Below are 57,671 nucleotides of genomic sequence, written 5' to 3' on the forward strand. Positions count from 1 at the left end.
AACGCCCGGTTACATTCCGAACCCGGAAGCTAAGCCTCATAGCGCCGATGGTACTGCAGGGGGGACCCTGTGGGAGAGTAGGACGCCGCCGAACTTATTTTGGAGAAAACCCCTGTACCGGGAAACGGTACGGGGGTTTTCTGCGTTTAAGGGGGTCTTTCTTGAAACTGGAGAGCCCCCCTTTTCTCTTTTGTGGTCGCTTACAGTCGGCCGGCTGCTTTCAGTGCCAGGTATGCGTCCGCCAGAGCCGGTGCCAGGTTCTCCGGGGTGGCGTCGACGACGATGACTCCGTGGCGTTGGAGCTTTTCGGCCGTGCGATGACGCTCTGTCTGGGCCTGTGCCGCCGCTGCCGCCTCGTACACGGCCTCAGTGGTGCCTCGGGCCGCTGCCATGCGGGCGATGTGGGGATCCGCCACCGCGGCCACGAGGACCGTGTGGCGTTGGGTGAGACCGGAGAGTACGGGAAGCAGGCCTTCTTCGATGGGGGCCGCGTCCAGGCTGGTCAGCAGCACGATCAGCGAGCGGCGTGGGGCCGTACGGAGTGCTGTGGCGGTGAGGCCGCGGGCGTCCAGCTCGACGAGCTCCGGTTCCAGGAGTGCCATCGCGTTGACCAAGGACGGGAGGAGTTCGCCTGCTGCCCGGCCCTGGACCAGGGCACGTACCCGGCGGTCGTACGCGAGGAGGTCGACGCGGTCGCCGGCCCGGGAGGCCAGGGCGGCGAGGAGCAGGGCCGCGTCCATGGAGGCGTCGAGGCGCGGGGCGTCGTCGACGCGGCCCGCCGAGGTACGGCCCGTGTCCAGGACGAGAAGGATGTGGCGGTCGCGTTCGGGGCGCCAGGTGCGTACGGCGACCGTGGTCTGTCGGGCTGTGGCGCGCCAGTCGATGGAACGGGTGTCGTCACCGGGGACGTACTCGCGGAGGCTGTCGAACTCCGTGCCCTCGCCGCGGGTCAGCACGCTGGTGCGGCCGTCGAGTTCGCGGAGCCGGGCCAGCCTGGAGGGGAGGTGCTTGCGGCTGGTGAAGGGCGGCAGGACTCGTACGGCCCAGGGGACTTCGTGGTTGCCTTGGCGGGCGAAGAGGCCGAGGGGGCCGTACGAGCGGATGGTCACACGGTCGGACCTGCGGTCGCCTCGGCGGGTGGGGCGTAGGCGGGTGGTCACGCGTCGGCGTTCGCCCGGCGGGACCGTCAAGCGGTGGCGGGAGGCGGCTACTTCGGTGCCGGGTTCCCAGCTGCTCGGGGGCCAGGCGTCGCGGAGCCGGGCGCGGAGGGGGCGGCCGGACGGGTTGGTGACGGTGAGGGTCACGTCCGCGGGTTCGCCGAGGCGTACCGAGGTGTCGCCCGAGCGGGTCAGGCCGAGGCGGCGTACGGGCGCGGCGAGGGCCGCGTCGCAGGCACAGGCCAGGGCCAGCGGGACGTTGACGGCGAGGATGCCCGTCCAGCTCGGTTCCCAGATGCCGACGGGGAGTGAGCCGAGGGCCGCCACGAGGGCGGCGCGTCCGGTGAGTGCCATCAGCGGGGGACGGGGACGTGGGCGAGGATCGCGTTGATGACGGAGTCGGCGGTCACGCCCTCCATCTCGGCCTCGGGGCGGAGTTGGATCCGGTGGCGGAGGGTGGGGAGGGCGAGGGCCTTCACGTCGTCGGGGATGACGTAGTCGCGGCCCGTCAGCCAGGCCCAGGCGCGGGCGGTGGCGAGGAGGGCCGTCGCGCCGCGCGGTGAGACGCCGAGGCTGAGGGACGGGGAGTCGCGGGTGGCGCGGCAGATGTCCACCACGTAGCCGGTGATTTCGGGGGAGACGGATGTCTTGGCGACCGCGGCGCGGGCGGCTTCCAGGTCCGCGGGGCCCGCGACGGGGCGTACGCCGGCGGCGCGCAGGTCGCGCGGGTTGAAGCCCTCGGCGTGCCGGGTGAGGACGCTGATCTCGTCCTGGCGCGACGGGAGAGGGATCGTCAGCTTGAGGAGGAAACGGTCCAGTTGGGCTTCGGGGAGGGGGTAGGTGCCCTCGTACTCGACCGGGTTCTGGGTCGCGGCGACCAGGAACGGCTCGGGGAGCGGGCGCGGGGTGCCGTCGACCGTCACCTGGCGCTCCTCCATGGCCTCCAGCAGGGAGGACTGGGTCTTGGGAGGGGTGCGGTTGATCTCGTCGGCGAGAAGCAGGTTCGTGAAGACCGGGCCCGGCTGGAAGGAGAACTCCGCGGTGCGGGCGTCGTAGACGAGGGAGCCGGTGATGTCGCTCGGCATCAGGTCGGGGGTGAACTGGACGCGTTTGGTGTCGAGTTCCAGTGCGGACGCCAGGGCCCGGACGAGCAGTGTTTTCGCGACGCCGGGGACACCTTCGAGGAGGACGTGTCCGCGGCACAGGAGGGCGACGACGAGGCCGGTCACTGCGGGGTCCTGGCCGACCACGGCTTTGGCGATCTCGGCGCGCAGGGCCTCCAGGGATGCGCGGGCGCTGCCCTGGTCCCCGGTGTTCCCGGCGTTGTCAGTGGTCGGGTCCATCATGAATGGCGTACCTCTCTTGCGAGGGCGTCGAGTTGGTCGGCGAGGGCGATGAGGGCTGCGTCGTCGCGGGGCGGCGGCCCGAAGAGGAGGGAGTGCAGGGCCTGTCCGTCGCGTCGGCCGTGGAGCTGGGCGGACAGGGCGGGAAGCAGGGACTCGGGCGTGTGCGCCTGGGTGACGGGGACGCCGACGAGGGGGGCGAGGCGAGTGCGGGTGGTGGAGCGCAGGGCGTCGGCCGCGCGGTCGCGGGCGTTGGCCTTGCGGTAGAGGCGGGCGCGGCCTTCGACGGTTTCGGAGGCGCGGATCGCGACGGGGAGGCGTTCGGGCACGAGGGGGCCCAGTCGGCGTGCCCTCCAGAGGGCGGCCAGGCCTGCCGCGAAGAAGAGCTGGAGGGTGCCCCAGAGCCAGCCCGAGGGGAGCAGGTCGAAGAAACTGCGGTCGCCCGCGTCGGTGGCCGAGGTATCGGCGAGCGAGGGGAGGTACCAGACCACATGGGGACGGGAACCGAGCAGTTGAAGGGCGAGCGAGGCGTTGCCGTGCTCGTCGAGGCGGGAGTTGTAGAGGATGTCGGGCGCGCCGAGTACGACGGTGTCGCCGTCCCCCTCGGAGGCGGGGATGCGCAGCAGGGTGGGCAGGCCGTCGCCGGGGTAGCATGCGTCGACGGCGGGGTCGGCGGTGCTGTAGCGGATGCCGCCCGTGTCGGCGTTCCCCGCGCGCCGGGCGGCGGGCAGGTCGCAGTCCGGGGAGAGCTTCGAGTCGAAGCTGGTCACCGGGTCGGCTGTGAGCTCCGGGGCGAGGGTGCCAAGGGAGGGGGAGGTCGGGGAGATCAGGATCGTCCGGCCGCCGGAGTTCTCGGTACTCGCGCGCAGGGCGGTCTGCTGTCGGCCGGTCAGCAGGTCCGGGGCGGCCACCAGGAGGGTCGTGTCGGGGCCGGCCGCGGCGCGGGCCTCGGCCAGGGTGCTGACCAGCCGGGTGGACACGCCCTGGTCGGCGAGGAGTTCGGCCACGGCCCGGCTGCCGGACGGGTCGGCGGAGCGGGGGTCGAGGCGGCCGTGCTCGGCGTTGGACCGGACGGCGGCGATCGCGACGGCTGCCGCCAGGAGGAGCACGAGCGCGAGGACGACGCCGCGGCCGCGCCTCCACAGTTGGCGGGCGGTCGGGGATGCCGAGGTGTGGGCCGAGGTCGGCCGGAGGGTGGCCTCGGTCATCGGGCGGCCCCCTGGCCGGTGTTGTGGGGTGTGCTTCGGGTGCTGTCGGAGAGCATGGGTTTCGCGCGTGTCAGGTCGCGGTCGAGCTCGGTGAGGCGGTCGTACGTGCGTCGGTGCGCGGCCCGGCCTCCGTACGTGACATCGTCGAAGTCCCGTGCCGCGGCGCGCAGTCGGTCTCCGTGGGAGGGCAGGGTGCGGGCGGCCTCGGCGGCTGCCTCGTCCGCGGTGCGGCCGGGGCGCGGATCGAGGAGGGCGCGCTCCTCCAGGGACCGGACGATGGCGCGCATGCGTTCCTGGACGGCCTGGTTCCAGTGGCCCTGGGCGGCATGTGCCTCGGCCGCCGCGCGGTGTTCGGCGGCACTGCGGGGGCGGTCGTCGAAGAGCGCGGGGGCCGTGGTGGGGGCGCGGTGCGGAGTGCCCAGGCGCCACCACAGCGCGCCGAGGACCGCCAGTACGGCCAGCACGATGACGACAAGTCCGAGCGCTCCGCCGGGAGTCGCGCCCGAGGCGGCGTTGAACAGCTTGTCCACCCAGTCCCAGAAGGCGTCGAGGGCGCGCTGGGCCAGGCTGGGATCGTTCTCGTGGTACATCGGCTTGGACAGCTCGCGTTCGGCCGCCTCCCGCGCGGGGTCGCGCGGGATCGTCACCGGCGGTTCGTCGCCGGTGGGACGCGCGGCCAGGACGGCTGTGAAGCCACCGCGCGGCAGTGCCGGTACCGCTGTGAGAACTCCCCCCGCCAGGCCCACCCCGTCAGCTCCCCGGGGTGGTGCCGGCGGCGCCGGTTCCGTAGTCCTGGACGCCGGCGGCGCGGGCCAGGTCGAGGTCGAGGGCCTCACGCCGGATGCGCTGGTCGATGTACAGGAGCACGGTGACGCCTGCCGTGATCGGGAAGGTGAGCATCGATCCGATCACCGAGCCGATCCCGCTGACGATGAGGAACGTCCAGCCCAGGGAGCCGCCGTCGCTGTCGAGGAAGCCGGTGACGCCGTCGCCGCTCACGGCGCCGGCGAGGAAGGCGAACGGGATGACGATGATCGACGCCATGATGTTGGCGATGATCGTGGCGAGCAGCTGGATGCCGAACACACGCCACCAGGAACCGCGTACGAGCTTCGCGGAGCGGCTCATCGACTTGAAGACGCTCTGTTTCTCCAGCATCAGGGCGGGAGAGGCGAGCGAGAAGCGGGTCATCAGCCAGATGGCGACGACGCCCGCGCCCAGTCCGCCGATGACGGCGAGCGCGATGCCCGCGTCGCCCGAGGCGGCCAGTCCGACGACGACTCCCGGCACGGTGCCGAGGGCGACGATCACGACGGCGATGAGCGGCAGCAGGACGGTCAGGCCGATCAGTTTCAGCAGTTGGGGGCGCGCGTCCCGCCAGGCTTCGGCGGTCGTCACCGGCTTGCCGAGCACCGCGCGGCTGGTGACGGTCGTGAGCAGGGCCGTCGCGACGATGGTGCCGAGCAGCGTGATGAACAGGACGGCGCCCGAGCTCAGCAGGGTGGTCCCCAGGGCGCTGCCGACCTCACTGGCGGTGGCGGTGGAGTCGTTGAGGGTGTCCGCGGTGGAGCTGTCGTCCAGGACGAAGCCCTGGAACAGGATGATCGCGATCTCCGTGACGACCGCGACGGTCAGCGAGATGCCCAGGACGGTGCGCCAGTAGGTGCGCATCGTGGAGACGGCGCCGTCGAGGATCTCGCCGATGCCGAGCGGCCGGAGCGGGATCACGCCGGGCTTCGCCGCGGGCGGCGGGCCGCCCCAGTTGCCGCCCCATCCGCTGGGGCCACCGGGGCCGCCGCCCCAGCCGGGGTATCCGCCGCCTTGACCGCCGTAGCCCCCGGGGCCGCCGTAGCCGCCCGGGCCGCCGGGCTGCTGACCGCCCCAGCCCGGGCCGGGCGGAGGTGGCGGCGCCTGTCCGGGCGCCGCGTCCTGCGGGCCGGGAGCGGACCACTGGCCGGGCGGGAGCTGCTCCTTGGACCACTTCGAAGGGGTACCGGGCTGCTCCGTGCCGCCCTGGTCCGACGGCTGCGCGGCACCGGAGGTGTCCGGCCCCTGCCCGTCGGAGGGGGCAGATCCGGGCGAGGCCCAGCCCGGAGTGTCGTTCATCGTCGCTCCTTCACGGTGCCCGTCCGCGGGCGCGGCGGCAGGTTGGCAGCCATCGTGCCACGGTGTCCGCGGCTGGGGACCAGCGGTCGTAGGACTGGGGACCGGCGGTCGTATGAGCTGTACACCTTCAATTGTCTGCCGGGTACGGGGCAGACTGGGCGGATGGCTGATCAGTACGCGCAAACCCGCGAGGACAGCGGGCCGACGGACATACCCGTGATCCGCTGGGAGGAGCCCCCCGAAGGTCCCGTCCTGGTGCTTCTCGACCAGACGAGACTGCCGGCCGAGGAAGTCGAGCTGGTGTGCACGGACGCGCCCGCGCTGGTGGAGGCGATCCACACGCTCGCCGTGCGCGGAGCGCCGCTGCTCGGTATCGCGGGGGCGTACGGCGTCGCGCTCGCGGCCGTACGCGGCTTCGACGTGGACGATGCCGCCCGGTCCCTGGCAGGGGCCCGGCCCACCGCGGTGAACCTCGCGGTCGGGGTGCGCAGGGCGCTGTCCGCGTACACCGCGGCGCTCTCGGGCGGTGGTGACCAGGAGCTGGCCGCCGGGGCCGCGCTAGCCGCGGCGCGGGCGCTGCACCGGGAAGACGCCGAGGCCAGCGCGCGGATGGCCAGGCACGGACTGGCCCTGCTCGACGAGCTGCTGCCCGGCGGAGGGCACCGGATTCTGACGCACTGCAACACCGGGGCGCTGGTCTCCGGAGGGGAGGGCACGGCGTTCGCGGTGGCCCTTGAGGCACACCGGGTGGGGCAGCTGCGCAGGCTGTGGGTGGACGAAACGCGGCCGTTGCTGCAGGGTGCTCGCCTGACGGCGTACGAGGCGGCGCGCAACGGAATGGCGTACACCTTGCTCACGGACAACGCGGCCGGCTCGCTGTTCTCGGCGGGAGAGGTGGACGCGGTACTGATCGGCGCCGACCGGATCGCGGCCGACGGTTCGGTGGCGAACAAGGTGGGGAGCTATCCGCTCGCGGTGCTGGCCAGGTACCACCACGTGCCGTTCATCGTGGTGGCGCCGGTGACGACGGTGGATCTGGACACCCCGGACGGGGCATCCATCGAGGTCGAGCAGCGCCCCAGTCATGAAGTGACGGAGATCACAGCACCGCAGGTGCCGGTGGCGGGTGTGGAAGCGGGAGGCGGGATAGCGGTGGCACCCCTGGGGACCCAGGCGTACAACCCCGCGTTCGATGTGACGCCGCCCGAGTTGGTGACGGCGATCGTGACCGAAGAGGGCGTTGTTTCGCCCGTGACAGCCGAGGCGCTAGCCGAGCTGTGTGACAGGTCACGCCAGGTAACGATTTAGTTAATGGGATGATGTCGTTTATGAAGGGACGAGTCCTTGTCGTCGATGACGACACCGCACTGGCCGAGATGCTCGGCATTGTGTTGCGTGGTGAAGGTTTTGAGCCGTCTTTCGTAGCCGACGGCGACAAGGCGCTGGCCGCTTTCCGTGAGAGCAAGCCCGATCTGGTGCTCCTGGACCTGATGCTTCCCGGCCGGGACGGTATCGAGGTGTGCCGCCTGATCAGGGCGGAGTCCGGGGTGCCGATCGTGATGCTCACGGCGAAGAGCGACACCGTCGATGTCGTGGTGGGCCTCGAGTCCGGGGCGGACGACTACATCGTGAAGCCGTTCAAGCCGAAGGAGCTGGTGGCGCGGATCAGGGCGCGGCTGCGTCGGTCCGAGGAGCCGGCGCCGGAGCAGCTGGCCATAGGTGATCTTGTGATCGACGTGGCCGGTCACTCTGTGAAGCGGGACGGGCTGTCCATCGCGCTGACGCCGCTGGAGTTCGATCTGCTGGTGGCGCTGGCCCGCAAGCCGTGGCAGGTGTTCACGCGTGAGGTGCTCCTGGAGCAGGTCTGGGGCTACCGGCACGCGGCGGACACCCGGCTGGTCAACGTCCATGTCCAGCGGCTGCGCTCCAAGGTCGAGAAGGACCCCGAGCGGCCGGAGATCGTGGTGACCGTCCGAGGTGTCGGTTACAAGGCCGGACCGAGCTGACGTGTCCCGGGACAGTGCCGCTTCGGCGCCCGGCGAGCCGGGGGTCCGCTCGGGGCGGCCTGTCGGCCAGAAGGTGACGGGCTCCCGCTGGATGCGGTTCGTCGAGGGCGGGCTGCTCCAGGGCGGGGTCCAGGGCAGCCCGGTCCTTCGGCTGTTCATGCGCTGGGTGCGCCGTCCGCTGCTGCCGGTGATGCGGCTGTGGCGGCGCAACATCCAGCTCAAGATCGTCGTCACCACGCTGCTGATGTCGCTCGGTGTGGTGCTGCTGCTCGGCTTCGTCGTCATCGGGCAGGTGCGCAACGGCCTGCTGGACGCCAAGGTGAAAGCCTCGCAGAGCCAGGCCACCGGCGGATTCTCGGTGGCCAAGCAGAACGCAGACTCGGCGGCGACGGCGAACGGGGCCGACACCTCGGGTCCGGACGGCCGGCCCTCCAAGAACGTCAGCCAGTGGATGAGCGACCTCGTGGTGTCCCTCTCCAGCGGCGGCCAGGGTGCCTTCGACGTCGTGACGCTCAGCTCCTCGGCGGCCGGTGACGGCGGCGCCGGACTCGGCCCGCGCTCGTCCGGCAACGTCGACCCGACGCTGAGCGTCCCGGAGGAGCTCCGCAACCGGGTCGACGGCAGCATGGTCGCGGCCCAGAGCTACACGAGGGTCGTCTACAAGGACTCCAAGGACCCCCAGCCCGCGCTCGTCATCGGCAAGCAGGTCAACGACCCCAACAACGACACGTACCAGCTCTACTACCTCTTCCCGCTGACGCAGGAGGAGAAGTCGCTGAGCCTGGTCAAGGGCACGCTCGCGACGGCGGGGCTGTTCGTCGTGGTGCTGCTGGGGGCCATCGCCTGGCTCGTGGTGCGTCAGGTCGTCACGCCCGTACGGATGGCCGCGGGCATCGCCGAGCGGCTGTCCGCCGGGCGCCTCCAGGAACGTATGAAGGTCACCGGCGAGGACGACATCGCGCGGCTCGGCGAGGCCTTCAACAAGATGGCGCAGAACCTCCAGCTGAAGATCCAGCAGCTGGAGGAGCTGTCGCGGATGCAGCGGCGGTTCGTCTCCGACGTCTCGCACGAGCTGCGTACGCCGCTGACGACCGTACGGATGGCGGCCGACGTCATCCACGACGCGCGCGTGGACTTCGATCCGATGACCGCCAGGTCCGCCGAACTGCTCGCCGACCAGCTCGACCGGTTCGAGGGGCTGCTCGCGGACCTGCTGGAGATCAGCCGCTTCGACGCGGGCGCGGCGGCGCTGGAGGCCGAGCCGATAGACCTGCGCGTGGTCGTACGACGGGTGGTCAGCGGCGCCGAGCCGCTCGCCGAGCGCAAGGGCACGCACATACGCGTCCTCGGCGACCAGCAGCCGGTGATCGCCGAGGCGGACGCCCGGCGCGTGGAGCGGGTGCTGCGCAACCTCGTCGTCAACGCCGTGGAGCACGGCGACGGCAAGGACGTACTGGTCAAACTCGCCGTGGCGGGCGGGGCCGTCGCCGTCGCGGTGCGCGACTACGGGGTCGGCCTCAAGCCCGGTGAGGCGACCCGGGTCTTCAGCCGCTTCTGGCGGGCGGACCCGGCACGCGCTCGTACGACCGGCGGAACGGGGCTCGGGCTGTCCATCGCCCTGGAGGACGCCCGGTTGCACGGCGGCTGGCTGCAGGCGTGGGGCGAGCCGGGAGGCGGCTCGCAGTTCCGGCTCACGCTGCCGCGGACCGCGGACGAACCGCTGCGCGGCTCGCCGATACCGCTGGAGCCCAAGGACTCGCGGCGCAACCGTGGACTCAACGAGGCCGGTCTGCCGCTCGACGGCAGCGGCAAGCTCGCGACGGTGCCGGTACAGCAGCCTTCGGGCGGGAGTACGCCGCCGCGGCCGGCCATGGGTCCGCGGCTGGGCGGGACCTCGCCCACGGCCGACCCGACGGCGCTGCCGGGCAACGGCGCGCGCGTGGTGCCGCGGCCCACCGGGGGCGCGCGACGACCCGACGACACACCTGCCCCGAAGGGGGAGCGGGCCGCGCGGGAGCGCGACCCGGCCGGTGAAAAGTCGGAGGAGCTGGAACAAGGGGAGGCATTCCGTGGGCGCTGACCGCGAGGCGAGAGGCGGTCGACGGCGTCCGGTGCGGCTGGCCGCGTACGTCGGCTGCGGCGCACTGGTACTGGCCGGGTGCGCCTCGATGCCCGACAGCGGTGACCTGCGTGACGTGGAGTCCACGCCGCGCGCGGACTCGCAGGTGCGGGTCTTCGCGATGCCGCCCCGGGAGGACGCCCAGCCGGCGGAGATCGTACGGGGCTTCCTGGAGGCGCTGACCAGCGACGACCCGCAGTACGCGACGGCGCGCCTGTACCTGGCGGCGGGCACCCGCAAGACGTGGGACCCCTACCGGTCCACGAAGGTCCTCGCGGACGGCCCGAACACCGAACTGGTGCACTCGGGCAGCAGGGAAGGCGCCGCCGACGACTTCCTCTACCAGCTGAGCGGCAGCAAGGTCGCCACGGTGGACGCGCAGCACGCGTACGCGCCCGAAGCCGGCGCCTACACCGAGGCCGTGCACCTCACGCGGCAGAAGGACAGGCAGTGGCGCATCGACGGGCTGCCCCAGGGTGTGGTGATGGGGAAGTCCGACTTCGAGCGCAACTACGACTCCGTCAACAAGTACTACTTCGCTTCGAACGGGTCCTCCGGGTCGGGCGGGCAGCGTGTGACGGTCGCCGATCCGGTCTATGTGCGCGGGGAGGTGGATCCGATGACGGAGATGGTCCGCACGCTCCTGAAGGGGCCCACGAGCTGGCTGGACCCGGTGGTGACGTCGAGTTTCCCGTCCGGCACGGCGTTGAGGAAGGGCGTCAAGTCCCTGTCGCCCGACGACCACAACAGGGTCACGGTTCCGCTGAACAGCAGGGCCGACCGGGTCGGACAGGCCCAGTGCACCCGGATGGCGGCCCAACTCCTCTTCACGCTGGAGGATCTGACGCCCACGGGTGTGGACGAGGTGGAGCTCCAGAAGTCGGACGGTTCGCAGCTGTGCGCGCTGACCGAGGGCCGGGCCGAGACCGTCGCCTCGCACGGCACCGGACAACTCCCCGACTACCAGTACTTCATCGACGGCAAGCAGCGCCTGGTCCGGATGCCCAGTGGCAACGGTGACAAGCAGCCCGAGGCGGTACCCGGCGCACTGGGCCAGGGCGACACGAAGCTGCGGTCGGCCGCCGTGTCCCGGAAAGAGGATGTCGCGGCGGGGGTCTCCACCGACGGGGGTTCGCTGTTCGTCGGGTCGCTGGTGTCGGGCAGCTCCCTCGGGGAGGCGGTGCTGCGCAGCGAGGGCAAGACCGCCCAGGACCGGCTGACGACGCCCAGTTGGGACGGCCGGGGCGACCTGTGGGTGGCCGACCGTGATCCGAAGAAGCCCCGGCTGCTCCTTCTGGAGAAGGGTGCGGGCGAACCGCTGGTGGTCTCGGCGCCGGGTCTCGACGGGCGTATCGAGGCGGTGCGGGTGGCCGCCGACGGGGTGCGGATCGCGCTGATCATCGAGAAGGACGGCAAGAGCTCGTTGCAGATCGGCCGGATCGAGCGCGACATCAAGGCCGGCGAGCGGCCCGTGGTCTCCATCCTCGAACTGCGCGCCGCGGCACCGCAGCTGGAGGAGGTCACCGCCATGTCGTGGGCCGGGGACAGCCGGCTGGTGGTCGTCGGGCGCGAGGAGGGCGGCGTCCAGCAGATGGCGTACGTCCAGGTCGACGGCTCCACTCCGGTGGGCACGGCGCCGTCGGCACTGACCGGCGTGAAGGAGATCGCCGCGTCCGAGGACGAGCGGCTGCCGCTGGTGGCGCACTCGGAGGAGGACGGGATCGTGCGGCTGTCGTCCGGGGAACAGTGGCAGACGGTCGTCAAGGACGGGACGGCGCCGGTCTATCCCGGCTAACGCCGCCCTCTGCGGGCGGGTGTTGTACGAGGTCGGAGGAGCGGCGGGGTCGGTGGACCTGGTCGCTCCTCCGTCGCGTCGGCCGACGGCTGCGCGGGGTGCCCACAGCCGCCGGGCCCACGGGGCCGCGGGTTGTCGACAGCCGTCGGTCCACGGGGCGGCGGGTTGCTGACAGCCGCCGGTCGACGGCGCCGCAGGTTCTCCACAGCCGTCGGCCGACCGTGCCGCGAGTTGTCCACAGGGAGTTATCCACAGGCCTGGCAGGGTTGCCCGTGCCTTGGCACAGTGGTGGGCATGCGGGGGTGGTGGCAGGACCTCACCGATCTGGTGCTGCCGGCCGAGTGCGGAGGCTGCGGGAGGCCTCGCACGGTGCTCTGTTCCGAGTGCCGTGCCGCCCTGACAGGGGCCGCACCGAGCCGGGTGCGACCGGTGCCGGAGCCGGCCGGGCTGCCTGTGGTGCACGCGGCGGTTCCGTACGGGGACGAGGTGCGGGCGGTTCTCCTGGCCCACAAGGAGCGGGGTGTGCTGCCGCTCGCGGGGCCCCTCGGCGGGGCTCTGGCCGGGGCTGTGCGGGCGGGACTGGGGTGCGCGCGCCTCCCGGTGCCGGACGGGCCGCTCATGGGCGTGGAGGGGCGGCTGAGTGCCGGGAACGGGCAGGTGCGGGCCGAGGGACGGTTGGGAGAGGGCGGGGGGTCGTCGGGGATGGCCGACGGTCGGTGGAGGTCGAGCGGATCGAGAGGGGAGTACGGGGGTTGGTCAGGGGTTCCTGGCAGCGGGCCGGGGGCCGGTGGCGATCGGCATTCGCCGGGGAGGGCGGGTCCGGGTGGTCCCGGGATTGCCGGGGCCGGGGCCGGGGCCGTGCTGCTGGTTCCGGTGCCGTCCTCGCGGCGGGCGGTGCGGGCGCGAGGGCATGATCCGGCGCGGCGGATCGCGCTGGCGGCGGCGGGTGAGCTACGGCGTACGGGGACGCCGGCCCGGGTGCTCGCCGTGCTGCGGCAGCGGCGGGCGGTGGCCGATCAGTCGGGGCTCAACTCCCGGCAGCGGCTGGCCAACCTCGCGGGCGCCCTTGAGGTGGCACCCGGGGGAGAGCGGCTGTTGGCGGGCGGCGGGCGGATCGTGCTGGTCGACGACCTGATGACGACGGGTGCCTCCCTCACGGAGGCGGCGCGCGCCGTTCGGGCGGAAGTGCCGTACACCGGGAGCGCCGACGACGCTTACCGCGCGGCGGCATGGGCAGCAGCAGGGGAACGAAGGCCGGACGCGACGACAGCGAGGGCAGTGGGCGAGCCGCACACGGCCCGGACGGCCCGGCAGATGCCGGGCGGGCGGCGGGCCCGGAACGACACGAGGACGGACGGAGCGGGAGACGTGACGGGTGTCGGTGAAGCGGGAGTCATGATCTGCGCGGCTGTGGTCGCGGCGCCTTCGGACTCGTTCGAAATAAACCGGAACTGACTGAGAACTTTCATCGTTGCAGGTAATGAGCCGGTCAATTCACCTGAACGGAGGTACGCGGCAGTAGAGGGTGACGTCATCCGTCCGGGCGAGATATGTTCGGTTGTGAGGCAAAGGCGCAGGCCGAACCTCGCATATCCGAATGCCGTGCCGCGGGTTTTCTGCAATCACCCGCACCGGCCGGGGTGTAGATCTTGCCCATGGGGGAGGAGGAGGTGAAAGTCACCGAGTCCGAGGTTCCGGAGTTCACCGGAGCCTGGTGCAAAAGGGAGATGCTCCGCCGCTGGAGCGGGGCTATCCGGGAACGGAGTTCTGCGTGGACATCGTCGTCAAGGGCCGCAAGACCGAGGTGCCCGAGAGGTTCCGGAAGCACGTGGCCGAGAAGCTGAAGCTGGAGAAGATCCAGAAGCTCGATGGCAAGGTGATCAGCCTCGACGTCGAGGTGTCCAAGGAGCCCAACCCTCGGCAGGCGGACCGTTGTGACCGGGTGGAGATCACACTCCGCTCCCGCGGCCCGGTGATCCGGGCGGAGGCGTCGGCGAACGACCCGTACGCGGCACTCGACCTGGCGGCGGACAAGCTCGAGGCCCGGCTGCGCAAGCAGCACGACAAGCGCTACACCCGCCGTGGGACCGGCAGGATCTCCGCCGCGGAGGTCGCCGACCGCGTGCCGGACGCCGCGACGCTGAACGGCAACGGCAGTGTCGTCCACGACGACGAACCCGAAAGCGTGCCGACCAAGAAGGTCGGTCCTCTCGAGGTCATGGGTGAAGGCCCCCTCGTCGTCCGCGAGAAGTCCCATGTGGCCGCCCCGATGACGCTCGACCAGGCGCTCTACGAGATGGAGCTGGTCGGGCACGACTTCTATCTGTTCGTCGACTCCGAGACCAAGGAACCGAGTGTCGTCTACCGGCGGCACGCGTACGACTACGGCGTCATCCACCTCAACACCGACCCGATGGTCGCCCAGGCCGGGTCGACCGCGCCGGGCGGTGCGCTCGGCGGCTGACCCACCCAGGTGACGGTTGAGCCGGTGCCCCTGGAGCGCTCGTGCGCCCCCAGGGGCACCGGTGTGCGGGCTCTCGCGCCCCGTTCTGTCACCGCGCTGTCGCCCGGGCATGGAATCATGGCCGCACCGGCCCAACCCGTGGGCCGCTGCCTTGGGTTGGCGATGGCACAGAACCACAGGCCACGGCCTTCAGGGGGAGGAACGATGGCGGACAGCTTCGGACCGATGCGTGACGGGGATGCCGATGACGGCGTCGCCGGCATGGGGCCGGACGCGGGGTCTCCGCGCAAGGAGCCCATCCGGGTCCTGGTCGTGGACGACCACGCCCTCTTCCGCCGCGGCCTGGAGATCGTGCTCGCCGCCGAGGAGGACATCCAGGTCGTCGGTGAGGCGGGTGACGGGGCCGAGGCGGTCGACAAAGCGGCCGATCTGCTGCCCGACATCGTGCTGATGGACGTACGGATGCCCAAGCGGGGCGGTATCGAGGCGTGCACCTCCATCAAGGAGGTGGCTCCCAGCGCGAAGATCATCATGTTGACGATCAGCGACGAGGAAGCGGATCTCTACGACGCGATCAAGGCGGGCGCGACCGGTTATCTCCTCAAGGAGATTTCCACGGACGAGGTGGCCACGGCCATTCGCGCGGTGGCCGACGGTCAGTCGCAGATCAGCCCTTCCATGGCGTCGAAACTGCTCACCGAGTTCAAGTCGATGATCCAGCGCACCGACGAGCGACGACTGGTGCCCGCGCCGCGGCTGACCGAACGCGAGCTGGAGGTTCTCAAGCTCGTGGCCACCGGGATGAACAACCGCGATATCGCCAAGGAGTTGTTCATCTCCGAGAACACCGTGAAGAACCACGTGCGCAACATCCTGGAGAAGCTGCAACTGCACTCCAGGATGGAGGCCGTGGTGTACGCGATGCGGGAGAAGATCCTCGAGATTCGCTAGGCGGTCGGGTTCACCGGGTTCACCGGGTTCACCGGGTTCTTTCGGTGAGTTGGGCGTGCGGGGCGGTCACGCGAGGGCGAGGGCCAGCTCTCTCGCGAGGGGGGCGCGCAGCTCCGGGGCGGCCACCCGCTCCACCCGTACGTCCGTGCAGTCCACCCAACTCGCGGCCTCCACCAGGGCCTGGGCCACCGCGGGGACCGCCTTGGGGCCGTCCAGGGTGACCTGTTTGGCGACCAGGGTGCGGCCCTCGCGGGCCGGGTCCACACGGCCGACGAGCCGGCCGCCGGCCAGGACCGGCATCGCGAAGTAGCCGTACACCCGCTTCGGTTTGGGGGTGTACGCCTCCAGGCGGTGGGTGAAGCCGAAGATCCGCTCGGTGCGCGCCCGCTCCCAGACGAGGGAGTCGAACGGCGACAGCAGCGTCGTACGGTGGCGCCCGCGCGGGACGGTCTCCAGAGCCGTCGGGTCCGCCCAGGCCGGCTTGCCCCAGCCCTCCACCGCCACCGGGACCAGGCCCGAGTCCGTGATCACCGCGTCGACCTGGTCTCCCCTGAGCCGGTGGTAGTCGGCGATGTCCGCGCGGGTGCCGACGCCCAGGGACTGGCCCGCCAGGCGCACCAGGCGGCGCACGCACTCCGCGTCGTCCAGCTCGTCGTGGAGCAGCGCATCGGGGATGGCGCGCTCGGCGAGGTCGTACACCCGCTTCCAGCCGCGGCGTTCGGTGCACACCACCTCGCCGTACATCAGCGCGCGCTCCACGGCGACCTTGGTGCCCGACCAGTCCCACCACTCGCTGGTCTTCTTCGCACCGCCCAGATCCGTGGCCGTGAGGGGGCCTTCGGTGCGGAGCTGCTTGATGACCTGGTCGTAGGTGCCGTCGGGGAGGTCGTGGTTCCAGTGCGGGCGGGCGCGGTAGGCGCGGCGGCGGAAGGCGAAGTGGGGCCACTCCTCGACGGGGAGGATGCAGGCCGCGTGGGACCAGTACTCGAAGGCGTGGGGTGCGCCGTCCGGGCCCGGTGTCCAGTACGCCTGGTCGACCGCCGTGCGGCCCACCGCGCCCAGGCGGGCGTACGGGACGAGTTCGTGGGAGCGGGCGAGGACGGAGATCGTGTCGAGCTGGACCGCGCCCAGGTGGCGGAGGACTCCGCGCACTCCGCCTCTGCGGTTCGGGGCGCCGAGGAAGCCCTGGGCGCGCAGGGCGATGCGGCGGGCCTCGTCGGCGGAGAGTGTGGTGGTGGGACGCGGGTGGCTCGTCATGTGCTCACGGTAGGCGGTGCCACTGACAACGGGGTCGCCGGTGCGCGCGCCCGTTCCCGGGCCGCCCGGCGAGCGGGCCGGGCTCGGGGTGCGGGCCGGCCTCGGGGTGGGTGTGCTTGCCGCGCTCGCGGGGTGCGGGGTGCGGGGTGCGGGGTGCCGGGTGCCGGGTGCCGCTGTGCCCACCCGTGCCGCCCCTTGCGGCACGCATGCCCACAGCTACGCCCGTTGTGAGGGCGCCGGCAAGTACGGGGCCGTTGACGGTAGGCCCAGGTCGGAGGGGAGGAGGGAGGCGACCCAACAGTCCCGGCGTACGCCCTTGTTGTTGATGGCGGAGCGGAGGGTGCCTTCGAGGGTGAAGCCGGTGCGTTCGGCGACGGCGAGGGAGGCCGCGTTGCCGACCTCGGCACGCCATTCCACCCGGTCGAGGGAGATGTCGGTGAAGGCCCAGCGGGAGGCGGCGAGCGCGGCCTCGGTGACATAGCCGTGGCCGCGGTGTTCCTTCCTCGCCCAGAAGCCGATCTCGCCGGTGCCCAGGGAACGCATCGTGATGGCGAGCATGCCGACGAGTTCTCCGGCGGGGAGGAAGATCCCGAAGGTGAACATGGAGCCGTCGGTCCAGCCGTCCGGCACGATCTGGTCGGTGAACCCCGCCGCGTGCTCGGGCAGATAGGGCGACGGGATCGTGGTCCAGCGCTGGATGTCGGGGTCCTGGACGGCGTCGTACACGGCGTCGGTGTCGTGCGGTCCGACGGTGCGCAGCAGGAGGCGGTCCGTGGCCAGGGTGACGGGGTCCATCGGCCGATTCTGCTCGGGAGGGCGGAAGGACGCCATTACTTTGCCGAGAGTGTTTGCCCGATTACTTTTCGCGTCGGGAACGCGGCACCTTCCGCAACCCCTGCCCGTTGTCCTGGTGGCTGTCACGTGCAGACCTCCCGGCGCGGTGGGGTCCTCGCTTACGATGGCCGTTGCTCAAGCTGCTAATTATCTGTCATTGAAACCGACCGTCCCAGGCCCGACCGGCAAGGAGACAAACCCCCGTGTCCGTCCTCTCGAAGATCATGCGTGCAGGCGAAGGCAAGATCCTGCGCAAGCTGCACCGCATCGCGGACCAGGTCACCTCCATCGAAGAGGACTTCGTCGACCTCTCCGACGCCGAGCTGAGGGCCCTCACCGATGAGTACAAGCAGCGGTACGCCGACGGCGAAAGCCTCGACGACCTGCTGCCCGAGGCCTTCGCGACCGTCCGCGAGGCTGCCAAGCGCGTCCTTGGCCAGCGTCACTACGACGTGCAGATGATGGGTGGCGCGGCCCTCCACCTGGGCTACGTCGCCGAGATGAAGACCGGTGAGGGCAAGACCCTGGTCGGCACGCTGCCCGCGTATCTGAACGCCCTCACCGGAGACGGCGTTCACTTCATCACGGTCAACGACTATCTGGCCGAGCGCGACTCCGAAATGATGGGCCGCGTCCACAAGTTCCTGGGTCTGAGCGTCGGCTGCATCCTCGCCAACATGACGCCGGCCCAGCGTCGCGAGCAGTACGCGTGCGACATCACGTACGGCACGAACAACGAGTTCGGCTTCGACTACCTGCGCGACAACATGGCGTGGTCGCAGGACGAACTGGTGCAGCGGGGCCACAACTTCGCGATCGTCGACGAGGTCGACTCCATCCTCGTCGACGAAGCCCGTACGCCGTTGATCATCTCCGGTCCTGCCGACCAGGCCACCAAGTGGTACGGCGACTTCGCCAAGCTGGTCACGCGGCTGAAGAGGGGCGAGGCGGGCAACACCCTCAAGGGCATCGAGGAGACCGGGGACTACGAGGTCGACGAGAAGAAGCGCACCGTCGCCATCCACGAGTCCGGCGTCGCCAAGGTCGAGGACTGGCTGGGCATCGACAACCTCTACGAGTCGGTGAACACCCCGCTGGTGGGTTACCTGAACAACGCCATCAAGGCCAAGGAACTCTTCAAGAAGGACAAGGACTACGTCGTCATCGACGGCGAAGTCATGATCGTCGACGAGCACACCGGCCGTATCCTCGCCGGCCGCCGCTACAACGAGGGCATGCACCAGGCGATCGAGGCGAAGGAAGGTGTGGACATCAAGGACGAGAACCAGACGCTCGCCACGATCACCCTCCAGAACTTCTTCCGCCTCTACGACAAGCTCTCCGGCATGACCGGTACGGCGATGACCGAGGCCGCCGAGTTCCACCAGATCTACAAGCTCGGCGTCGTCCCGATCCCGACCAACAGGCCCATGGTCCGCAAGGACCAGTCGGACCTGATCTACCGCACCGAGGTCGCCAAGTTCGACGCGGTGGTCGATGACATCGCCGAGAAGCACGAGAAGGGCCAGCCGATCCTCGTCGGTACGACGTCGGTCGAGAAGTCCGAGTACCTCTCGCAGCAGCTCTCCAAGCGCGGCATCCAGCACGAGGTGCTCAACGCCAAGCAGCACGACCGTGAGGCGCCGATCATCGCCCAGGCCGGCCGCAAGGGCGCCGTGACCGTGGCCACGAACATGGCCGGCCGTGGTACGGACATCAAGCTCGGCGGCAACCCCGACGACCTCGCCGAGGCGGAGCTGCGCCAGCGCGGCCTCGACCCCGAGGAGCACCTTGAGGAGTGGGCCGCGGCACTGCCCGCCGCCCTGGAGAGGGCCGCGAAGGCGGTGGAGACCGAGTTCGAGGAGGTCAAGGACCTCGGCGGGCTCTACGTCCTGGGCACCGAGCGGCACGAGTCCCGGCGTATCGACAACCAGCTGCGCGGTCGTAGCGGCCGTCAGGGCGACCCGGGCGAGTCCCGCTTCTACCTGTCGCTGGGTGACGACCTGATGCGCCTCTTCAAGGCCCAGATGGTCGAGCGGGTCATGTCGATGGCCAACGTCCCCGACGACGTACCGATCGAGAACAAGATGGTCACGCGCGCGATCGCGTCCGCCCAGTCGCAGGTCGAGCAGCAGAACTTCGAGACCCGCAAGAACGTCCTGAAGTACGACGAGGTCCTCAACCGACAGCGCGAGGTCATCTACGGCGAGCGCCGCCGTGTCCTGGAGGGCGAGGACCTCCAGGAGCAGATCCAGCACTTCACGGACGACACGATCGACGCGTACATCGAGGCCGAGACCGCCGAGGGCTTCGCCGAGGAATGGGACGTGGACCGGCTGTGGGGCGCCTTCAAGCAGCTCTACCCGGTGAAGGTCACCGTCGAGGAGCTTGAGGAGGCCGCCGGTGACCGTGCCGGTCTGACCGCCGACTTCATCTCCGAGTCCATCAAGGACGACGTCCACGAGCAGTACGCGGCCCGTGAGGAGCAGCTCGGCTCCGAGATCATGCGTGAGCTGGAGCGCCGGGTCGTGCTGTCGGTCCTGGACCGCAAGTGGCGCGAGCACCTCTACGAGATGGACTACCTCCAGGAGGGCATCGGTCTGCGCGCCATGGCGCAGAAGGACCCCCTGGTCGAGTACCAGCGCGAGGGCTTCGACATGTTCACCGCCATGATGGACGGCATCAAGGAGGAGTCCGTCGGCTACCTGTTCAACCTGGAGGTCCAGGTCGAGCAGCAGGTCGAGGAGGTCCCGGTCGAGGACAGCGCGCCTTCCCTGGACAAGAAGACGGACGCCGTCCCGGTGGCCGCGCGTCCCGAGATCCGCGCCAAGGGGCTCGACGCCCCGCAGCGCCCGGACCGGCTGCACTTCTCCGCGCCCACCGTGGACGGCGAAGGCGGCGTGGTCGAGGGCGACTTCGCCAACGACGACGAGCCGGTGCGCTCGGAGTCGGACGGCCTCACGCGCGCGGAGCGCCGCAAGCAGCAGAAGGGCACGCGACGCCGCAAGAAGTGACCGGGCGGTGAGTCGGCCGGTGGGTCGGTGACGTCGACCCGCCGGCGAGCCGGTGGTCCAGCGTTCGGCTGAGGGCCGGGCACCTTCGGGTGCCCGGCCCTTTCCCTGTGCGGAGGTCGACACCGTTGCTGTTGCCGACGCCGGTTCGGTGGTCTCAGTCGTCGTCGGTGTGGGGCATGCGCGGGCCGCCCAGTTCGACCGCCGTGCAGCGCCAGCGGAGGTCGGCCGCCTGCTCCAGCCGGAAGGCCATGGCGCGGAGCTGGTCGCCCGCGCCGATGCGGGCGAAGGCCTCGATCGCGCCGGTGCGCGGCACGTAGTAGCCGATGTCGCGGACGACCGGCCGGGTGCCGCGGGTGCGCAGGGGGCCGCGTTCGGCCAGCCAGGCGAGTTCGTCGTAGGCGCGGCCCGCGGTGTGGCGCAGCATGCAGTGGACGGGGCGCTGGCCGCTCAGGACGGCGAGGAGGAGGTCGGCGAAGAGATCGGTGGGGCGGGGCTGGGGAGCGGGCCTGTGGGGCGCGGGGGCGGGCGGCTGGAGGGCTTGACCCGGGGTCGCTCGACCGGGGGTCCGGCCGCCGCGCGGGGCCTCGGCGGGAGCGGTATCGGTAGCGGTAGAGGGCAGGGCTCCGGACGGTGTCGTACGGGGGCGGGTACGGGACGGTGCCGCCGGGGGCCGAGTCGTGGGGGGCGTGACCGGCGTGACGGTCCCGGGTGTCGTGACCGGTGTGGTGGACCCCGGGATCGTGACCGGTGTGGTGGACTCCGCCACCGCGAGCGGTGTGGTGGGGGAGGTGTTTCCGGTGGGGGACTTGGGGGACGGGCTGCCTTCCGGGGGTGTGCGAGGTGTGCCTCCGCCCGGTGCGCGAGGTGTGGTGCTGCCGGGGCGGCGGGGGTCCTGGCGGCCCGGCGGGCGGGTGCCCGGGCGGCGTGTCGTCCTGGTCATCACCTTGTTCATCCGTGGTCCCCGCTCGATGGGCCCGGTTTGATACCGGGCAGTAACTTTTGCGTTGGGGATCTTGTACGAGGCGGGGGCGGGCCTCCGCAAGGACGTGGGGCGCGCGTCGGGGCGGCCGGAATGTTCACCTATCAGGGTGGCCGGGAGGGACGGGAGCCTTGGCGGCGCCGGGGTGCACCGGGTGAATCGCGGGCCGGGGGTGGACGCTCCCGAGGACATGGCCGGGGACTCGAAAGGGGACGCCCGCACGTATCCTGAAGACCCTCCCGGGAGGCGCGGGACCACCCTTCCCGGACCTCTCCGACTACGAAAGCGGCCAGCCATGCGCGTCTACGTCCCCCTGACCCTCTCCGGTCTCGCCGAGGCGTACAAGGCGGGGGAGCTGGGGGCGGGACCGTTCGTCGCGTACGCCGTCACCCCCGCGTTGCGGGAGTGGTACCTCTCCGACGACATCGAGGAGCTCGAGTACGCGGCGCTGAACCGTGCCGCGCTCGCCTCGCTGCGGCTGCTCGCGGTCGATCCCGGAGCCGTCCGGCGCCGCGTGGTCCTCGCGGTGGACGTGGCCGACCGTGACGCGGTCGCCGATCCCGACCGGGGCCTTGAGCCCGGAGCGCTCGGCGAGGTACGGGTGTCCGCGGCCGTACCGATGGCCAAGGCCGCCGCCGTGCATGTCGACCTGACGGACGCTGAGACGGACATCTCCGCCGCGGTGGACGCGCTGGGGGCGGCCGATCACGGGGACGACGACGCCCAGTTCGTCGTGGACGGGGCCGAGGACCACGAGTTGCTGTGGTTCGCCACGCAGGAGATTCCCCAGCTGGTGGGCCTGGGGGACTGACCCGGCAGGACTGGGGGACCGGGACCTCCCCGTTCGTCGCGGAGTCGCCCGGGACGGTGGCCGCGGAGGAATTTTGTGGAGCGTTGTCAGTGGCGGCGGGTACTTTTTCTGTCATGGGGAAGCGCGAAGCAGCACATATCGTGTGGGACTGGAACGGGACGCTGTTCCACGACAACGCAGCCATCATCGGGGCGACGAACGCGGCGTTCGCCGAGCTGGGCCTCGAACCGATCACGCTGGAGCGGTACCGAGCGTTGTACTGCGTCCCGGTGCCGAAGTTCTACGAGCGGCTGATGGGCCGGCTGCCGACCGATGCCGAGTGGCAGGTCATGGACGAGACCTTCCATCGTTACTACGCGGCTCAGCGGGCGGCGTGCGAGCTCACCGTGGGTGTGCCGGGCCTGCTCGCCGAGTGGGGGTCGGCGGGGCACAGCCAGTCGATCCTCAGCATGTACGTGCACGACGAACTGGTCCCGTTGGTGCGGGGGTTCGGGATCGAGCCGCACTTCGTACGGGTGGACGGGCGGACCGGGCCCTCCGGCGGCAGCAAGGCCGAGCACATGGTGCGGCACCTGAGCGCGCTCACCGCTGTGGACCCGGCCCGGGTGGTGGTGATCGGCGACGCCTCCGACGACGCGATAGCCGCGCGGCACGTGGGCGCGCAGGCGGTCCTCTACACCGGCGGTTCGCACGGCCGTGCCAGCCTGGAGAAGGTCGGCGTGCCCGTGGTGGACAGCCTGGAGGAAGCGGTCGTAGAGGCCCAGCGGTTGGCGGCCTGACCGAGGCGGGGTCCGGCCTGACCGAGGCGGGGTCCGGGGCGACCGCGGCCCGTCGGTGTCGCAGGGGCCGCCGAGGCCGGTGAGTCCCCAACGGGCCTGATTCGCGGGGGAGCCGACCACCCTGCACGTCGGCGTCCCTTTCGTCCCTGTGCAGAGTGTCAAAGTTCCACCCCTGCTTTTGTACACATACGGCTCATGACGGCCCCGGGGTGGGGAGCGATAGCCTGGTGGCGTGATCAGCGCGATATCTCGCGGGGGCATCGACGCCCCTGCCCCGCGCCCGGAGCGCACGGACGACATCCGTGACCGGGCGGCGGTCGTTGATCTTCGCGGGCGGGTCGGGGAGTCGAGGGCGGCACGGACCCCCGGAGCGACATCCGGGGTGCCGAAAGCACCTGGCACAGGGCCTGGAGCATCCGGGGCGCCGACGCTGCCGAGAGCAGTGTCACAGTCGCCGCGGGTGCCAAGAATGGCCGATAACCCCCCGCTCATCTCTCCATGCGGCATAGCGTCGGACCAGACCGGACACCCCGCGTCACGGCGTTGCGTCGGAGAAGAGACCGTACTTCCTTCTACGTCACGCAATGGCGCGCGACAGGAGCCAGAGGACAATGCAGACCAAGCTGGACGAAGCCAAGGCCGAGCTGCTCGAACGGGCCGCCCGGGTAGCTGAGAACAGCCCGGTCGGGGGGCACCTACCGACTGGGACGACGGGCGAGGACACTCCTGACCGGGACACCGTGTTCGCGTTCCTCCAGCGCTACTACCTGCACACCGCAGCGGAGGACCTGACCGACCGTGATCCGGTCGACGTCTTCGGAGCCGCCTTCTCGCACTACCGACTGGCCGAGAACCGTCCCCAGGGCACGGCCAACGTGCGGGTCCACACACCGACCGTCGAGGAGAACGGCTGGACCTGCAGCCACTCCGTCGTCGAGGTCGTGACCGACGACATGCCCTTCCTCGTCGACTCGGTCACCAACGAGCTGTCCCGCCAGGCGCGCGGCATCCACCTCGTCATCCACCCCCAGGTCGTCGTACGGCGCGACGTCACCGGCAAGCTCGTCGAGGTCCTGCCGACCCGGCCCACCGGCGATCTCCCGCACGACGCGGCCGTCGAGTCCTGGATCCATGTCGAGGTCGACCGCGAGACCGACCGCGCGGATCTCAAGCAGATCACCGCCGACCTGCTGCGCGTGCTCTCCGACGTCCGCGAGACCGTCGAGGACTGGGAGAAGATGCGCGACGCCGCGCTGCGCATCGCGGAGGAGCTGCCCAAGGAGCCGACCGCCGACGACCTGCGCGACCAGGAGGTCGAGGAGGCCCGGGAGCTGCTGCGCTGGCTCGCCGAGGACCACTTCACCTTCCTGGGATACCGGGAGTACGAACTGCGGGACGACGACGCCCTCGCCGCCGTGGCCGGCACCGGCCTCGGCATCCTGCGCTCCGACCCGCGGCACGTCGGCGAGGACAGCCACCCGGTCAGCCCGTCCTTCGAGCGGCTCCCCGCGGACGCCCGCGCCAAGGCCCGCGAGCACAGGATGCTGGTGCTGACCAAGGCCAACAGCCGATCCACCGTGCACCGTCCGTCGTACCTCGACTACGTCGGTGTGAAGAAGTTCGACGCCGACGGCAACGTGATCGGCGAGCGGCGCTTCCTCGGGCTCTTCTCCTCCGCCGCGTACACCGAGTCGGTGCGGCGGGTTCCCGTGGTGCGCCGCAAGGTCGAGGAGGTCCTGCGCGGTGCCGGGTTCTCGCCCAACAGCCACGACGGGCGCGACCTGCTCCAGATCCTGGAGACCTACCCCCGCGACGAGCTGTTCCAGACCCCGGCGGACGAACTGCGGTCCATCGTCACCTCCGTCCTCTACCTCCAGGAGCGGCGCCGGCTGCGGCTGTACCTGCGCCAGGACGAGTACGGGCGTTACTACTCCGCGCTCGTCTACCTCCCGCGCGACCGCTACACCACCGGCGTGCGCCTGCGGATCATCGACATCCTCAAGGAAGAACTGAACGGCACCAGCGTCGACTTCACGGCCTGGAACACCGAGTCGATCCTGTCCCGGCTGCACTTCGTGGTCCGGGTCGAGCAGGGCACCGAACTGCCGCAGCTCTCCGACACCGACAAGGAGCGCATCGAGGCGCGGCTCGTCGAGGCCGCCCGCTCGTGGGCCGACGGTTTCGGGGAGGCGTTGACCGCCGAGCTGGGCGAGGAGCGCGCGGCCGAACTGGTGCGCAGGTACGGGGGCGCGTTCCCCGAGGGATACAAGGCCGACCACAACCCGCGCGCGGCCGTCGCCGACCTGGTCCACCTGGATGAGCTGGCCAAGGACGACACCAAGGACTTCGCCCTCAGCCTGTACGAGCCGGTCGGCGCGGGCCCCGGCGAGCGCCGCTTCAAGATCTACCGCACGGGTGAGCAGGTCTCACTCTCCGCGGTGCTCCCCGCGATCAACCGCATGGGTGTCGAGGTCATCGACGAGCGCCCGTACGAGCTGCGCTGCTCGGACCGTACGACCGCCTGGATCTACGACTTCGGCCTGCGCCTGCCCAAGTCGCTCAACGGCAACGGGGACACGCTCGGCGACGACGGCCGCGAGCGGTTCCAGCAGGCCTTCGCCGCCACCTGGACCGGCGCCGCCGAGAACGACGGCTTCAACGCGCTGGTGCTGAGCGCCGGGCTCAGCTGGCGGCAGGCGATGGTGCTGCGCGCGTACGCCAAGTACCTGCGCCAGGCGGGCTCGACCTTCAGCCAGGACTACATGGAGGACACCCTCCGCAACAACGTCCACACCACCCGGCTGCTCGTCTCCCTCTTCGAGGCGCGGATGTCGCCGGACCGCCAGCGCGCCGGTGTCGAGCTGACCGACGCGCTGATGGAGGAGCTGGAGGCCGCGCTCGACCAGGTGGCCAGCCTGGACGAGGACCGGATCCTGCGGTCCTTCCTCACCGTCATCAAGGCGACCCTGCGGACCAACTTCTTCCAGGAGGCGCTGGGCGCGAAGCCCCATGAGTACGTCTCCATGAAGTTCGACCCGCAGGCCATCCCGGACCTGCCGGCGCCGCGTCCGGCGTACGAGATCTGGGTGTACTCACCGCGCGTCGAGGGTGTTCACCTGCGGTTCGGCAAGGTGGCACGTGGTGGTCTGCGCTGGTCCGACCGGAAGGAAGACTTCCGGACAGAGATCCTCGGGCTGGTCAAGGCGCAGATGGTGAAGAACACCGTCATCGTGCCCGTCGGCGCCAAGGGCGGATTCGTCGCCAAGCAGCTGCCCGACCCGTCCGTGGACCGCGACGCGTGGCTCGCCGAGGGCATCAGGAGCTACAAGACCTTCATCTCCGCACTGCTCGACATCACCGACAACATGGTGGCCGGTGAGGTCGTCCCGCCCGTGGACGTCGTACGGCACGACGAGGACGACACCTATCTCGTCGTCGCCGCCGACAAGGGCACCGCGACCTTCTCGGACATCGCCAACGGGGTCGCCGAGAGCTACAACTTCTGGCTCGGCGACGCCTTCGCCTCCGGCGGTTCCGCCGGGTACGACCACAAGAAGATGGGCATCACCGCGCGCGGTGCCTGGGAGTCCGTCAAGCGGCACTTCCGTGAGCTGGGCGTGAACACCCAGACGCAGGACTTCACGGTGGTCGGCGTCGGTGACATGTCCGGTGACGTGTTCGGCAACGGCATGCTGCTCAGCGAGCACATCCGGCTGGTCGCGGCCTTCGACCACCGGCACATCTTCATCGACCCGAAGCCGGACTCCGCGACGTCGTACGCCGAGCGGCGCCGTCTCTTCGAGCTGCCGCGCTCCTCGTGGGCCGACTACGACAGCGGGCTGATCTCCGCCGGCGGCGGCGTCTTCCCGCGGACCGCCAAGGCCATCCCGATCAACGCGCACATCCGCGAGGCCCTCGGCATCGAGGCAGGCGTCGCCAAGATGACCCCGGCCGACCTGATGAAGGCGATCCTGAAGGCGCCGGTCGACCTGCTGTGGAACGGCGGCATCGGTACGTACGTGAAGGCGTCCGTCGAGACGCACGCGGACGTCGGCGACAAGGCCAACGACGCCATCCGCGTCGACGGCGCCGACCTGCGGGTCAAGGTCGTGGGCGAGGGCGGCAACCTGGGGCTCACCCAGCTCGGCCGCATCGAGTTCGCGCAGCACGGCGGCAGGATCAACACCGACGCGATCGACAACAGCGCGGGCGTGGACACCTCCGACCACGAGGTGAACATCAAGATCCTGCTCAACGCGGTGGTGACCAACGGCGACCAGACCGTCAAGCAGCGCAACAAGCTGCTCGCCGAGATGACCGACGAGGTCGGAGCCCTGGTCCTGCGCAACAACTACGCGCAGAACGTGGCGATCTCCAACGCGCTCGCCCAGTCGCCCGACATGCTCCACGCCCAGCAGCGCTTCATGCGCCACCTGGTCAGGGAGGGGCACCTCGACCGCGCCCTGGAGTTCCTGCCCACCGACCGGCAGATCCGCGAGCGGCTCAACTCCGGGCAGGGGCTGACCGGTCCGGAGACGGCCGTCCTCCTCGCGTACACGAAGATCACGGTCTCCGACGCGCTGCTCGCCACCTCACTGCCCGACGACCCTTACCTCCAGCGGCTGTTGCACGCGTACTTCCCGACCGCGTTGCGCGAGAAGTACCGCGAGCAGATCGACGCGCACGCGCTGCGCCGCGAGATCGTGACGACCGTGCTGGTCAACGACACGGTCAACACCGGTGGTACGAGCTTCCTGCACCGTCTGCGTGAGGAGACCGGCGCCTCGCTGGAGGAGATCGTCCGGGCGCAGACCGCCGCCCGTGCGATCTTCGAGTCGAGCCAGGTGTGGGACGCGGTGGAGGCGCTCGACAATGTCGTCGCCGCCGACGTCCAGACCCGGATCCGGCTGCACTCCCGCCGGCTCGTCGAGCGCGGCACGCGCTGGCTGCTGAACAACCGGCCGCAGCCACTCCAACTCGCCGAGACCATCGACTTCTTCAGCGACGGGGTCGAGCAAGTGTGGTCGCAGCTGCCCAAGTTGCTGCGCGGCGCGGACCTGGAGTGGTACCAGCAGATCTTCGACGAGCTGTCGGGCGCGGGCGTCCCGGACGAACTCGCCACGCGGGTCGCCGGGTTCTCCTCGGCCTTCCCGACCCTGGACATCGTCGCGGTGGCCGACCGCACCGGGAAGGACCCGATGGCGGTGGCCGAGGTCTACTACGACCTCGCCGACCGCCTCGGCATCACCCAGTTGATGGACCGCATCATCGAGCTTCCGCGCGCCGACCGCTGGCAGTCGATGGCCCGCGCCTCCATCCGCGAGGACCTGTACGCGGCCCACGCGGCCCTCACCGCCGACGTGTTGACGGTGGGCAACGGCACCTCCACTCCCGAGCAGCGCTTCAAGGCCTGGGAGGAGAAGAACGCGGCGATCCTCGGCCGGGCCCGCGCGACCCTGGAGGAGATCCGCGGCTCGGACTCGTTCGACCTGGCGAATCTGTCGGTGGCCATGCGGACCATGCGGACGCTGCTGCGGACGCATTCATAGCCGTACGGGGTCAGGATTTCCTGCGGTACGCCGAAGGGGGCGCCCCCAGCTGTCACAGCTGGGGGCGCCCCCTTTTCCGTCGGTGCGGGTCTACTTGCCCGTGAACTTCTCGTACTCCTTGAGGACTTCCCCGGTCGGGCCGTCCAGCCGCAGCTCGCCGCGCTCCAGCCAGAGCACCCGGTCGCAGGTGTCGCGGATCGACTTGTTGTTGTGGCTCACCAGGAAGACGGTGCCCGCGGTCTTGCGCAGCTCCCGGATGCGGGCCTCGGAGCGCTTCTGGAAGGAGCGGTCACCCGTCGCGAGGGCCTCGTCGATCAGCAGGACGTCGTGGTCCTTGGCGGCGGCGATGGAGAACCGGAGACGGGCCGACATGCCGGAGGAGTACGTCCGCATCGGCAGCGTGATGAAGTCGCCCTTCTCGTTGATGCCGGAGAAGTCGACGATCTCCTGGTAGCGCTCGCGCACCTGTTCCTTGGACATGCCCATCGCGAGGCCGCCGAGGTAGACGTTGCGCTCGCCGGTGAGGTCGCCCATCAGGGCCGCGTTGACGCCGAGCAGGGAGGGCTGGCCGTCGGTGTAGATCTTGCCGTTCTCCACCGGGAGGAGGCCCGCGCACGCCTTGAGCAGCGTGGACTTGCCCGAGCCGTTGGTGCCGATCAGGCCGATGGCCTCGCCGCGGTACGCCGTGAAGGAGACGTTCTTGACGGCGTGCACCTTGCGCACGCCGGAGGCCTTCTCGGTCTTGCCGCGGCGCAGCATGCGGTTGAGCGCGGCGGTGGCGGAACCGCGGCCGCCGCCGGTGCCGTTGACGCGGTAGATGATGTCGACGCCGTCGACGATGACGGTGGGGATGGGCTCGCCGGAGGAGTCCGTGTTGGCGACGGTCTCGGCGGTGCCCAGCGGCGTCTCGACGCCGGCCCCGCTCCTGGCGGTGCTCTTCGTGATGATGTCAGCCACGGCCGTACGTCTCCTCAGCCTTCCAGAAGTACAGGAACCCGCCGACGCCGGCGAGCAGCGCCCAGCCCGTCGCGACCGCCCACACGTGCGGCGGCAGCTGACCGGCGTGGAAGCTGTCGATCAGCGCGAACCGCATCAGGTCGATGTAGACGGCGGCGGGGTTGGACTGGAGCGCGACCAGGACCCAGTGGGGCAGGTCCTGGTGCTTGAGGACCTTCTCGATGCTCCACATGACGCCCGAGATGTACATCCAGGTCCGCAGCAGGAACGGCATGAGCTGCGAGATGTCGGGGAACTTCGCGCCCATCCGCGCCATGATCATCGCGACGCCCGCGTTGAAGACGAACTGGAGCGTGAGGGCGGGGACGATCAGCAGCCAGGACGCGCTGACCGGCACTCCGAAGGCGAGCAGGATCACGACCAGCGCGCACATGGAGAACAGCAGCTGCTGGAGCTGCTGGAGGCAGTACGACACCGGAAGCGCGGCCCGCGGGAAGTGCAGGGCCCGGACGAGCCCGATGGAGCCGGAGATGGCCTTGGTGCCCGACATGATCGAGCTCTGCGTGAAGGTCCACACGAAGACGCCGGTGACCAGGAACGGGATGTAGTCGGGGATGCCCCTGCTGGTGCCCATCAGGACGCCGAAGATGAAGTAGTAGACCGCCGCGTTGAGCAGCGGGGTCGCCACCTGCCAGACCTGGCCGAGCTTCGCCTGGCTGTACTGGGCGGTGAGCCGGGCGGTGGCGAAGGCGGTGATGAAGTGGCGCCGCGCCCACAGCTGGCGGATGTAGTCGGGCAGGGAGGGGCGGGCACCGCTGACGCTGAGCCCGTACCGGGCGGCGAGCGCCTCGGAGGTCTCGGCGGCGGGGTGGCCGGCTGTCTTGTCGGCAGGGGAGGCCGACACCGGGGGCGGTGTGTCGAGGACCTGGCTCACATCCGCTGCTTTCGCTCGGGGGGTGGGTTGCGAGGCGGTCCGGTCCGTCGTCCTTGACCTGCTTCTTACGTCGTCTTTGCCGTCTTCTTACGTCGGGACGGGACCGTATCGTCGCAACGTGAGAGTAGGCCTTTTCCACGTCGGAACGCAACCGTTTCGTCGTCACGCCCTATGCTGGAAAGCATGACGACGAACGCCGATGCCACCGCGACCGCGACCGGCACCGTGACCCGGGGCAAGGCCGGGACCGGGGCGGGAACCGGTGCAGGCTCGGGGAAGCCCGCGCGACGCCGGGCGCCCGCGGGCGCGGCCGTCCTGCGGGAGGATGTGACCGAGGCCATCCGCGTCGCCGTCTTCGAGGAGCTCGCGGCCGTCGGTTATGCCCGGATGTCCATCGAGGGCATCGCCCGCCGCGCGGGCGTGGGCAAGACGGCGGTGTACCGGCGGTGGCGCTCCAAGCTCCACCTCGTCCTCGACCTGGTCTCGGCGGTGGCGGTCCAGGGGCTGCCCGCGCCGGACACCGGCTCCCTGGAGGGCGACCTGCGGCTGCTGTACGAGGTCACCTCACGCGCCTTGCGGCACCCCGTGGCCGGCCAGATCATCCCCGACCTCCAGGCCGAGGCGGCCCGCAACCCCGAGATCGCCGACGCCATGCAGAAGGCGCTGCGCGAGGGTCAGCAGGGCGTCGCGAACGGGATCGTCGCGGCGGCGGCGGCCCGGGGCGAGGTCCGCGAGGGGATCAGCCTCGACCTCGCGCTCGACCTGATGTCCGGGCCGCTGTACTGGCGGGCGGTCGTGGTGCGCGGCCCCAAGCTGCCCAAGGGCTATCTGGCCGGTCTCGCCCGCGCCACGGCGGCGGCGCTCAGGGCGTTGTGAGGACGGGGGCGGCGTCCTGCCCCGTCCCGCCCGCCCCTTTTGGCGCCGCCGGTTTCACGGCGAGGAATCCGAACAGGTCCGGGATGCCGCCGGGGCCTGCCTCGACGGTGCGTACGATCCGCAGGCCCGCGTCCGAGGTGGCGTTGAGGAGGTCCGCGAGCGGGAGGTGCCAGGCGCCGACGCGGGCGCGGACTCCCTGGGGGTTCCACGCGTCGAAGGTGCGGGAGCGCTCGGCGTACCGCTCGTCGACGACGACCCTCGGCCCGTCGCTCCAGTCCGCGAACGCCCCGATGTAGCAGGGGTGTACGCCCAGGTGCGTGAAACGGCCGCCGGGGCGCAGCACGCGGGAGATCTCGCGGAGCACCGCCGGGTAGTCGGGCAGGTCCGTGTGCGCCAGCACGCAGACGGCGGCGGGCAGCGAGGCGTCCGTGAACGGCAGCGCGGTGGCGTCCGCCCGCGCGACGGGCAACCGCCCCACCGCGTGCCGCAGTTGACCGCCCGACAGATCCACCCCCACCGGCGCCCACCCCAGCCCGGCCGGCACGGACGCGTGCGCCCCCGTCCCGCAACAGACGTCCAGACACACCCCGTCCCCGGCCTCCATCAGCCCTCCGAGCGCCCCGTGCACCCGCCGCACATACCCCCCGGGCCCGGCATCCGACATGAACTCCTCGTACCAGTCGGCATGTTGGTCATAGACCGCCGCTGCCGATGCCGTCCCGTCGGCTGGACCTGTCGTCTTGGCTGTCATGGGGGTGATGCTAGGGGTGGGTGGCGGTCACAGGGAGGGCGTGCGGGAGTCCCCGTCCCGCTCCGGGGCGTCCGGGGCGCAGCCTCTGAGGGTGAAGGCGATGATGTTTTCCAGGTCTTCGTCGGGGGTCTGGGAGGGGTGGGTGCCGCTGACGGCGATGCTGGCGAAGCCGTGGAGGGTGGTGAAGAGGGGGACGGCGATGCTCTCGACGGGGCCGGGGCGGACCTCGCCGCGGCGCTGGCCCTCGGTGATCAGGCGCGTGGCGAGGGTGGACATGTCCTGGGCGGCGCGGACCAGGGCCTCGGAGGCCTCGGGGTCGTGCTTGATCGAGAACATCAGGTCCAGCAGTTCCGCGTTGCCACCGGCGAAGCCGACGTAGGCGCGGGCCAGGGCGCCCAGGCGGTCGGCGAAGGACTCGCCCGCCGACACCTGCGACGCCGTCAGCGTCTCGCCGAGGCGGGCGAAACCGACCTGGCCCAGCGCGTCGAGCAGCGACTGCTTGTCCTTGAAGTGCCGGCTCGGCGCGGCGTGGCTGACGCCCAGGTCACGGGCCAGTTCGCGCAGGGACAGGGCGGCCGGGCCCTTCTCCCTGAGCGTCTCCTCGGCGCGGGTCAGCAGCGCGGCGCGCAGGTCTCCGTGGTGGTAACGACGTGTCTGGCGAGTCTGCATGCCTGTCAGTGTAGTAGCCATGTGTCCGCTGGCTACATTGTTGACGCCGTCACCTTTGTTGTCGCTGTCACCTTTGTTGGCAGCGGCATCATTGTTGACAACGACAGCATTGTTGGCGTTGACAGCATTGTTGTCGACGCCTACATTCAGGTCATGGCTACCAAGCAGAAGTGGAACGCAAGCGACCTCGTCGACCAGAGCGGCCGCACGGCTGTGGTGACCGGCGCCAACAGCGGGCTCGGTATCGCCACCGTCGACGCCCTGGCCCACGCGGGCGCGCACGTCGTGCTCGCCGTGCGGGACCCGCAGCGCGGCGAGGCGGCAGCCCGTACCGTCCGGGGCGCCAGAGGCAGTGTCGAGGTGCGCCGCCTGGACCTCGCGGACCTCGCCTCCGTGCGCGAGTTCGCCGATTCCTGGCAGGGCCCCCTTGACCTGCTGATCAACAACGCGGGCGTCATGAACATCCCCGAGGCCAGCACCAAGGACGGCTTCGAGATGCAGTTCGGGACCAATCACCTGGGGCACTTCGCCCTGACGAACCTGCTGCTGCCGTACGTCACCGACCGCGTGGTCACCGTGTCGTCGGGCGCCCACCGGATCCCCGGCAGCACACACATCCGCTTCCACAACCTGAACCTGACCGGTGAGTACTCACCCACCGCCGCCTACAGCCAGTCCAAGCTCGCCAACCTGCTCTTCACCCTGGAGCTCCAGAGCAGGCTGGCCGCCGAGGGATCGTCGGTGCGGGCCCTCGCCGCGCACCCCGGCTGGGCCGCCACCAACCTCCAGGGCCACGACGCCAGCCTCGCGCGGCGGGCCCTCATGGCGGTGGGTAACCGCCTCATCGCCCAGGACAACAGGGCCGGCGCCCTGCCCACGCTGTACGCCGCCACCGAGGACCTGCCCGGCGCCAGTTACGTCGGACCGGACGGATTCGGCGAGATGCGCGGCGGCCCGGCGCTCGTCGGCCGGTCGGCCGCGGCCAGCGACGCGGAGTCCGCGGTCCGGCTGTGGGCGGCGTCCGAGCGGCTGACCGGCGTCACCTTCCCCCAGCTCTTCAGCCGGGTGGTGGGTGTCTAGCCAGGCCGCCTTGAGCCCGGTGGTGGGTGTCTGGCCAAGCCGTCTTGAGTCCGGTGGTGGGTGTCTAGTCCCGCGCCGCCTCCGGACGCAGCCGTACCCAACCCGCCCACGCCGAGCTGATCATGTCCTGGACGTCGTACTTCGCCTTCCAGCCCAGTTCCACGGAGGCGCGGTCGGCCGAGGCCACCACGCGGGCCGGGTCGCCGGGGCGGCGGGGGACGGTCACCGCGGGGCGGTCGTAGCCGGTGGCCGCGTTGATGAGGTCGATCATCTCGCGGACCGAAACGCCTTCCCCGCGGCCGATGTTGAGGGTCAGGTCCCGGCCCGGGGACGCCTGGAGGGCGCGGGCCGCGGCCACATGGGCCTCCGCCAGGTCCACGACGTGGATGTAGTCACGTACGCAAGTCCCGTCGGGAGTCGGGTAGTCGTCGCCGAAGATGCGCGGCGACGCGTTCTCGGTGAGCTTCTCGAAGACCATGGGGACCAGGTTGAAGACGCCGGTGTCGGCGAGTTCGGGCGTCGCCGCCCCCGCCACGTTGAAGTAGCGCAGGGAGGCGGTCGACAGGCCCGTGGCGCGGCCCGTCGCGCGGACCAGCCACTCGCCCGCCAGCTTCGTCTCGCCGTACGGGCTCATCGGCAGGCACGGCGTCTCCTCCGTCACCAGCTCCACATCGGGCATCCCGTACACCGCCGCCGAGGACGAGAAGACGAAGGACCGGACGGACGCCGCGGTCGCCGCCTCCAGCAGCACCCGCAGGCCCTCGACGTTCTCCCGGTAGTAGAGCAGCGGGAGGTCCACCGACTCGCCGACCTGCTTCTTCGCCGCCAGGTGTACGACGCCGGTGACGGAGTGCTCCTCAATCGTGCGGGCCAGGGTCCCGGCGTCCAGGGTCGAGCCGACCACCAGCGGAACGCCGGAGGGCACCCGCTCGGCGATTCCCGTGGACAGGTCGTCGTAGACCACGGTCTGTTCGCCCGCGTCGAGCATCGAGCGCACGACATGCGCCCCGATGTAGCCGGCGCCGCCGGTGATCAGCCAGGTCATGTGCGGCCGTCCCCTCGTGAGTGGGCCCGGTGGCCCCGGGGGTCCGTGAACCCGTGGCCCGGCCCGTGTCCGTCCTTCGGTCGCGTAACAGTGAATCAGGCGCCCGACGGGCCGTCGACGGCGGTCGGCGCCGGTCGCGGCCTCAGGGCCGACTTGCCCGGGACGCGGCGTGGACGAGGATCGGGTCCCGGGCCGCCGCACCCGAGGTCACCCAGCCCGTCACGACCGGGCCCGACCGCCACAGCCGGGTGAAGGACAGCGCCGCGGCGGCCGCCAGCAGACCGTTCCGTACGAGCATCAGCAGACAGCCCGTCCACGTGCTGTGGATGACCTCTCCGTACATCACCGGATACACGACCGTGCTGACCGCCGTCGCCGCCACGATCAGCGCCGCCACCGGGCGTTGCGTGGTGTGCCGGGAGGTCAGGCACACGGCGGCCAGACCGAGCAGCCACACCATGTACTGGGGGCTGATCACCCGGCTCGTCACGGTGAAGAGCAGTACGGCGGCGAGGGCGGCGTCGTACGGAGTCGCCGGCGTCCAGTGCCGCGCGCGTACCCGCCACAGCAGCAGGAGCCCGAAGGCGGCGACGGTGAGGGCGAGCGAGAGGGCCGCGACGGCGGAGACGTAGGGGCCGACGAACTCCATGGCGCCGTACTGGTAGCGCGCGGTTCCCGGCCACCCGGCGTGCCGCGCGAGCCCCAGGACGGTGCCGCCGAGCGACTCGATCTGGACGCCCCGGCCGCCCTGCTGGCGCAGGAAGCCGAAGGGATCGCCGAACGCGGCGACCAGCAGCATGAGCATGGCGACCGCAGTGACCACCGCCGACGTCCAGGTCTGCCGGGTCGTACGGCCCTTCGGGGTGCCGATGAGCGCGAGCGCGGGCCAGACCTTCACCAGCGTCCCCAGCGCCGCGATCGCGCCGCACGCGCGCGTGGAGCGCGACAACGTCAACAGGGAGATGACGGCGAAGGCGGTGACCTGCACGTCGTAGCGCACGAGCGGCAGGTGCAGCAGGAGTGGCAGCGCCGCCGTCCACAGGGCAGCGCCGAGCAGCGCCCGGCCAGGACGGGTGCCCGCGCGCGCGAGGGCGATCGTGATCACGGCGTCCGTGGCGAGGGTGAGCGCCACGAAGGCCGTGAAGTAGGTCAGGGCCGGCAGCAGCGCCGGCGCGAGCAGTACGGGTCCCGCGCCCGGCGGGTACTGCCACAGCCGGTCGCCCACCGGGAAGGTGCCGTGCGACAGCACGCCGTACCAGCGGAAGTACAGGTTGCTGACCTCGCGCGATACCCCACCCCCGCCGAGCGGACGCAGATGGTCGTGGGCGAGCAGCCACAGCATCAGGGCACGGCTCGCGAGCCACGCGAGGGCGAGGAGGGACAGACGGCGGTGTTTCGGCGAGGTGCTCATCAAGGCTGGATCGTAAGCCGCACGGATGGGACAAAAGGGTTGATACGCCGTCAATGCCCGGCAAAGGTTGTTTAATCGCACAAGATCTTGCTCATGGTGAGCTCATGGGCGAGGCGGTCGGGTATCGGACGGACCGAGGCCGTGGCCGTGTCGGTGCCCGTGGCGGTCATGTTCGCGATCGGACTCTGGGGCCTCGACCGCGGCGGCATGTGGCGTGACGAGGCCGTCACCTTCCAGGTCGCGCGGCGCTCGGTCCCGCAGATCTGGCAGCTGCTGCACAGCGTGGACGCGGTGCACGGCCTGTACTACCTCCTCATGCACGTCGTCCTCGCCGCGCACCCCGGCGAGGTCGCCCTGCGGCTCCCCTCGGTCTGCGGGGCCGCCGCGACCGCGGGCCTGGTCGCCGCCCTGGGCGTCCGCCTGTGCGGTCCGCGGGCCGGTCTGTGGGCCGGCCTGCTGTACGCGGTCACGCCGATGGCCGGGCACTTCGCGCAGGAGGGACGGTCGTACGCGCTGGTCGCGGCCGGTGTCGCCGGGGCCACGCTGCTGCTGGTGCGGGCCGTGCGGACGGGAAGCTGGTGGGCGTACGGCGGGACGGTCGCCCTCTCCTGTCTGCTGCACGAGTTCGCGGTGCTGGTGCTGCTCGCCCACGCGACGACCCTGGCGCTCAGCCGCGTGCCCAGGCGGGTGTGGCGGGGGTGGGGCCTGGCGGCCGGCGCCGTGGTGCTGGTCCTGCTGCCGCTCGCCCTCGTCTCCAAGGAGCAGTCCGCGCAGGTCGCGTGGCTGTCGGCGCCCGGCCTCGACAGCGTGGACCGGCTGCTGCGGGCCTTCGCGGGACCGGCGCGGCTGGTTCTCCTGCCGTATCTGCTCCTCGTCGCGCTGGCCCTGTGCCCCCCGCTCGGCCGACGCGGCGAACTGACGCCGGCGGCGGTCGCCCTGCCCCTGCTGGTCATCCCGCCCGCGGTGCTGATGGGCGTGTCCCGCTTCTGGCCGCTCTACGACGAGCGCTATGTGCTGTACGCCCTCGCCGGGGCGCCGCTGCTGGCCGCGGCCGGGGCGGAACGCCTGCTGGGGATGGTGCCGAGGCCGGCCGTGAACACTCTCACCGGCGTCCTCGCCATCGCCCTCGTCTTCGTCTGGCAGCTCCCCGTCCTGCGGCAGGACCGCGCTCCGGACCGCCGTCCCGACAACCTCGCCGCCGTCTCCGCCACCGCCGGACGCGAACTGCGCCCGGGGGACCCGGTGTTGTTCCTCCCCTCGATCGTGCGGCGCTCGGCGCTGGCCTATCCGAAGGGCTTCCGCGGGGTGCGGGACATCGCGCTCCGGAAACCGGGGCCGGTGTCGGGGACCCTGTACGGCCAGGAGACGGACCCCGACGAGCTGCGGCGGCGGCTCGACGGCCTCGACCGGGTGTGGGTGGTCGCGGAGCCGTTCGCGCTGCGGCCGTCCTGGTATCCGGGCAGCGCCACCGAGCGGGTCAAACTCACCGTGGTCGGCGAGGAGTTCGTGCCGCGCGAGGAGGTCGTACGCAAGGGCGTGACCCTGCGGCTGTACGTTCGCAAGCCGCCGCATCCGTTCACGGACTGGGCCACGGAGTAGGCCGGTCGGACGGAACGGGCTGCCGTGCCTCCCGCGCCGAACCGCACCCCCGTGCTTCTTACGCCGGACCGGGTCCCTGTGCCTCCGCGAGCGCCGCCGCGTCCAGTGCCGCGGTCAGGCGGTCCAGGCGGGTCCGGAGCTCGTGGATCTCGTCGAGGGTGGCGCCCGTCGCGGCACCGATCCGGCGCGGTACGAGCAGTGCGCGCTCGCGCAGGGCGACGCCCTCGCCGGTGAGGTGGACGTGCACGGACCGCTCGTCGCGGGCGCTGCGCTCACGGCGTACGAGACCGGCCGTCTCCAGCCGCTTCAGCAGCGGCGACAGGGTCCCGGAGTCCAGCCGCAGGTGCTCGCCGAGCTTCTTCACGGGCAACTCGCCCCGCTCCCACAGCACGAGCATCACCAGGTACTGCGGGTAGGTGAGGCCGAGGTCCTTGAGGAGCACGCGGTAGAGGCCGCCGAAGGCGCGCGACGCGGCGTTGAGGGAGAAGCAGATCTGGTTGTCCAGGCGCAGGAAGTCCGCGTCGGGCGGGGCCTGCGTACTCGCGGCCCGCGAGGGCGGGGCCGGTGTCGGCGTGGCGGTCATGACTCCAGGATAGCTCTTGCCCGTCATTCAGTTGTGCACAATTGAATTGCGTGCTCTAATTATGGCTGTGGGCGGCCGGACCGGTCGCCCGGCAAGACCCCGACCTGAGAGGGATGGTCCGCATGGACACGCTCTACACCGCTGTCGCCACCGCCACCCACGGCCGTGACGGCCGCGCCGTCAGCTCCGACGGCAAGCTCGACCTCCAGCTGGGCATTCCGGTGGAGATGGGCGGCAGCGGCAAGGGCACCAACCCCGAGCAGCTGTTCGCCGCCGGTTACGCCGCCTGTTTCGCCAGCGCCCTCGCGGGTGTCGGCCGCGCCGCGAAGGTCGACGTCAGCGAGGCCTCCGTGACCGGCGAGGTCGGCATCGGCAAGCAGGGCCAGGGCTTCGCTCTCGCCGTCACGCTCCGCATCGAGCTGCCCGACACCGTCGACGAGGCCACCGGCCGCAAGCTCGTCGAGCAGGCCCACCAGGTCTGCCCCTACTCGAACGCGACCCGCGGCAACATCCCGGTCGAGCTCGTCATCGAGTAGTTGGAGCAGTTCGAGCAGGTCGAGCGGATCGAACAGGCTCGGCGGACCGCGTAGCACCCGCCCCCGCGTCCACCCGCGCCAGCACCTCGCCGGTCTCCCGGCTCCACGCCACCGCCACCGCCTCCTCCGGCATCCGCTGCCGGGGAGTCAGCAGCAGCCAGCGCACGTGATGGCGGCGGGCCACGGCGGTGCGTTCGGCGCGGGTCGACGTCGGGGCGAGGTAGGCGCGGACCGCCGCGAGCCGCCGCTGCCGTTCCCGCTCGTCGAGGGCGGGATCGGGCAGCGTGGGCGCGACGAGGTCCACCCCGTGGCCCGGCAGCAGCCGGACCGCGTCACGGCCGTCCACGACGACCGCCTCGCCGGGCTCGATGTAACGCGCCGCCCAGGCGTACGTGGGCGCGCGCGGCGGCTGTTCGAAGCCGACCGGGTCCAGCGAGCGCGGCACGACCGCACCCGCCTGCGCGGTCAGGAAACCGGCGCAGACCGCGGCGGCCGCCACGACCCCGAGCACCCGCCGCCGCACCGGCCAGGGCCGGGGCGCCGCCAGTTCCACCGCGAGCGCGATCTGCGCCGGTACCAGCGCGAGCCCCACGGCCCCGCCGTACGCGTGATGCCCGCTGACCCAGCCGTACGCCACCAGCGCGCACTCCAGCACGAACATGAGCACCAGCGGGTCCCGGACCGACCCGCGCGCCCGCAGCCACAAGGCGGGCAGAGCGGCCAGGGCCAGCCAGAAGTGGCCCGGCATCCCCTCGTAGAGCCGCTCGTAGGTCGCGTCGAGGCCGGGGTGTCCGGTCACCGCGAAGACGTCGAAGTACGGCCAGCAGTACGCCACCAGCAGTGCGGCCCCGCCCGTCAGCGCCCACCTGCCCGCGACGGCCGGCCGCCACCGGCGCTGCGTGCCCGCGACGACCGCCACCGCGCCGAGCGCCGCGGCGAGACCTGTGACCGGGTGCACGAGCAGGATCAGCCCGTACAGGGCGCCGACTCCCGCGTACCCGGGGAAGCCGCGCAGCCCGCTCGGGCCGACGTACCGGACCGGGCCGTCGCCGCCGGCCGCGCGGGTTGCTGTCAACGCCCAGGCCCAGAAGGTCAGTCCGATGGCGAACATGGACGGGTCACCGAGGTTCCCGGTCATCGGCAGCAGTCCGAGGGAGCCGCTCCACCAGGCGCTCTCGGTGCCCCACAGGAGGGTCGTCGCGAAGAGCGCGAGCACGGGCGCCCAGATGCGGCGCGGCGCCAGGACGCGGACGAAGCGGGCGAGGCCGGTCAGCAGGACCAGCAGGTTCAGCGGGCCGGCCAGTCGCAGGACCGCCCAGCCGCCGAGGTCGGTGAGCCGGGCGAAGGCTCCCTCGGTGACGGCGTAGGGCGAGTAGTACGGGCTGCCCGCGCCCGGCAGGTCCGCCGTCGGGTGGCGCGGACTCAGCAGGCTCGCCCTGAGCCGTTCGACCACCGCCGCGTGCTGTCCGGCGTCGCAGCACTGCGGGACACGCCAGTACGCGAGCGACATCACCAGCCAGAACAGACCGCCGAAGACCTGGTAGGGCGTCGGACGCCAGGAGGCACCGCCGCGCAGGGCGGTGGCGCCGCGCACGGCCCGCCGCAGGAGGACGTCGGCGCTCACCGGGCGGCGGGGCGGGGCTGGGCGACGGCTCGGGGCATTCGTCATGCATCCCCGCGACCGTCGACCGCCTAGCCGCCCGTCACCTCATCGAGTGAAGCCGGTGTCAGCCGGTGCGCACCCGGCCCGGTCGTCCCGCCGGTCTCCAGGTGACGGGACGGTTGGGTGTGGGCCTGCTGGAGGACATGGGCGATCCGGTTCTCAGAGGTACTCGGTGACGGGCACCGACACGGGCCCGCCGGGCCGTGGCACGGTGGCGAGGGGCGATCCCGGCCTGGCTGCCGCGGCCGACGGGACGGGGTGCCGGTCCGCCCGCGGCACGACCGGCGTCTCGCCCTCCCCGAGGACGACCCGGCGGACCACCCGCTCGGCGGCGCGCCCGTCGTCGTACGGACAGAAGCGCTCGCGGAACGCGGCCCGCAGCTGGGTGGAGCGGGAGCCGCGCCAGTGCCCCGACGCGAAGATGTCGACCAGCTCGTCCTCGCTGCGGGCCACCGCGCCCGGCGGGAAGGCGCGCAGGTCGAAATAGGTGCCTCGGGCCGCCTCGTACGCCTCCCAGTCATCGGCGTGCACGACGATCGGGCGGTCCAGGTTGGCGTAGTCGAACATCAGGGACGAGTAGTCGGTGACCAGCGCGTCCGAGGCCAGGCACAGCGACTCGACGCTCGGGTGGTCGGTGACGTCGATGAGACGGCCGCCCGGGGCTCGCGTGAGGGGAGCGTCGTAGGAGTGGTGGGCGCGGGTCAACACCACGAAACGCGGGCCGAGTTGGCGCAGCACGCGCTCCAGGTCGAGGGTGTGCCGCTGGGTGCGGCGGTAGTCGCGGTACGTCGGCGCGTACAGGACGGCGACCGTGCCCTCGGGGATGCCGAGCGACTCGCGGATCCGGCTCACGTCCGCCGAAGTCGCCTGCTGGAAGACGTCGTTGCGCGGCGAACCGTACTCCAGCGTCGTGTACGCGGCCGGGAACACGCGCTCCCAGACCAGGGTGGAGTGGCGGTTGGCGGACAGGCAGTAGTCCCACTGGTCGACACTCCGCAGCAGCTCGGCGAAGTCGGTGTCGCGGGCGGCCGCCGGGCGGTCCAGGAGGTCCAGGCCCATGCGCTTGAGCGGGGTGCCGTGCTGCGTCTGGATCATGATCTGGCCGGGCCGCTTGACCAGGTCACGGCCGAAGTCGACGTTGTTCACCAGGTACTTGGAGCGCGCCAGTGCCGTCCAGTACGCGGCCGAACCGGGGCGGACCCGGCGCGTCGCGGCCGGGATCGTGTGGTGGTGCTCGGGGCGCGCGATCCACGCGGTGCGGATGTGCGGTGCCAGGGAGCGGAACGCCGACTCCAGGGCGCCCGGGTTGCAGCCGTGGCCGCGACCCCGGTGGCTGGAGAAGACGGCACGGTCGGCGCGCAGCGGAAGACGGCGCTGGACGCGGTAGTGGAGCCGCAGAGCGGCGCCGCGTGACCGGCGGAACAGCCTCGAACCGAGCTTCACCGCACGCTTGTTGAGGCTAGACGCCAGGCAGAGGAGCCGGTGGACGCGGTGGGCGCCGAAGCGGACCAGCGCGTGCCGCAGCCGGACACGGAGCCGGACCTTCGCGCCCGCCGTGCGGTAACGGCGGTAGTGGGCACGGGACTTGCGCAGGAACTCGGCACGGGAGCCGGGCGCCGGGCGGCCGGGTCCCACGGACAGCGCGGAGAGGTGGTCGGCCATCCGGCGGAACAGGACCGGGCGCCAGTGGGCCAGCTCCGGACGCGCGTCGAGATACGCGAAGACACCGTCGTACTGCTCGAAGACGTCGAACTGGCCCGCGCCGCCGGTGTCGAGGACGCCGCCCCGCCCGCGTCCGCGGGAGTGGACGCACACCCGGTCGAGGGTGGCGATCGAGTCGGCGGACATCAGCACCGGGTACGTCCACGGAGTGTGCCCGTGGTGGCCGGACGGGAAGGTGAAGCCCTCGCGCTCGACGAACTCCCGCCGGTACGCCTTGTTCCAGACCACCGTCGGGACCGTGAGCAGCCCCGGCCGGGAATCCAGCCGGAAGGGCGCCGGCCCCTCCTCCGACAGCTGCTGCTGGGCCAGCGGGTCGCGGACCGTCTCGCCCGACCGGTCCGTACGCGCGTGGCCGTAGACCAGCACGTCCGGTTCCGAGGTCTCCTTCAGCCGGTCGGCGACGGCGCGCAGCGCGTCCGGGGTGAGGGTGTCGGCACCGTCCAGGAAGAGCAGGTAGTCGCCGGTCGCGTGGGTGAGGCCCGCGTCCCGGGCGCCCGCCGGGCCCGCGTCCCGGGCGCCCGCCGGGCCCGCGTCGCGCGGCAGGTGGACGGGGTTGACACGGGCGTCGCGGGCCGCGAACTCGTCGATGAGCGCCCCGCAGGCGTCGGGGGAGCAGTCGTCGACCGCGACGACTTCGAGGTCGGGGTAGGACTGGCCGAGGACGGATTCGAGGCACTCGCTCAAGTACGCCTGAACCTTGTACGCGGGGACGATGACACTGAACCGGGGCAAGGCACATCCATGGGTCGGCGCGGGCATACCTGCCCGGGAACGGCCGCGGGGGTGACTTGGTTACGCCGGTCGCGGCATCCGGGGGACCGCGCGGTGAACGCGAAGGGGCGGCCCGGTTTCCGGACCGCCCCTCAACTCGCCTGTCGTACGGCTGCTTCACCGCGTACCGCGCGGCTACTTCACCGCGCCCGCCATCACCCCCGACACGAACTGCCGCTGGAACGCGAAGAACACGGCCAGCGGAATCACCATCGAGATGAAGGCACCCGGCGCCAGCACCTCGATGTTGCTGCCGAACTGCCGTACCTGCTGCTGCAGGGCGACCGTCAGCGGCTGCGAGTTCGAGTCCGAGAAGACCAGCGCGACCAGCATGTCGTTCCACACCCACAGGAACTGGAAGATCCCGAGCGAGGCGATCGCGGGCGCGGCCAGCGGAAGGACGACGGTCGCGAAGAGCCGTGCCTCTCCCGCACCGTCCAGGCGTGCCGCCTCCAGGAGTTCACGCGGGATCTCCGCGAAGAAGTTGCGCAGCAGGAAGATCGCGAAGGGGAGTCCGAAGCCCACGTGGAAGAGGACGACACCGATGATGTCGCCGAAGATCCCGATCTTCCCGAAGAGGTCGGAGAGCGGGATCAGCGCCACCTGCACGGGTACGACGAGCAACGCCACCACCGCCATGAACCACCAGTCACGGCCCTTGAAGTCCAGCCAAGCGAAGGCGTATCCGGCCATCGCGCCGATGACGACGACCAGCAGCGTCGCCGGGACGGTGATGTAGACGGTGTTGAAGAGGGCGCCGGTGACGTCGTCGTTCTCCAGGAGCGACCGGTAGCTGGCCGTGGTGAGCTGGGCGGGGGCCGAGAAGACCTTCCACCAGCCCGACGCGGCGATGTCGGTCGGGTCGCGGAACGACGAGACCAGCAGGCCGAAGGCGGGCACCAGCCAGAACAGCGCGACCAGGAAAAGGAAGACGCGCAGCGCGCCGCCGGCCGCCCGGCTCGCGATCCGGGAGGCGAGGGAGCGCTTGGCGCGTACGGACGTGTCGAGAGCGGTCACCGCTGGCGCTCCTTCCTGAGTCGGCGGAGATTGACGTACATCATCGGCAGCACGAGGAGCAGCAGGATGATGCCGATCGCGCTGCCCACGCCGTAGTTGCCGCCGCCGCCGAAGGAGGACTGGAACAGTTGCAGGGCGAGCACGTTGGCGTCGTCCTGGCTGGGCTGCGGCGCGATGATGTAGATCAGGTCGAAGATCTTCATCACGTTGATCATCAGCGTGACCAGCACGACGATCAGGACCGGGGCGAGCAGCGGCACGGTGACCCTTCGGAACACCTGCCACTCGTTCGCGCCGTCCACCCGCGCCGCCTCCAGGAGATTGCGGTCGACTCCCGCCAGGCCCGCGGCGATCAGCACCATCGCGAAACCCGCCCACATCCAGACGTACGAGCCGATGATCGCCGGAGTCACCAGGGTCGGGCCGAGCCAGTCGATGCCGTTGTAGGGAGCCGAGAAGTTCGAACCGGGCAAACGGAGTTGGGCTCCGTCCGCCGCCTCCGGGAGCGTGAAGGTGCCGTCGGCTCCGCTGGTCGCCGAGGCGACGACCTCGCCGTCCTTCACCGCCTCCACCTTGACGCCCTTCAGCGCCTTCTCACCCGCGTCGACCGCGCCCTTCTCGCCGCCCCCGCCGAGCTTGAAGTCCAGCCAGACCGTGCCCGTGATCCCCTCGCCCGTCGCCGCCTTGGCGTCCTCGGGGGAGCCGGGGAGCTTGTTCGGCGCTATGCCCACGAGGGGGAGGAGCGCCGGTGAGCCCGCCTGGACCGTTCCCGTACTGGTGAAGGAGCCGCCGCCGGACGCCTTCAGGTCGCTCACCTGGGCGTTCGGTCTAGCCTTCGGATAGACGGAGGAGTCGACGAACGCGTCGTGCACCGAGGTGACGATCGCGTTGGCGACTCCCTGGTCCGGGTCCTGCTCGTACACCAGCCGGAAGATGATGCCCGCGGCGAGCATCGAGATCGCCATCGGCATGAAGACGATCAGCTTGAAGGCCGTGCCCCAGCGCACCCGTTCGGTCAGCACCGCGAAGATCAGACCGAGGACGGTGACCAGTGCCGGGGCGACGGCGACCCAGATCGCGGTGTTCCGCACCGCGGTGAGCGTCGAGTCGGTGGTGAAGATGTCGATGTAGTTGTCCAGGCCGACGAAGCCCGAACCGTCGGCGTCATAGAGACTGCGCCAGACCGAGTACCCGATCGGGTAGACCACGAGCGCGCCGAGCAGAAGCAGGGCGGGCAGCAGAAACAGCACCGCCACCCGCAGCTTCGTCCCGGTCACGCTCTTGCGCGGGGTTCCGGTTCCGGCGGAGGGCGCCGGCAGTTCGCCGGCACCGTCCGCCCTCACCGCTGAAGACGACATACCGCGCGCCGTCAGCTGCTCTTGTACGCCTTGGCGGCGTCGGCCTCGAGTTTCTTCTGGGCGCCCGCCACGTCCGAGGGGTTCCGCAGGAAGTCCTGGAGGTCCTTCCACTCGCCGATGCCCGCCGTGCCGCCGAACGCCGCGGGGGCCTGGTCGGACATGTCGAAGCGGAAGTCGTCGCCCGCGGCGAGCAGCGCCTTGGCGATGTCCCGGGTGACGTCGTCCTTGTAAGTGGCCTGGTCCATCGCCTTGTTGGGGGAGAGGAAGCCGCCCTGGGCCGCCCAGATCTCGGCCGCGTCCGTCGAGGCGAGGAAGGTCATCAGCGCCTGGGCGCCCTTGCCGTCCTTCAGCGCCACGGCGACGTCGCCGCCGCTGACCACCGGGGCCTGGTCGCCGACCGCCGGGAACGGGAAGACCTTCGCGTCCGTGCCGACCTTCGCCTTGGTGTCCGCGTTGATGTTCGCCGTCACGAAGTCGCCCTCGAAGACCATGCCCGCGGGGGTGTCCCCGGAGAACGTCTGCGTCACCGACTTCGGGAACTCCGTCTGGAGCGCGCCCGAGCGGCCGCCCGCGATCAGGTCGTCCTTGCCCCACAGCTCGGCGAGCGTGGTGAGGGCGTCCTTGACGGACGGGTCCGTCCACTTGATCTCGTGCGTGGCCAGCTGGTCGTACTTCTCCGGGCCCGCCTGGGAGAGGTACACGTTCTCGAACCAGTCGGTGAGGGTCCAGCCGTCGGCGCCGCCGATGGAGACGGCGGGGGAGCCGGCGTCGGAGAGGGTCTGCGCGGTGGCGATGAAATCCTTCCAGGTGGCGGGGGCGTCGGTGATGCCCGCGGCTTCGAAGGCCGCGGTGTTGTACCAGACCAGGGACTTGTTGGCGGCCTTCACGTAGATGCCGTACTGCTTGCCCTCGAACGCGCCGAGGTCCTTCCAGCCCGTGGAGAAGTTCTTGTCGAGCTGGGCCTGGGCCTCGGGGCCGACGTCTTTCAGCCAGCCCTTCTCCGCGAACTGGTGCAGGACGCCCACCTGGGGGAGGAACGCGACGTCCGGCGGCTTGCCGCCCTCGATCTTCGTACCGAGGAAGGTCGAGGTGTTGTTGCCGGTCGGTACGAAGTTGACCTTGGCGCCGGTGCGCTTCTCGAACTCCTCCAGGACCTTGGTGAAGTTGTCCTGCTCCGGGCCGGTCCAGACGGCCGCGACCTCCAGGGTCTGGCCGTCCAGCTTGGGGAGTTGGACGGAGGAGGCGCTTTCCTTCGCGCCGCTGTCCGTGCCGCCGGGGTCGTCGTCGCTGTCGCTGTCGCCGCCGCATGCGGTGAGGGCGACGGCGAGCAGGCCTGCGGTGAGGGCGGCTGTGGCGGTTTGGGTGGCTCGGGCTGACTTGTACGTTTTCGGCGTCCTGCGTGTGCGGATCGTGCTGCGCATCTCTGCCCCGTTCATCGTTCCTCGTCGAACGTCCGGCGCTGTCCCGTGCGATCTGGTGTACGCCCGTGTCTGTTCGGGCGGCAAGAGCGCCGACGCTGTCAAGAGAGCGATCGTGACCGCGTCGTGACGTGCGGGTCCCTGGCCGGGGTGCCTGTACGCCGGGGTTGGTGGGTGGGTCGGGGCCGGGGGCCGGTACATCCGCCCGTCGCCGCCGGATCAAACGCCGGTTGAGTGGAGACGGGTCCGGTGACGCGAACGTACGCGACGGGCATGTGATGTACCGGCCCCCGGCCCCTCCCGCCGGTGGGCGGCTTTCCCTATCAGTTCCGGCTGGCTGTATTCAGCCCGTCCGGCGTTTGAGGACGAGCCCTTCGGGCGTTCGGGGGTCTGGGGGCGCAGCCCCCAGGTATGGGATGGGTAGGGGCGGAGGGGGCGAGGAAAGGGGGTCAGAGGAGGGAGGGGACTTCGGTGGCTGAGACGGAGCGGGCGGCGCGTTCGAGGGCGCTGGCCAGGAGGGCCAGGTCCGTGGGGCCGTTGCCGAGTTCGCGGATGGGACGGCGGGCCGGAGGGTCGCCCATGCGGTGCCATTCGAGGGGCACGACGGTGGGGCGGAGGGTCGCCGTACGGGGAATGCGCCCGGTGACCCGGCCGGCCTGGAAGGGCGTGACCCGGCCGTCGGGACCGAGCAGCCGCCCCCGCCCGGGGGCGGGATCGTCCGGCCCGGCCACCGTCGCCGCCGCGTCGAGCGCGACCCGCAACGCCGACGAACGGGCCAGCTCGGAATCCCCCGTACGCCCCTCCACACCGGCCGCGGCCACGAGATGCACCCCGAGCCGCTCCCCTTCCCGGGCGACCGCCTCCAGCGCCCGTACGACCGACCCGGCCGAAGGACGCCCCAGCGACCCCAGCGCGGGAGAGAACAGCGCGTCCAGGTCGTCGACCACCACGACGAGACGGGCGAGCGGTGGCCCCGGCTCCGCACGCTGCCGCGCCGCCGCGGGCCGCAGCCGCATGGTGGAACTGGGCGGCGCGTCTATGTCCGCGGCGCCGGACGAGGACCCGCCGCCCGCCGCCCGCTGCGTGATGATCCGCCCGGACACCTCGCGCCGGGTGTGCCACTCCGTGAAGTCGAGCCGGCCGAGCAGCTCCGCCCGCCGCTTCAGCTCCGCGCTCAGGGACTGCGCGAACTCCCGCATCCGTACGGGGTCGTTGGCGGCGAGGTGCGTGGTGACGTGGGGGAGGTCCGTGCAGACGCGGAGCCCTTCGCCCTGCGCGGTGCCGGTGCCGTCCCGCCCGTCTATGAGGACGATCCCCAGCCGGTCCGGGCGCTCGGCGGCGGCGAGGGAGGCGGCGATGGAACGCAGCAGTTCCGTACGGCCGCTGCCCGGCGGGCCCTCGATCAGCAGATGCGGGCCCTCCGTCGCGAGGTCCACGCAGACCGGCCCGCGGGGGCCCGCCCCGAGCACGGCCCAGCCGCGCCCGCCCAGCGTCTGGGCATCGTCGCCCGCGTCCGCCCAACGGGCCATCAGGGAAGCCGGGGTGGCCCGTGCCAGCCCCAACTCGTCCAGCAGCCGTGCCATTTGGGGCAGTGGTACGGACACCCGTGCGTGCCGCTCCCCCTGCGGGCCGTCCGTACGCAGAGGGGCCAACGCGCGGGCGAACCGCTCCGCCCACGGCAGCGACACCGCGTCCACCGTGGCGACCGTGCCGCGGCCGACCGGGCCACGGGGCAGGTGGCCCGAGGAGGAAGCGGAGCCCGCGGTGAGAGAGCCCGCCGCGTGGAGAGAAGGTGCCAGGTGGTCGTGGGGTGCGCTCTCGTAGCGGAAGCCCAGGTGGGTGGAGCCGTCGGTGAGGTTCACCGTGGCGGGCGGGGTGTGGGCCTGTCCCTCACGTGTGGGGTCAGCGTGGGGGGACTTGCCGCGGGGGCGGTCCTTCGGCTCCGGGTCGGCGCCCGGTGCCACCCGCAGCAGTCGCAGGGCCGTGGCCACGTCCCCGCTGAGCAGCGCCACCGCGCCGCACTCGCGGAACGGGGGTGACGTCTCACACGCCGCCTCGTACGTGGCGGTCACCGGGGACGCCGGGGACGCCGATGCCGTCTCGGCCAGGCAGATGACGTGGATGCCGGCCCGCGAACCCTCGTGGGCCAGTCGTCCCACGGAATCCCGCACGTCGGCGCCGCCGGGGTCGCCGTCCACGACGACGACCGTGAACGGCCCGTCGAAGGCGCCGTCCCGCGGGTGCTCGGCCTGGGCCCACGAAGGGCGTCGGGTCGCGTCGTCACGGGAGGTGTCCGGCGTCGGTGGGTGGTCGTCGAGGCGGCGGAGGAGTTCGTCGGTGCGGGCCGTGGCCTGTTCGCGGTCGTAGGCGAGGAGGAGGCGGCAGTCCTGGCCGTGGGTGGGGCGGACGTGCGGGAGCCAGCCGAGCCAGGACCACTCGGCGGTCCGCTCCTCGACCGTGCGGGAACGGTCCGCGCTGATCAGGACGATCTCCAGCGCGTCCGGCGAGTGCAGCCCGGCGAGCTGCGCCACGACCGCGCGGGCCAGTCCCGTGAGGCGCTCCCGTGGACCCGCGAGGCCGAGCGCGCCGGCCTCTCGAAGGTCGGCGGTGACCGGCACGGCGGACAGCGGGCCGGAACCGTCGTGGGCCGCGCGGTCCGCGGTCCCCAGCCGGACCGTCAGGGCCTGCGGGTGCCCCGGGCCGCGCTCCCACAGGCGGGGGCCGGGTCCCAGGGCGGTGAGCAGCAGCGTCGCGGGGTCGGGCCAGCTCTCCGACGCGCGCGTCGGCGCCACGGGGAGGTCCTTCTCCGGCGCGGTCTCTCCGTCGCCCTCTTCGTCGTAGTCGTAGTCGTAGATGTCCCGTCCGGCCTCGGACGCTCCGCGTCCCTGGGTCAGCCGGCGGGCCCAGGCGCCGAGGCCGCTTCGCCTGCGGGCGCCTGACGGCATGTCCATGCCTCGGAGGGGAGTGCCTCTCCGGGTGTCCGGGCCGGAGGCGTGCGCGTCCGTGTCCTCGGCGTACGGGGCGGCGGCGGACTCCCTGGTCTCGATCCGGGGAGCCCCGGCCTGTTCCGGTACGACCGGGCCGGGCGCCTGGGGTGTGTGGGCGCCTTCCGCGGCTCCCCACTCGGCCGAGCCGTAGGCGTGATGTGTCTCACCGCCGGGCGGGGTCCGGTCCTGGGAATCCCGGGAGGTGTCTCCTACGCGCGCGTGGGGCACGCTCGCCGTCGGTGCGGGCCGCGCCGGCTCGGTGTCGTCCTCCTGGGCGCCGCCCCGCAGGCTCACCCGGACGTGTCCCTCCCCGTCGGGTGTGGTCCCCACGGACGGCGTACTCGCGGGCGGGGCCAGCCGCAGGGCCGATTCGCCGATACGCAGCAGGGCGCCCGGTGCGAAGCGGACCGGGCGGGTGTCCACACGGGTGCCGTCGAGTGTCGTGCCGTTCGTGGAGCCGAGGTCGGCGACCGAGACGCGGCCCTCGGGGGTGACGGTGACCGCGCAGTGCAGGCGCGAGACGTCGGGGTCGTCCAGGGGCACGTCGGCGTCGGCGGAGCGGCCGATGCGGATCTGGCCGCCGTGCAGGAGGTGCACGCCGCCCGCGTCGGGGCCGCCGATCACCTGGAGCTGGGCGGCGACCTCGTCCACGTCGGGACCGGGCTCCGCCGGGGCGCCCAGGGACAGCACGGCGCCGTCCGTCAGGGGCGGCTCGCCCACCGTGCAGCGCTGGGCGTCCAGGCGCTCGGTGCCCGCGTACAGCACGACCTGGCTGTCGCTTCCGCCGACCGCGGAGGCCAGGGGGGAGGCGATGTCCGCCAGTGCCGTCCCCGCGGGGGCCGTGACCAGCACATCGCAGGCCGCGGCACGTCCCCGCGGCTCCGAGGGCGGGCCCAGCGGGTCTACGACGGTCAGCCGGATCTGCATCGCCGTCAGAGGTCCCTTCCGCGCGGGTGTCCGCGACGAGGACGAGGCTGTCGCAGTGGTCCCCCACCGCAGATTCCCCCACCGCACACGGGCACGTCGGCCAGTAGTGAAAGCATCCTCGCACCTGCCACTGACAACACGCCCGGCCCCCACCCGCAAGTGATCTTGATTGGTCGGCTCTGCCCACAAAAGTTCCTGACCAGTGCCCTACCCGTACCCGACCGGTGTCCGCTTGAGATCGGTCACGTCCATGTCTCGGCAACCAACCGACCGGACCGAGCGTCTTTCCATCGAACATGTACGGCAACTGGTACGTAAGCCACCATGGGCGTACGGGATGCGGGGCCGAGCACAGGAGGACAACAGCCCGGTGCTATGTGGCCCGGCACTACAGTGGGTCGGAATCAGCAACGAGCAGCAAGCAGCAGGGAGCGCATGACGTGCGGCCGGTAGGGAGCAAGTACCTCCTTGAGGAGCCGTTGGGGCGCGGTGCCACGGGCACCGTCTGGCGCGCCCGGCAGCGGGAGACGGCAGGGGCCGAGGCGGCCGTCCAGGGCCAGCCCGGCGAGACCGTGGCGATCAAGGTCCTCAAGGAAGAGCTCGCGAGCGACCCGGACATCGTGATGCGGTTCCTCCGGGAGCGCTCCGTCCTCCTCCGGCTGACCCACCCGAACATCGTGCGGGTACGGGATCTCGTCGTCGAGGGCGATCTGCTCGCGCTCGTCATGGACCTGATCGACGGCCCCGACCTGCACCGCTACCTCCGCGAGAACGGGCCGCTCAGCCCCGTCGCCGCCGCCCTGCTCACCGCGCAGGTCGCCGACGCGCTCGCCGCCAGCCATGCCGACGGCGTCGTGCATCGCGACCTGAAGCCCGCGAACGTCCTGCTCATGCAGCAGAACGGCCAGATGCACCCGATGCTGACGGACTTCGGCATCGCCCGGCTCGCGGACTCCCCGGGCCTGACCCGGACCCACGAGTTCGTCGGCACGCCGGCCTATGTCGCCCCCGAGTCCGCGGAAGGGCGCCCGCAGACGTCCGCCGTCGACATCTACGGCGCAGGCATCCTGATGTACGAGCTGGTCACCGGCCGCCCGCCGTTCGGCGGCGGGTCCGCGCTCGAAGTGCTGCACCAGCACCTGAGCGCCGAGCCGCGCCGCCCCTCGACCGTCCCGGACCCGCTGTGGACCGTCATCGAGCGCTGCCTGCGCAAGAACCCGGACGAGCGCCCGAGCGCCGAGAACCTCGCGCGCGGGCTGCGTACGGTCGCCGCGGGCGTCGGTGTGCACGCCAACTCCGCGCAGATCGCCGCCGCGGAGGGAGTGGGCGCGCTGCTCGCCCCCGACCCGGACCCGGCGACCGTCCCCGGCATGCCCGGCGCCGCCGACCCCACCCAGGTACTGCCGACGGGCGCGGGCTCCTACGACCCGAACGCCGCGACCAGCTACCTCCCGCACACCGGTGCCTCCGACCCCACCTCCGTACTGCCGACTCGCGGCGCGTCCGACCCGACCTCCGTCATGCCTCCCGTGCCGCCGAACCAGCCGGGCGGACAGGGCGGCCCCGAGGACCCGCACCCCTGGCAGAACCAGCTACGCGCGGCCCGCGACCGCAACGAGGCGACGCAGGTCCAGTACCTCGACCCCAGCGAGGACCCGCTGCGCCGTCGCCCGCAGCGGCAGGTCGCCCGGCCCCAGCAGCGCCCGCAGCAGGGCGGGCCACAGGGGCAGCAGCCGCCGCCCGGTTACGGCTATCCGCAGCAGCAGCAACCGCAGCAGTACGCGCCTCAGCAACCCCAGCAGCCGCAGCGGCAGCAGCCCCGGCGTCAGCAGCCCGCACCGCAGCACCAGCAGCCGCAGAGGTACGCGCCCGCGCCGCAGCAGCCGCAGCAGCCCGCGCCGCGGGAACCGCGCGAGCCCCGGCAGCGCAGTGCCAACCCGATGAAGATTCCCGGGCTCGGCTGCCTCAAGGGGTGCCTCTTCACCCTGGTCATTCTGTTTGTCGCCGGTTGGCTGATCTGGGAGTTGAGTCCCCTTCAGGGATGGATCGGTACCAGCAAGGGGTACTGGCAGCAGCTGACCGACACATTCACCACCGTCACCCAGTGGGTCGAGGATCTCGGCGGGAGTACCCAACAGTAGGAGCGAGTCCCGGGCGGTAAGAGGGGGCTTCGGGCGGTAATTCGGGACTTCTGGGAACCGAGTCTGGGGATTTGTCGACACCTGGCGGGTGATTTCCGGCTCCGGCGTGAAGGTTGGCTCTCCGGGCGCGTACTTTTAGCGACAACACGCGTCCGTAGGAGCAGTCTTGGCACGGAAAATCGGCAGCCGGTACACCGCGAACCAGATTCTTGGGCGGGGCAGCGCCGGCACGGTGTGGCTGGGTGAGGGGCCCGACGGGCCCGTCGCCGTCAAGCTGCTGCGCGAGGACCTCGCGTCCGACCAGGAGCTCGTGGGGCGCTTCGTACAGGAGCGCACGGCGCTGCTCGGGCTCGACCACCCGCACGTCGTCGCCGTACGGGACCTCGTCGTCGACGGCAACGACCTCGCGCTCGTCATGGACCTGGTACGCGGCACGGACCTGCGGACCCGGCTGGAGCGGGAGCGGCGGCTCGCCCCCGAGGCCGCCGTCGCGATCGTCGCCGACGTCGCCGACGGGCTCGCGGCCGCGCACGCCGCCGGGGTCGTCCACCGGGACGTGAAGCCGGAGAACGTGCTGCTCGACATGCAGGGACCACTCGGACCCGGCGGCTCGCACCCCGCGCTGCTGACCGACTTCGGTGTGGCCAAGCTCATCGACTCGCCCCGCCGGACGCGCGCCACGAAGATCATCGGCACGCCCGACTATCTCGCCCCCGAGATCATCGAAGGGCTGCCGCCGCGCGCCGCCGTCGACATCTACGCGCTGGCGACGGTGCTGTACGAACTCCTCGCCGGGTTCACCCCCTTCGGCGGCGGCCACTCGGGGGCGGTGCTGCGGCGGCATGTGACCGAGACGGTCGTGCCGCTGCCCGGGATCCCCGACGAGCTGTGGCAGCTGATGGTGCAGTGCCTGGCGAAGGCGCCGGCGTCGCGGTTGCGGGCGTCCGAGCTGGGGGACCGGCTGCGGGAGCAGCTGCCGCTGCTGGCCGGGATGCCGCCGCTGGACGTGGACTCCCCGGACGCCGAGTCCGGTGACGACGAGGGGTACGAGGAGACGGAGCCTGCCGCTCCCCGGGAGCCGTCGCCGGTGCGGCGCGGGTCCGTGCCGCTCGTGCCGGGGGCGGCGCCCGACTCGAACCGGGACACCCATACGTCGATGCGGGTGCCGGGGCCGGATGAGCTGGCGGGTGGGGCGCGGGGGACCGCGCGGGTGCCGCGGGCGGCGGGGGCGCCGCGGCCGGGGTCCGCGCGGCATCGGGCCTCCGCGCGGCGGCGGCGGATCACGCTCGGGACGGCTGCCGTCGCCCTCGTGGCGGCCGTGGGTGTCGGTACGTGGCTGGCCACCTCGGAGGAGGACGGCGGGTCCACGCAGACCCCGGACACGAAGAACTCCGCCCCGGCGTCGCCCTGACCTGGGTTTTCTCGCCCCCTCCGCCCCTTCCCGTCCCGTACTCGGGGGCTCCGCCCCCGAACCCCCGCTCCTCAAACGCCGGAGGGGCTATTTCTTAGCCTGTCCGGCGATTGAGGACGAGCGCGTCAGCGCGAAAGGGGGGTCTGGGGGCGCAGCCCCCAGGAACGGGACGGGCAGGGGCGGAGGGGGCGAAAACCTTCCCAGGGCTTCGGGTCGGACCGAGGGGCGGGGGCCGGTTGTCGTTGCCGTTACGCTGGAGGCGTGGCAGTCGTCGATGTATCCGAAGAGCTCAAGTCCCTCTCCTCGACCATGGAGTCGATCGAGGCCGTCCTGGACCTCGACAAGATGAGGGCAGATGTCGCCGTGCTCGAGGAGCAGGCGGCCGCGCCGTCCCTGTGGGACGACCCGGACGAGGCGCAGAAGATCACCAGCAAGCTGAGCCACCTCCAGGCGGAGGTCAGGAAGGCCGAGGCCCTGCGCGGGCGTATCGACGATCTGAGCGTGCTCTTCGAGATGGCCGAGGAGGAGGACGACCCGGACACCCGCGCCGAGGCCGAGACCGAGCTCACGGCCGTCAAGAAGGCGCTGGACGAGATGGAGGTCCGGACCCTGCTGTCCGGCGAGTACGACTCCCGCGAGGCCGTCGTCACCATCCGCGCCGAGGCCGGCGGCGTCGACGCCTCCGACTTCGCCGAGAAGCTCCAGCGGATGTACCTGCGCTGGGCGGAGCGGCACAACTACAAGACGGAGCTCTACGAGACCTCGTACGCGGAAGAGGCCGGCATCAAGTCGACCACCTTCGCCGTCCACGTCCCGTACGCCTACGGAACGCTCTCCGTGGAGCAGGGCACCCACCGCCTTGTCCGGATCTCGCCGTTCGACAACCAGGGCCGCCGCCAGACGTCGTTCGCCGGTGTCGAGATCCTGCCGGTCGTCGAACAGACCGACCACATCGAGATCGACGAGTCCGAGCTGCGCGTGGACGTGTACCGCTCGTCCGGACCGGGCGGCCAGGGCGTCAACACGACCGACTCCGCGGTCCGTCTGACCCACCTCCCCACCGGCATCGTGGTCTCCTGCCAGAACGAGCGCTCGCAGATCCAGAACAAGGCCAGCGCCATGAACGTCCTCCAGGCCAAGCTGCTGGAGCGGCGCCGCCAGGAAGAACAGGCCAGGATGGACGCCCTCAAGGGCGACGGCGGCAACTCCTGGGGAAACCAGATGCGTTCGTACGTTCTGCACCCGTACCAGATGGTCAAGGACCTGCGCACCGAGTTCGAAGTCGGTAACCCCGAGGGCGTGTTCAATGGCGAGATCGACGGTTTCCTCGAGGCCGGAATTCGCTGGCGCAAGCAGCAGGAGAAGTAAGCGGGAGCAATAACACCGCTTTGTCGACAAGGCAACTGCCCCCCCGTGGGCGGCAGTTGCCTTTTGTGTGTGGGATGTCTGGGTTTTACATCACAGTCACATGACTCACGCCAGTCAAAAGATGTGGATCCGGACATCGCGTACGCAACGTCCTTGACGATGCTTTGAAAAGTGGGGATGGTAACGCGTGGCATGCGTATCTCTGGGGCGCATGTGAACCGGGCGCTTGAGCCAAGCCGCCTGTGACGCCGTGGCCCCGGGCGCTGCTCCTTTGACGATTTAGCTACTGGGGGTACCAGCCGAATGACGAAGAAGACGCGGATCCGTGTGGCACGGATAGCCGCAGGCGCCGTGATCGCCGCCGGCGCCTCGCTGACCGCCGCCGGAGCCGCTTCGGCTCTGGGCGGCGGCATCGAGGCAGGGCCGATCACGGTCGACGTGAGCGCCAACGGCACCGGCGAAGACGGCGGCACGGGTGACACCACGGTCGGTACGACGACCGGGGACACGACCGGTGGTGGCGACACCATCGGCACGACGACCGGCGAGACCACCGGCGGGACGGTCGACGGCGGCACCACGGACGGCGGGACCACCGACGGTGGCACCACTGACGGCGGGACGACCGACGGCGGGACCACTGACGGTGGCACGACCGACGGCGGCACCACTGACGGCGGGACCACGGACGGTGGCACCACTGACGGCGGCACGACCGACGGTGGCACCACCGATGGTGGGACCACGGACGGTGGCACCACTGACGGCGGGACCACCGACGGTGGCACCACGGACGGTGGCACGACCGATGGTGGGACCACGGACGGCGGGACCACCGATGGTGGGACCACGGACGGTGGCACCACCGACGGCGGGACCACCGACGGTGGCACCACGACCGGTGGTTCCTCCAACGGCGGTTCCTCCACGGGCGGTTCGTCCACCGGTGGTTCGTCGACCGGTGGCACCGACACCGACGGTGGCAACAACCCGGTCGAGCAGGGCGAGGGCTCCTCGTCCCTGACCGACACCGGCACCGACACCTCGGCGCAGGGCTCGGGCGGCGAGCTCGCCGAGACGGGCGCCGCGGAGACCACCTACCTGGTGATCGGCGCGGCCACGATGATCGCCGGCGGTATCGGCTTCCGCCTGCTGCCGCGCCTCATGGCCGGCCGCGGCGGTGCTGTCGCCTGACGCACGCGCGCGTAAGGAAGGGCCCGGAGCGGATGCTCCGGGCCCTTCCTCATGCCGACTCTCGGAAAAGCGTGTTCCGGAACGACTCGGGGCCCCTTCGGACCAGGAGCGCCGTGACCGCCGTAACAACGGGATCCGCGGGTCTCACACCGTCTGGTGGGCCACCAGAACCAGCGCCGCGACCAGCACGGCCAGCAGCGAGATCAGTGCCATGGGGTTCATTCCGGCGAACGGGCTCTCCTGCTGGAGACGCTCCCGGTTCGCTCGGCAGACGCGGCAGCGCCCCTCGCTCACAGGCGCCGCGCAATTCGCGCACACCAGTCGGTCGTACGTCATGCGCTTGCCCTCCTTGCGCCGGGTCTCCGCGTACATAACGCATCGGGGAACGCAACCGTTCCCCCTCCACTGTGCCAGGTTCCGCGGATTTCGGCGCGGTTCGCCTTATCCTGCCCCGGCGCTCCGCTGGTTAGGCCGTGAAAAGACGCCCGCGGAGGGGTGGCCGGGCTTCGTCCCGCGGCCGCGGGTGCGTCGTGGTCGCCCGCGCAGTTCCCCGCGCCCCTGAAGGGCTACGCCCTCATCAGGCCGCCCGGTGACCCGCACAAAAACCCACAACCTGCACGCAACCCCTACCGGTGACTGCGCCGCCCCTCCCTGGTCGCGTATGGTCACGCACATCTACCCCCGGCGACCCGTGGTGCATCCGTGATCCGATTCGACAATGTCTCCAAGGTCTACCCCAAGCAGACCCGCCCCGCTCTCAGGGATGTCTCCCTGGAGGTCGAGCGTGGTGAGTTCGTGTTCCTGGTGGGATCCTCCGGCTCCGGAAAGTCCACCTTCCTGCGGCTGATCCTCCGCGAGGAGCGGACCAGCCAGGGCCAGGT

The 57,671-nt window shown here is 71.3% G+C and carries 42 protein-coding genes and 1 rRNA gene (1 of these 43 running past the window's edge); 21 read left to right on the top strand and 22 right to left on the bottom strand.

The features are described from left to right. Positions 1-94 (top strand): 5S ribosomal RNA (gene rrf / locus ACIP79_RS15745); the annotation flags it as partial. A 106-nt stretch (positions 95-200) separates the two neighbouring features. Here rrf and ACIP79_RS15750 read toward each other — a convergent pair. Genes ACIP79_RS15750 through ACIP79_RS15770 form a run of 5 tightly spaced genes read right to left on the bottom strand, consistent with a single transcriptional unit; the run spans position 201 to position 5,814 of the window. Continuing rightward, complete coding sequence (locus tag ACIP79_RS15750; RefSeq protein WP_401223454.1) at positions 201-1,511, bottom strand: DUF58 domain-containing protein; 1,311 nt, start codon at positions 1,509-1,511, stop codon at positions 201-203. Then, the gene (locus tag ACIP79_RS15755) at positions 1,511-2,500 is read right to left on the bottom strand and encodes an AAA family ATPase (RefSeq protein ID WP_383681989.1); all 990 of its coding nucleotides are present in this window, start codon (positions 2,498-2,500) and stop codon (positions 1,511-1,513) included. The genes ACIP79_RS15750 and ACIP79_RS15755 overlap by 1 nt, the downstream gene beginning before the upstream one ends. Beyond that, on the bottom strand, positions 2,500-3,708 hold the full coding sequence (locus tag ACIP79_RS15760) for a DUF4350 domain-containing protein (protein ID WP_401223455.1): 1,209 nt from the start codon (positions 3,706-3,708) through the stop codon (positions 2,500-2,502). The genes ACIP79_RS15755 and ACIP79_RS15760 overlap by 1 nt, the downstream gene beginning before the upstream one ends. Further along, positions 3,705-4,454 (bottom strand): DUF4129 domain-containing protein, encoded by a 750-nt coding sequence (locus tag ACIP79_RS15765; protein ID WP_401223457.1) that lies wholly within the window; start codon positions 4,452-4,454, stop codon positions 3,705-3,707. The genes ACIP79_RS15760 and ACIP79_RS15765 overlap by 4 nt, the downstream gene beginning before the upstream one ends. A 4-nt stretch (positions 4,455-4,458) precedes the next feature. Further along, positions 4,459-5,814, bottom strand: a complete 1,356-nt coding sequence (locus tag ACIP79_RS15770) for a glycerophosphoryl diester phosphodiesterase membrane domain-containing protein (RefSeq protein ID WP_401223459.1) — start codon at positions 5,812-5,814, stop codon at positions 4,459-4,461. Positions 5,815-5,976: 162 nt separating this feature from the next. Here ACIP79_RS15770 and mtnA point away from each other — a divergent pair, with 162 nt between their 5' ends. The 7 genes from mtnA to ACIP79_RS15805 all read left to right on the top strand — a co-directional run bounded on the left by mtnA (position 5,977) and on the right by ACIP79_RS15805 (position 15,149). After that, positions 5,977-7,122, top strand: coding sequence for an S-methyl-5-thioribose-1-phosphate isomerase (gene mtnA, locus ACIP79_RS15775; RefSeq protein WP_401223460.1), 1,146 nt, complete (start codon positions 5,977-5,979; stop codon positions 7,120-7,122). 8 nt (positions 7,123-7,130) lie between these two features. Then, positions 7,131-7,820, top strand: a complete 690-nt coding sequence (gene mtrA, locus ACIP79_RS15780; protein ID WP_199820881.1) for a two-component system response regulator MtrA — start codon at positions 7,131-7,133, stop codon at positions 7,818-7,820. Position 7,821: 1 nt separating this feature from the next. After that, positions 7,822-9,900, top strand: a complete 2,079-nt coding sequence (gene mtrB / locus ACIP79_RS15785; protein WP_401223463.1) for an MtrAB system histidine kinase MtrB — start codon at positions 7,822-7,824, stop codon at positions 9,898-9,900. Next, entirely contained in the window at positions 9,890-11,734 is a 1,845-nt protein-coding gene (locus tag ACIP79_RS15790; protein ID WP_401223465.1) for an LpqB family beta-propeller domain-containing protein, read from the top strand. The genes mtrB and ACIP79_RS15790 overlap by 11 nt, the downstream gene beginning before the upstream one ends. 858 nt (positions 11,735-12,592) lie before the next feature. Then, on the top strand, positions 12,593-13,189 hold the full coding sequence (locus ACIP79_RS15795; protein ID WP_401223467.1) for a ComF family protein: 597 nt from the start codon (positions 12,593-12,595) through the stop codon (positions 13,187-13,189). Positions 13,190-13,505: 316 nt separating this feature from the next. Continuing rightward, positions 13,506-14,198, top strand: coding sequence for a ribosome hibernation-promoting factor, HPF/YfiA family (gene hpf, locus ACIP79_RS15800; RefSeq protein WP_401223469.1), 693 nt, complete (start codon positions 13,506-13,508; stop codon positions 14,196-14,198). Positions 14,199-14,402: 204 nt separating this feature from the next. Then, a complete protein-coding gene (locus ACIP79_RS15805; protein ID WP_365444189.1) occupies positions 14,403-15,149 on the top strand; it encodes a response regulator transcription factor in 747 nt (248 codons plus the stop codon). A 66-nt stretch (positions 15,150-15,215) separates the two neighbouring features. On the opposite strand, the gene ACIP79_RS15810 is transcribed toward ACIP79_RS15805, so the two are convergent. Both ACIP79_RS15810 and ACIP79_RS15815 read right to left on the bottom strand, forming a co-directional pair. Then, positions 15,216-16,406 carry a winged helix-turn-helix domain-containing protein gene (locus tag ACIP79_RS15810; protein WP_401223471.1) on the bottom strand — a complete coding sequence of 397 codons (1,191 nt, stop codon included), beginning with the start codon at positions 16,404-16,406 and terminating at the stop codon, positions 15,216-15,218. Between the two features lie 216 nt (positions 16,407-16,622). Next, entirely contained in the window at positions 16,623-17,201 is a 579-nt protein-coding gene (locus ACIP79_RS15815; protein ID WP_401223473.1) for a GNAT family N-acetyltransferase, read from the bottom strand. 242 nt (positions 17,202-17,443) lie between these two features. Here ACIP79_RS15815 and secA point away from each other — a divergent pair, with 242 nt between their 5' ends. Then, entirely contained in the window at positions 17,444-20,254 is a 2,811-nt protein-coding gene (secA, locus tag ACIP79_RS15820) for a preprotein translocase subunit SecA (RefSeq protein WP_401223475.1), read from the top strand. 154 nt (positions 20,255-20,408) lie between these two features. On the opposite strand, the gene ACIP79_RS15825 is transcribed toward secA, so the two are convergent. After that, the gene (locus ACIP79_RS15825) at positions 20,409-21,206 is read right to left on the bottom strand and encodes an Rv3235 family protein (protein ID WP_401223477.1); all 798 of its coding nucleotides are present in this window, start codon (positions 21,204-21,206) and stop codon (positions 20,409-20,411) included. Positions 21,207-21,528: 322 nt separating this feature from the next. On the opposite strand from ACIP79_RS15825, the gene ACIP79_RS15830 reads away from it, so the two are divergent. The 3 genes from ACIP79_RS15830 (at position 21,529) to ACIP79_RS15840 (ending at position 28,372) form a co-directional block, all read left to right on the top strand. Further along, positions 21,529-22,044: a DUF6912 family protein gene (locus ACIP79_RS15830; protein ID WP_401223478.1), complete on the top strand. Its 516-nt coding sequence runs from the start codon at positions 21,529-21,531 to the stop codon at positions 22,042-22,044. 113 nt (positions 22,045-22,157) lie between these two features. After that, on the top strand, positions 22,158-22,823 hold the full coding sequence (locus ACIP79_RS15835; protein WP_401223480.1) for an HAD family hydrolase: 666 nt from the start codon (positions 22,158-22,160) through the stop codon (positions 22,821-22,823). A 611-nt stretch (positions 22,824-23,434) separates the two neighbouring features. After that, on the top strand, positions 23,435-28,372 hold the full coding sequence (locus ACIP79_RS15840) for an NAD-glutamate dehydrogenase (protein WP_401223482.1): 4,938 nt from the start codon (positions 23,435-23,437) through the stop codon (positions 28,370-28,372). Positions 28,373-28,462: 90 nt separating this feature from the next. Here the strand turns inward: ACIP79_RS15840 and ACIP79_RS15845 are convergent, their stop codons facing one another. Together ACIP79_RS15845 and ACIP79_RS15850 are read right to left on the bottom strand one after the other, a co-directional pair. After that, a complete protein-coding gene (locus tag ACIP79_RS15845; protein WP_401224254.1) occupies positions 28,463-29,272 on the bottom strand; it encodes an ABC transporter ATP-binding protein in 810 nt (269 codons plus the stop codon). 49 nt (positions 29,273-29,321) lie between these two features. Further along, entirely contained in the window at positions 29,322-30,263 is a 942-nt protein-coding gene (locus ACIP79_RS15850) for an ABC transporter permease (protein ID WP_401223484.1), read from the bottom strand. 171 nt (positions 30,264-30,434) lie between these two features. Here ACIP79_RS15850 and ACIP79_RS15855 point away from each other — a divergent pair, with 171 nt between their 5' ends. Further along, complete coding sequence (locus tag ACIP79_RS15855; protein WP_401223485.1) at positions 30,435-31,139, top strand: TetR/AcrR family transcriptional regulator; 705 nt, start codon at positions 30,435-30,437, stop codon at positions 31,137-31,139. On the opposite strand, the gene ACIP79_RS15860 is transcribed toward ACIP79_RS15855, so the two are convergent. Together ACIP79_RS15860 and ACIP79_RS15865 are read right to left on the bottom strand one after the other, a co-directional pair. Continuing rightward, a complete protein-coding gene (locus ACIP79_RS15860; protein WP_401223487.1) occupies positions 31,126-31,890 on the bottom strand; it encodes a class I SAM-dependent methyltransferase in 765 nt (254 codons plus the stop codon). The genes ACIP79_RS15855 and ACIP79_RS15860 overlap by 14 nt on opposite strands. A 27-nt stretch (positions 31,891-31,917) precedes the next feature. Next, entirely contained in the window at positions 31,918-32,559 is a 642-nt protein-coding gene (locus tag ACIP79_RS15865; RefSeq protein ID WP_401223489.1) for a TetR/AcrR family transcriptional regulator, read from the bottom strand. Between the two features lie 153 nt (positions 32,560-32,712). On the opposite strand from ACIP79_RS15865, the gene ACIP79_RS15870 reads away from it, so the two are divergent. Further along, the gene (locus tag ACIP79_RS15870) at positions 32,713-33,639 is read left to right on the top strand and encodes an oxidoreductase (protein ID WP_401223491.1); all 927 of its coding nucleotides are present in this window, start codon (positions 32,713-32,715) and stop codon (positions 33,637-33,639) included. Positions 33,640-33,703: 64 nt separating this feature from the next. Here ACIP79_RS15870 and galE read toward each other — a convergent pair whose 3' ends face one another. Further along, positions 33,704-34,684 carry a UDP-glucose 4-epimerase GalE gene (gene galE / locus ACIP79_RS15875; protein WP_401223493.1) on the bottom strand — a complete coding sequence of 327 codons (981 nt, stop codon included), beginning with the start codon at positions 34,682-34,684 and terminating at the stop codon, positions 33,704-33,706. Between the two features lie 142 nt (positions 34,685-34,826). Beyond that, positions 34,827-36,095: a glycosyltransferase 87 family protein gene (locus ACIP79_RS15880; protein WP_401223495.1), complete on the bottom strand. Its 1,269-nt coding sequence runs from the start codon at positions 36,093-36,095 to the stop codon at positions 34,827-34,829. 93 nt (positions 36,096-36,188) lie between these two features. Between ACIP79_RS15880 and ACIP79_RS15885 the strand changes: the two genes are divergently transcribed. Continuing rightward, positions 36,189-37,694, top strand: a complete 1,506-nt coding sequence (locus ACIP79_RS15885) for a glycosyltransferase family 39 protein (protein WP_401223497.1) — start codon at positions 36,189-36,191, stop codon at positions 37,692-37,694. Positions 37,695-37,752: 58 nt separating this feature from the next. On the opposite strand, the gene ACIP79_RS15890 is transcribed toward ACIP79_RS15885, so the two are convergent. Continuing rightward, entirely contained in the window at positions 37,753-38,277 is a 525-nt protein-coding gene (locus tag ACIP79_RS15890) for a MarR family winged helix-turn-helix transcriptional regulator (protein ID WP_401223499.1), read from the bottom strand. Positions 38,278-38,399: 122 nt separating this feature from the next. Here ACIP79_RS15890 and ACIP79_RS15895 point away from each other — a divergent pair, with 122 nt between their 5' ends. Beyond that, positions 38,400-38,813 (top strand): organic hydroperoxide resistance protein, encoded by a 414-nt coding sequence (locus ACIP79_RS15895; protein ID WP_383681954.1) that lies wholly within the window; start codon positions 38,400-38,402, stop codon positions 38,811-38,813. On the opposite strand, the gene ACIP79_RS15900 is transcribed toward ACIP79_RS15895, so the two are convergent. The 6 genes from ACIP79_RS15900 to ACIP79_RS15925 form a co-directional block, all read right to left on the bottom strand. Then, on the bottom strand, positions 38,803-40,437 hold the full coding sequence (locus ACIP79_RS15900; RefSeq protein WP_401223500.1) for a hypothetical protein: 1,635 nt from the start codon (positions 40,435-40,437) through the stop codon (positions 38,803-38,805). The genes ACIP79_RS15895 and ACIP79_RS15900 overlap by 11 nt on opposite strands. Before the next feature lie 198 nt (positions 40,438-40,635). Continuing rightward, positions 40,636-42,930 carry a CDP-glycerol glycerophosphotransferase family protein gene (locus ACIP79_RS15905; RefSeq protein WP_401223502.1) on the bottom strand — a complete coding sequence of 765 codons (2,295 nt, stop codon included), beginning with the start codon at positions 42,928-42,930 and terminating at the stop codon, positions 40,636-40,638. A 174-nt stretch (positions 42,931-43,104) separates the two neighbouring features. Beyond that, on the bottom strand, positions 43,105-43,986 hold the full coding sequence (locus ACIP79_RS15910) for a carbohydrate ABC transporter permease (protein ID WP_401223504.1): 882 nt from the start codon (positions 43,984-43,986) through the stop codon (positions 43,105-43,107). Next, positions 43,983-45,344, bottom strand: coding sequence for a carbohydrate ABC transporter permease (locus ACIP79_RS15915; RefSeq protein WP_401223506.1), 1,362 nt, complete (start codon positions 45,342-45,344; stop codon positions 43,983-43,985). Before ACIP79_RS15915 ends, ACIP79_RS15910 begins: the two co-directional genes overlap by 4 nt. Positions 45,345-45,355: 11 nt before the next feature. Next, positions 45,356-46,765, bottom strand: a complete 1,410-nt coding sequence (locus ACIP79_RS15920; protein WP_401223507.1) for an ABC transporter substrate-binding protein — start codon at positions 46,763-46,765, stop codon at positions 45,356-45,358. A gap of 446 nt (positions 46,766-47,211) precedes the next feature. Next, positions 47,212-50,676 carry an FHA domain-containing protein gene (locus ACIP79_RS15925; protein WP_401223509.1) on the bottom strand — a complete coding sequence of 1,155 codons (3,465 nt, stop codon included), beginning with the start codon at positions 50,674-50,676 and terminating at the stop codon, positions 47,212-47,214. A 440-nt stretch (positions 50,677-51,116) separates the two neighbouring features. On the opposite strand from ACIP79_RS15925, the gene ACIP79_RS15930 reads away from it, so the two are divergent. The 4 genes from ACIP79_RS15930 (at position 51,117) to ACIP79_RS15945 (ending at position 56,790) form a co-directional block, all read left to right on the top strand. Further along, complete coding sequence (locus ACIP79_RS15930) at positions 51,117-52,817, top strand: protein kinase (RefSeq protein WP_401223511.1); 1,701 nt, start codon at positions 51,117-51,119, stop codon at positions 52,815-52,817. Positions 52,818-52,983: 166 nt separating this feature from the next. Continuing rightward, positions 52,984-54,228, top strand: coding sequence for a serine/threonine-protein kinase (locus ACIP79_RS15935; protein ID WP_401223513.1), 1,245 nt, complete (start codon positions 52,984-52,986; stop codon positions 54,226-54,228). Positions 54,229-54,489: 261 nt separating this feature from the next. Next, positions 54,490-55,596 carry a peptide chain release factor 2 gene (gene prfB / locus ACIP79_RS15940; protein WP_383677414.1) on the top strand — a complete coding sequence of 369 codons (1,107 nt, stop codon included), beginning with the start codon at positions 54,490-54,492 and terminating at the stop codon, positions 55,594-55,596. A gap of 303 nt (positions 55,597-55,899) precedes the next feature. Beyond that, positions 55,900-56,790 carry a hypothetical protein gene (locus ACIP79_RS15945; protein WP_401223515.1) on the top strand — a complete coding sequence of 297 codons (891 nt, stop codon included), beginning with the start codon at positions 55,900-55,902 and terminating at the stop codon, positions 56,788-56,790. A 144-nt stretch (positions 56,791-56,934) separates the two neighbouring features. On the opposite strand, the gene ACIP79_RS15950 is transcribed toward ACIP79_RS15945, so the two are convergent. Then, positions 56,935-57,126 carry a hypothetical protein gene (locus ACIP79_RS15950; protein ID WP_383677418.1) on the bottom strand — a complete coding sequence of 64 codons (192 nt, stop codon included), beginning with the start codon at positions 57,124-57,126 and terminating at the stop codon, positions 56,935-56,937. Positions 57,127-57,492: 366 nt separating this feature from the next. Here ACIP79_RS15950 and ftsE point away from each other — a divergent pair, with 366 nt between their 5' ends. Further along, positions 57,493-57,671, top strand: the beginning of a protein-coding gene (gene ftsE / locus ACIP79_RS15955; RefSeq protein ID WP_365430268.1) for a cell division ATP-binding protein FtsE. Its footprint extends 511 nt past the window's final position; only the first 179 of its 690 coding nucleotides appear in the window; its start codon is at positions 57,493-57,495; its stop codon lies beyond the right edge, outside the window.

The sequence above is a fragment of the Streptomyces sp. NPDC088747 genome, from assembly GCF_044751025.1.
Classification (GTDB): Bacteria; Actinomycetota; Actinomycetes; order Streptomycetales; family Streptomycetaceae; genus Streptomyces.

Bases quoted from the DNA above. Each gene is read 5' to 3' on its own strand.
- ACIP79_RS15750 (WP_401223454.1), bottom strand. From the start codon at position 1,511: ATGGCACTCACCGGACGCGCCGCCCTCGTGGCGGCCCTCGGCTCACTC.
- ACIP79_RS15755 (WP_383681989.1), bottom strand. From the start codon at position 2,500: ATGGACCCGACCACTGACAACGCCGGGAACACCGGGGACCAGGGCAGC.
- ACIP79_RS15760 (WP_401223455.1), bottom strand. From the start codon at position 3,708: ATGACCGAGGCCACCCTCCGGCCGACCTCGGCCCACACCTCGGCATCC.
- ACIP79_RS15770 (WP_401223459.1), bottom strand. From the start codon at position 5,814: ATGAACGACACTCCGGGCTGGGCCTCGCCCGGATCTGCCCCCTCCGAC.
- mtnA (WP_401223460.1), top strand. From the start codon at position 5,977: ATGGCTGATCAGTACGCGCAAACCCGCGAGGACAGCGGGCCGACGGAC.
- mtrA (WP_199820881.1), top strand. From the start codon at position 7,131: ATGATGTCGTTTATGAAGGGACGAGTCCTTGTCGTCGATGACGACACC.
- ACIP79_RS15805 (WP_365444189.1), top strand. From the start codon at position 14,403: ATGGCGGACAGCTTCGGACCGATGCGTGACGGGGATGCCGATGACGGC.
- ACIP79_RS15810 (WP_401223471.1), bottom strand. From the start codon at position 16,406: ATGACGAGCCACCCGCGTCCCACCACCACACTCTCCGCCGACGAGGCC.
- ACIP79_RS15815 (WP_401223473.1), bottom strand. From the start codon at position 17,201: ATGGACCCCGTCACCCTGGCCACGGACCGCCTCCTGCTGCGCACCGTC.
- ACIP79_RS15825 (WP_401223477.1), bottom strand. From the start codon at position 21,206: ATGAACAAGGTGATGACCAGGACGACACGCCGCCCGGGCACCCGCCCG.
- ACIP79_RS15830 (WP_401223478.1), top strand. From the start codon at position 21,529: ATGCGCGTCTACGTCCCCCTGACCCTCTCCGGTCTCGCCGAGGCGTAC.
- ACIP79_RS15835 (WP_401223480.1), top strand. From the start codon at position 22,158: ATGGGGAAGCGCGAAGCAGCACATATCGTGTGGGACTGGAACGGGACG.
- ACIP79_RS15840 (WP_401223482.1), top strand. From the start codon at position 23,435: ATGCAGACCAAGCTGGACGAAGCCAAGGCCGAGCTGCTCGAACGGGCC.
- ACIP79_RS15855 (WP_401223485.1), top strand. From the start codon at position 30,435: ATGCTGGAAAGCATGACGACGAACGCCGATGCCACCGCGACCGCGACC.
- ACIP79_RS15860 (WP_401223487.1), bottom strand. From the start codon at position 31,890: ATGACAGCCAAGACGACAGGTCCAGCCGACGGGACGGCATCGGCAGCG.
- ACIP79_RS15865 (WP_401223489.1), bottom strand. From the start codon at position 32,559: ATGCAGACTCGCCAGACACGTCGTTACCACCACGGAGACCTGCGCGCC.
- ACIP79_RS15870 (WP_401223491.1), top strand. From the start codon at position 32,713: ATGGCTACCAAGCAGAAGTGGAACGCAAGCGACCTCGTCGACCAGAGC.
- galE (WP_401223493.1), bottom strand. From the start codon at position 34,684: ATGACCTGGCTGATCACCGGCGGCGCCGGCTACATCGGGGCGCATGTC.
- ACIP79_RS15880 (WP_401223495.1), bottom strand. From the start codon at position 36,095: ATGAGCACCTCGCCGAAACACCGCCGTCTGTCCCTCCTCGCCCTCGCG.
- ACIP79_RS15885 (WP_401223497.1), top strand. From the start codon at position 36,189: ATGGTGAGCTCATGGGCGAGGCGGTCGGGTATCGGACGGACCGAGGCC.
- ACIP79_RS15890 (WP_401223499.1), bottom strand. From the start codon at position 38,277: ATGACCGCCACGCCGACACCGGCCCCGCCCTCGCGGGCCGCGAGTACG.
- ACIP79_RS15895 (WP_383681954.1), top strand. From the start codon at position 38,400: ATGGACACGCTCTACACCGCTGTCGCCACCGCCACCCACGGCCGTGAC.
- ACIP79_RS15915 (WP_401223506.1), bottom strand. From the start codon at position 45,344: ATGTCGTCTTCAGCGGTGAGGGCGGACGGTGCCGGCGAACTGCCGGCG.
- ACIP79_RS15920 (WP_401223507.1), bottom strand. From the start codon at position 46,765: ATGCGCAGCACGATCCGCACACGCAGGACGCCGAAAACGTACAAGTCA.
- ACIP79_RS15925 (WP_401223509.1), bottom strand. From the start codon at position 50,676: ATGCAGATCCGGCTGACCGTCGTAGACCCGCTGGGCCCGCCCTCGGAG.
- ACIP79_RS15945 (WP_401223515.1), top strand. From the start codon at position 55,900: ATGACGAAGAAGACGCGGATCCGTGTGGCACGGATAGCCGCAGGCGCC.
- ACIP79_RS15950 (WP_383677418.1), bottom strand. From the start codon at position 57,126: ATGACGTACGACCGACTGGTGTGCGCGAATTGCGCGGCGCCTGTGAGC.